Raw genomic sequence first — 57,671 nt, forward strand, 5'->3', positions numbered from 1 at the left:
TATCTCCAAGTTCGTTTGGAATTTCTCCGCTACCCACACCTCATCCCCGCACTTTTCAACGTACGTGGGTTCGGTCCTCCAGTGCGTTTTACCGCACCTTCAACCTGGACATGGGTAGATCACATGGTTTCGGGTCTACGACCACTTACTCATTCGCCCTATTCAGACTCGCTTTCGCTGCGGCTCCGTCTTTTCAACTTAACCTCGCAAGTAATCGTAACTCGCCGGTTCATTCTACAAAAGGCACGCTATCACCCATTAACGGGCTCTAACTTGTTGTAGGCACACGGTTTCAGGATCTATTTCACTCCCCTTCCGGGGTGCTTTTCACCTTTCCCTCACGGTACTGGTTCACTATCGGTCACTAGGGAGTATTTAGCCTTGGGAGATGGTCCTCCCGGATTCCGACGGAATTCCTCGTGTTCCGCCGTACTCAGGATCCTCCTAGGTGCCAGTCAAATTTTGTCTACGGGGCTTTTACCCTTTCTAGCAGACCTTTCCAGGTCCTTCGACTATCTCACTGGACTACCATATCGGAGTCCTACAACCCCAAGAGGCAAGCCTCTTGGTTTGGGCTTTTCCCGTTTCGCTCGCCGCTACTCAGGGAATCGATTTTTCTTTCTCTTCCTGCAGGTACTTAGATGTTTCAGTTCTCTGCGTCTACCTCTAATCAGCTATGTATTCACTGAAAAGTAACATCCTATAAAAGATGCTGGGTTTCCCCATTCGGAAATCTCCGGATCAAAGCTTACTTACAGCTCCCCGAAGCATATCGGTGTTAGTCCCGTCCTTCATCGGCTCCTAGTGCCAAGGCATCCACCGTGCGCCCTTATTCACTTAACCTTATCTTGACTTTCGTCAAGGGTCTTACTAATTTCCATGAGCGATCATGTTCCTTAGTAATAAATAAGCAATTGAACTTATTAAAAAACTCATTCGACGCGGTGTTCTCGGTTTGTTTAAAATTGTTTCTGTATCCAGTTTTCAATGAACGATTTGAGAGTAAACCTCTCAAAACTGAACGAATAAAAGCATTCCTGTGTAGTTTCCGTAACGTTCATCTTCGATGAACTATTTCCTTAGAAAGGAGGTGATCCAGCCGCACCTTCCGATACGGCTACCTTGTTACGACTTCACCCCAATCATCTATCCCACCTTAGGCGGCTGGCTCCAAAAGGTTACCTCACCGACTTCGGGTGTTACAAACTCTCGTGGTGTGACGGGCGGTGTGTACAAGGCCCGGGAACGTATTCACCGCGGCGTGCTGATCCGCGATTACTAGCGATTCCGGCTTCATGTAGGCGAGTTGCAGCCTACAATCCGAACTGAGAGAAGCTTTAAGAGATTAGCTTAGCCTCGCGACTTCGCGACTCGTTGTACTTCCCATTGTAGCACGTGTGTAGCCCAGGTCATAAGGGGCATGATGATTTGACGTCATCCCCACCTTCCTCCGGTTTGTCACCGGCAGTCTCGCTAGAGTGCCCAACTAAATGATGGCAACTAACAATAAGGGTTGCGCTCGTTGCGGGACTTAACCCAACATCTCACGACACGAGCTGACGACAACCATGCACCACCTGTCACTTTGCCCCCGAAGGGGAAGCTCTATCTCTAGAGTGGTCAAAGGATGTCAAGACCTGGTAAGGTTCTTCGCGTTGCTTCGAATTAAACCACATGCTCCACCGCTTGTGCGGGCCCCCGTCAATTCCTTTGAGTTTCAACCTTGCGGTCGTACTCCCCAGGCGGAGTGCTTAATGCGTTAGCTGCAGCACTGAAGGGCGGAAACCCTCCAACACTTAGCACTCATCGTTTACGGCGTGGACTACCAGGGTATCTAATCCTGTTTGCTCCCCACGCTTTCGAGCCTCAGCGTCAGTTACAGACCAGAGAGCCGCCTTCGCCACTGGTGTTCCTCCATATATCTACGCATTTCACCGCTACACATGGAATTCCACTCTCCTCTTCTGCACTCAAGTTTCCCAGTTTCCAATGACCCTCCCCGGTTGAGCCGGGGGCTTTCACATCAGACTTAAGAAACCGCCTGCGCTCGCTTTACGCCCAATAAATCCGGACAACGCTTGCCACCTACGTATTACCGCGGCTGCTGGCACGTAGTTAGCCGTGGCTTTCTGGTTAGATACCGTCAAGGGATGAACATTCTACTCTCATCCTTGTTCTTCTCTAACAACAGAGTTTTACGATCCGAAAACCTTCTTCACTCACGCGGCGTTGCTCGGTCAGACTTGCGTCCATTGCCGAAGATTCCCTACTGCTGCCTCCCGTAGGAGTTTGGGCCGTGTCTCAGTCCCAATGTGGCCGATCACCCTCTCAGGTCGGCTATGCATCGTTGCCTTGGTGAGCCGTTACCTCACCAACTAGCTAATGCACCGCGGGTCCATCCATCAGTGACGCAAAAGCGCCTTTCAAACCGAAACCATGCGGTTTCGATTGTTATACGGTATTAGCACCTGTTTCCAAGTGTTATCCCCTTCTGATGGGCAGGTTACCCACGTGTTACTCACCCGTTCGCCACTCCTTTTCTTTCGGTGGAGCAAGCTCCGGTGAAAGAAAAAGCGTTCGACTTGCATGTATTAGGCACGCCGCCAGCGTTCGTCCTGAGCCAGGATCAAACTCTCATAAAAAGTGTTTGAAACAGTCTTGCGACTGTTAAGCTCAATTGTATTAATTGACTTGCTAGCATATTGCTTGCTATGTTGTTTGCTTCTATATAATAGAAGCGCCCTACACATTTGGTTTGTTTTATTCGTTCAGTTTTCAAAGGTCTACATTGTTTGTCGCTTTGTTTCAGCAACTTTTATATCTTAACAGGTTGCCGTTTGAAAGTCAACAACTTTTTTCAATTAATTTTGAAAAAGTTTTGAAATCCAATTGACAACTTTGAAATAATAACATTCAACAAAAAGCTTGTCAACAATTATTTTTCATTGTCGTATCAACATGTTTCAGCAACGTTATTGATAATATCATATTGAAAAATAATGTCAAATACTTTTCAGTCGTTTTTCAAAATAATTTCAAATAAATAGAAAATGGACTAGCAATTCGCTAGCCCATTGTTGCTTCTACACCATAATGATCACTAATTACAACCTCATTTTCCCCATCAAAAACCACTTGGTAACTTTCTATTTCGAAGTTACGAGAGGCAAAAATATAGTCGATTCTCAATTTTGCCGTATTTCCTGCCCAACCATCAATTGATTCTTCAACCGTATTTTCACCGAGCTTTACTTTGGCATGAATAAAAGCATCCTGTAAATCAAGAATACTTTTATCGACCAAATCATAACCCTCACCGCTTGTTTTCGCGTCATTATTGAAATCGCCCATAATGATCTGTTTTCCTTGTTTTTCTGCTAAAAACTGCTCCAACTTTCGCCATTCATAAGCAAAAGCTTTTTTTGTCGTTTGCCACCAAGAAAAATGGCTGCTTACTACTATTATCTTTTGATCATTAATTATTGTTTCACCTATTACCACTTTTCTCGTATGATAATCACTCGGATCATGACTTTCTGAAATCAACAAGCTTTCCACGTTTAGTGGTGTCTTTGACAACAAACCGATGCCTTCATGATAAATGTCATAGCCAACGTGATTATACGTCCAGTTCCAATAATAGCTGCATCCTAATTCCTTCAACCGCTCGGTCAATAGAAATAGAAAATTATCTTGATGAATGGCTTCCTGTTCTTTCGATGGTTGAAAGTATTTGTCTAGGTTTGCTAACGGACTTGCAAGAAGCTGATTCACTTCTTGCAGACCGATCAAATCATAGCTTTCCTTCGCAATACGGTTCGCTAACACCTCAATTTGCTGTTGGTCGTTTCCTTCCATCCAGCTATGAGTATTCAAGGTCAATACTTTGATTGCTCTCGCCTCACTTTAATAGTCGATTGTTCCAATCGTTTCCCCACGAGAAACGAGTCCAGTCTTAGCATAATGGTAATCCTTAATTTTGTCACCATTTGTAAATACAACGATCATCGTAGTCATTTTGCCGGCTTTTTGAATTTTCGCTAAATCAGCTGTTGCTACAACTTTCCCCGCTTTGACTTTTTCCCCTTCTCGTACTTTGATTTCAAATGCTTCGCCGCCTAAATCTACCGTATCAATCCCCATGTGAAGTAACACTTCAATGTCATCATCGGTTTTGATACCAATAGCATGTTTTGTTGGGAATACAGACACGATTGTTCCTGCAACTGGACTAGCAATTTCACCATTTTCCGGCACAACGGCAAATCCCTCTCCCATCATTTTTTGTGAGAAGACGTCATCTTCTACTTTATCGATCGGAATCATCTCACCATTTGCTGGAGCTACGAACTCCGCATGCAAGCCTTTAAACGATGTGCTGGCGTTCTTTTCCTGTACAGTCGACTCTTCCTGACTAGCACTTGTAGGAATTTCAACACCTGAATCCAACAAATCCTGAATATCTGATTTCAATATATCTGCTTTAGGCCCGTAAACAGCTTGAACACCGTTGTCTTTGACTAAAAGTCCCATCGCTCCTGCTTTTTTCCAAGCCTCTTCACTGCCAACGCTGTTCTTATCAGCTACTGTCACCCGTAAGCGTGTCATACAAGCATCCACATCGGTAATATTTTGTGGGCCTCCTAGCAAATTGATGATTTTCACAATTTGCGAGTCCGCTGATACTGATCCATCGCTTGTAGTATTAGTTGCTTCTTCATTATCAACTTCGTAGTTTCCATTTCTTCCTGGTGTCGCAAAGTTGAATTTTTTAATCATGAAGTTCGCAAAGAAGTAAGTAAATACTCCAAATGCAATACTTGTTAATACAAAGTTAAGTAAATCATTACCAAGTCCTGCTCGCAATGCCATCGGTACACGGGTTAATAATTCAATATTCCCGAATGAGTGAACACGCAAATTGATTAAATCCGCCATTGCAAACGCCGCTCCTTGAATCACCGCATAGCACGCATAAAGCGGTACAGCCACAAACATAAACATAAACTCCAACGGTTCTGTTACCCCAGTTAAGAATACTGCTACTGCCGCTGATAAGAACATAGATTTGTATTTTTTCTTTTTATCAGGATCGACATTTCGATACATTGCTAAGGTTAAGCCCATCAAGATACCTGAAGAACCGATCATCTGTCCAACTTTGAATCGTGCTGGTGTCCATTGGGTCAATACATGTTGATATTGAGACATGTCCCCACCATTTTTCAAATTAACTAAATCTGTTGCCCAAGCTAACCATAATGGATCTTGCCCTAATACTTGACTTCCAGCTTGTGCGCCAGTCAGTATCTCGTAAGTACCACCCAATTGCGTATAATTCATCGGAATTGTCAACATATGATGCAACCCGAACGGCAAGAGTAATCGTTCCAGCGTTCCATATAGAAATGGTTAGAAATGGTGCCAGGATCGGTGCAGTTTCTTGAGAGTTTGCGATCCATTTACCAAACTCGTTGATCCCCGTTTGGATAATCGGCCATAGAAAGGCTAAAACCAAAGCAACAATCACTGAACGCAAGATAACAACAAACGGAACAAAACGTTTCCCATTGAAGAAAGTCAACACTTCAGGTAATTTTCTGAAATTGTAGTACTTATTGTAGGCAGTTGCTCCAACAAAACCGGCGATGATTCCGACAAAAACACCCATATTCAATGCTGGTGCTTCTAAAACACTTGTAAAATAGCCATCAACCATTATTTTTTGTCCAAATAAGGTGTGAGTCATTGCATTTGGATCGGCTAACATCTCAGAAGTGATGCCAAAGATCGAGCCAGTTATTCGATTAATTAGAATGAATGATAGCCCCGCTGCAAACGCACCGCCAGCTCGCTCCTTCGCCCAGCTTCCGCCAATTGCTAATGCAAATAATAAATGTAGATTTCCAATGATGGCCCAACCAATATTTTCGACTACGCCACCAGTTGTAACTAACCATCCGAGATTCTCATTGATTAACGGTAGCGATTTTCCAATACTGATCATTAATCCCGCCGCTGGCATTACCGCGATTACCACCATCAGTGCCTTCCCGAATTTTTGCCAAAATTCAAAACTAAAGAGCTTTTTGATCCCTTTCATATTTGTTCCTCCTATTTTTTTCGATTACTCATTTTGTGCAATCGGTTTCGTTAATTTGCATTATATACTCATAAACAAAATTTGTAAACTCTTTCAGCTGAAATATTTTTAAAAGTACCAAAATTATGAAAGGACTTATCTTTCCAATTCAGTGAACTAATGCTTGACTCGCGCAACCGGTTGCGTTTATTATGAGAGTAAGAAAACATAAGGAGGACTTATTATGAAAAAAGTTCAGCGTCTCTTTGAAATTGACCCTTGGAGGATTAGAACAACTCAGTTAGATAAAGAAAACCGTCGCCTACAAGAATCATTAACTAGTATAGGAAACGGATACATGGGAATGCGAGGAAATTTTGAAGAAACATATAGTGGTGACCATCATCAAGGCACCTATCTTGCTGGTATCTGGTATCCCGATAAAACCCGTGTTGGCTGGTGGAAGAACGGCTATCCTGAATATTTCGGCAAAGTAATCAACGCGTTGGATTTCATTCAAATGAAGTTATTCGTAAATGATCGAGAGATTGATTTAGCAGTGATGGACATCGAAGATTTCGATTTGGAGTTGAACATGCAAAATGGTGTTCTTACTCGTACCTTCATTGTAACAATTGATCATGCAAAAATTCGTTTTACTTTCGAGCGCTTTTTAAGTGTCGTCAAAAAAGAACTTGCGGTGATTCGGCTTACTGCAGAGTGTTTAATTGGCGAAGCAGAGCTAAAGGTCGTGTCTAAACTAGACAATAATGTTCAAAACGAAGACAGTAACTATGAAGAAATGTTTTGGTTGGAAAAAGGACGCGGACACCAAGAAGATATCAGCTTTCTGACAACGCAGACGGTACCAAATAATTTTGGCATCGAACAATTCTCTGTAACTGGCGCTATGCAACATATTAGTTCTTCAATCGGACTTCAACAGGATGATACGCTAGAAGTTGCTGAAACCTTCACCTATGCTTTGAAAGCAAATCAAACTATTCAACTTGAAAAGCGAGTTGTGGTCTTAACAAGCCGTGATGTACCAGAAACAGAACAAAGCGAAAAAGCCATAGCATTATTAACAGACTACGCTGCTACTTATGAAGACTTATTGGCAGAGCAAAATGAGGCTTGGGCAAACCGGTGGGCATTGGCGGATGTATTGATCGGTGGAGATGACGAGGCACAGCAAGGAATTCGTTTCAATATTTTCCAACTATTCTCTACCTACTACGGTGAAGATGAACGATTAAATATTGGACCAAAGGGCTTCACTGGTGAAAAATATGGCGGTGCAACCTATTGGGATACCGAGGCTTACGCTGTTCCAATGTATCTGGGTATTTCTGATCCAAATGTAACGAAAAACTTGTTAAAATATCGTCACAATCAATTGCCGCAGGCACAGCACAATGCTCGTCAGCAAGGTCTGAATGGTGCTTTATATCCAATGGTTACCTTTACTGGGGTTGAATGTCACAATGAATGGGAAATCACCTTTGAAGAAATCCATCGAAATGGGGCTATCGCTCACGCAATTTATAACTACACAACTTATACAGGTGACGAAAGCTATATTCAAAAAGAAGGTCTTGAAGTATTAACAGAGATTGCTCGTTTCTGGGCGGATCGGGTACATTATTCGAAACGTCAGCAAAAATACATGATTCATGGTGTGACAGGACCTAATGAATACGAAAATAATATTAACAACAACTGGTACACTAATTATTTAGCAAGTTGGGTACTATCTTATACACTAGAAAATTATCGTAAATATCAAGCCCAAGCAACTGTATTAATCTCTGACGAAGAACAAGCTAAGTGGCAAGATATCATCGATCATATGTACTTCCCAACAGATGAAGAATTAGGTATTTTCGTCCAGCATGATACCTTCTTAGACAAAGATTTAATGCCTGTTTCTGACTTGTCTCCAGAAGATCGACCGTTGAACCAAAATTGGTCTTGGGATAAGATTTTACGTTCTTGCTTCATTAAGCAAGCGGATGTTTTACAAGGAATCTATTTCTTTGGCGATCAATTTACACTTGAAGAAAAACGAAAAAACTTCGAGTTTTATGAACCAATGACTGTCCATGAGTCTTCACTATCGCCTTCGATTCACGCGATCTTGGCTGCGGAACTTGGATTAACAGATAAATCAATGGAAATGTATCAAAGAACGGCTCGCTTAGACCTAGATAATTACAACAACGATACAGACGACGGTTTGCACATCACTTCCATGACTGGCAGCTGGTTAGCTATAGTCCAAGGCTTCGCGCAGATGAAAACCAATACTGGGACATTAAGCTTTGCACCTTTATTACCAAAGGAATGGGATCATTATTCATTCCATATCAATTACCGTGGCCGTCTGTTAGCCGTCAGTGTAAATCAAAAAGAAGTACAAATTGACTTGAAAGATGGAGCTGCCTTAGCTATGATGCTTTATGAGAAAGAAATTATCTTGAGCGATTCAATCACGGTTCTGCTAGAACAGGAGGAATCAAATGTTTAAAGGTGTACTATTTGATTTAGATGGCGTGATTACGGATACCGCTGAGTATCATTACCTTGCATGGAAAAAATTGGCTGATGAGCTAGGCATTACGATTGACCGTGAATTCAACGAGAAACTCAAAGGTGTCAGCCGTGAAGATTCTTTACGGTTGATCCTTGAGCATGGTAAACGTGAAAGTGATTTTTCTGAAACAGAATTCCAACAATTGGCAAAAAGTAAAAACGACAATTACGTTGAAATGATTCAAGCTGTTTCACCTAAAGACGTTTATCCCGGAATTTTAGAGCTGTTAAAAGAATTAAAGAATGCCGGAATCAAGATTTCTTTGGCATCGGCTAGTAAAAACGGTCCTTTTCTACTAAAACAAATGGCATTGACCGACTATTTTGACGGAATTGCCGATCCGGCAAAAGTCGCGGCTGGAAAACCTGCCCCGGATATTTTTATTTTAGCAGCACAAGTGGTAGGCTTAGATCCAGATGAATGTATTGGAATTGAGGATGCTCAGGCTGGTATAGCTGCCATCAAAGCCTGCGGAGCCCTTCCCGTTGGTGTCGGACAAGCAGAACAATTAGGTGATGATATTGCCTTGGTAGAATCAACTTCCGAATTAACACTAGCATTTCTGGAAAAACAATGGGATAAATAAGTACTCACTAGTAATGAGATTGTATCCCCTCTGCTTTTACCAATTTACTTGGTATTCGCAAAAATAAAACTATTCATTATACGGCTGAATGGTATATGGTTTGAAAATAATTAATGAGAAAGGAGAGCGAAATATGACATCTACAGTAAAAGACGTGGCAAAAAAAGCGAATGTCTCTCCTTCTACGGTTTCACGCGTCATTAATGATCACCCTAGTATTTCAGCTGAGACGAAGCAACGAGTTCGTAAGATTATGGATGAAATGGGCTATTTTCCAAATGTAACAGCACGAAATCTTGGAAAACAGCGAGCAAACTCATTAGGCGTGATTTTGCCTCCGCTTAATTCCCGTGAACGCTTGGGTAACCCGTTTTATTTAGAATTACTGAATGCTGTTAATGAAACAGCGGCTGATTTCCAAGTAACGACCGCTGTAGCTTCATCGGATAATAGTGAAACACTGCTAGAAAACGTCACCCGGATGCATCGACAAAAACAAGTTGACGGCTTCATTTTAGCCTATTCAGAAAAGGACGATCCAATTGCTGAATATCTCTATCAGAATAAAATACCATTTACTTTGATTGGGCGTCCCCCAAAAAGAGAAGCAGATATCCTGTATGTCGATAATGACAATCAGTTACTTGGCAAGCAAGCAACAGAGCACTTGATCGAAAAGGGCCACAAAAATATTTTATTCGTTTCCAACGTCAATCAAGAAGTGATTTTCTTCGAACGCTACTTTGGCTACCAAGAAGCGATGATGCTGCAAAGTTTGCCCACACATCCACCGTTAACGATGTTGCAGCCTGAAGATTATACGAGGTTCCCTGAAGTAATTGAAGAAACTGGAGCAACAGCGTTAGTGGTGATCGATGATATTTTTGCGCTGCGGATGATCCAACTGGCAACCTTGCATGGCTATAAAGTGCCTGATGACCTGTCAGTTATCAGCTTCAATAATTCGATTTTTGCAACATTAGTTCATCCTTACTTGACGACAATTGATATCGATATTTCAGATCTCGGTCGATTAGGGACACAAAAACTGATGGAACAAATTGACCAAAAGCAATCTACGGGTGTTCAATTAGTCGTACCACATCATTTAATTCAACGTGAAACAGTCCGTACGATTTAAATAATCATTAAATAAGACCTGTCAAACTTGTGACAGGTCTTTCTTTTGGATATACTGACGAAAAATCAGAAAGAAAGTGGTATAGATGATTCTTTTCCTAATTGTGCTCGCAGTACTCTTTCTGATCTATTGCCGATATTCCACCTATCAATTGGTCGAAAAGCATTTTAAGATCACAAAGCACACAACACTAGATATCAAGGAAGGAAAAAAGACAGGATTGATGATTGCGCAAATCAGCGACAGTCACTTCTCCCCTTTTTATTCTCCAAAACGTTTTGACAAAATCGTCGAAAAACTTAACGCCGCAAAGCCAGATATCGTATTATTCACTGGCGACTTAATTGAAAATTATCGCTATTGGGAAACACGAGATTGTGAAATAATCAGTCAACAATTAACTAAAATCAACGCCCCTAAAGGGAAATTTGCGATTTTAGGCAACCATGATTATCGTTCCAACGGACAAGACGCTGTCAGTGAAATACTGGCTGCCGGCGGCTTCGTTTTGTTAAACAACCAAAGTACGCTGGTAGAGCAAATAAGTTTGACTGGTATCGATGATGGTCAGGAAGGACAACCTGACTACAATACGCAACCCAAAGATGCGCGTTTTTCAATCCTTATGGTACATGAGCCTGATCAAGTCCAGCATTTGTCAGACCTTGATCGTTTTGATTTGATCTTATCTGGACACAGTCACGGTGGACAAATTCGTTTTCCGATCTTGCCGTATAAAAATTTTGGGTCAAAGCTCTATGATCAAGGCATTTATGCTTTAACGTCCCAAACAAGCTTGGTTGTTAATACAGGTTTGGGAACAACAGGCCCTCCCCTACGCTTCAGAGTAATACCCGAAATTTTATATTTCCATTTGTAGAAAAAAGAGTTTGAACGCCTCCTGTATCGGAGAACCTTCAAACTCTTTTTTATGCACGGATTTTTTGTTTGATATACGGAATCATAATTGGCACCAATGAAATAAAAACAATCATTAGCATGATCAATGAAAAATGCTCACTGACAATTGGAATATTCCCTAAGAAATAACCTGCCAGAGTGACCACTGTCCCCCAGACGATAGCTCCAAAAACATTAAAGCTTGAAAAAATGGCCCAATTCATTTTACTTGAACCGGCAATGAACGGGATAAACGTGCGGACAAATGGCATAAAACGGCCCAAGAAGATCGTCCATTTTCCACGTTCGTTAAAGAAGTTCTCCGCCTCTTTTACTTTATCCTCTTTGATGAAGCGGGAAATCGGGCTATGATACAAAGCTCTGACGCCAATCGTATGGCCAATCCAATAATTCATTGTGTCTCCCAAAATCGCAGCAATCACACAGATCGCAATCACATATGGCAGATGCAGCACATTTCCACCTAACGCAGTTAAGGCGCCTGCTGCAAATAAAAATGAATCCCCAGGCAAGAATGGAAAGATCACGACACCTGTTTCAATAAAGACAATTGCAAATAAAATTGGATAAATTCCAACACCATATTGCTGAACCAACGACACCATGTGGGCATCGATATGCAAAATAAAATCAATCAAAGCCATCTAGTAAACTCCTTTAGAAAAGATTCATTTATTATCATACGACTTTTCAAGAAAAAAGAAAGACGGATCTGTCGTTCTATAGAAAAAATAAATTTATTTGGAAAATGGTATAATAGAAAAAAAGTTTAAAAGGAGTCCATTATGAGCGTTCTTTCTCATATGAAAAGCATGCAGAAGGAAATGTCTGCAGCTGAAAAAAAAATCTATCAATTCATTCGCGACAATAGTGAAAAAGCTTCAGGTATGACCGCCAACGAAATTGCGGAAGCCTCTGGAGCAAGCGCACCAACGGTTGTTCGTTTTTCAAAAAAGATGGGCTACAATAGCCTAACGGATTTTAAAATAGAGCTTTCTGCCGAAACAATGCAGGAGCGTAGCAATAATACCTACAGTGATGTCGGTCACGACGAATCATTTCACAGTTTAAAAAACAAATTAGCCAGCAACGCTCGCTTCACCATTGACGAGACAACAGCTCTGTTCAACGAAGAGGTTTTTCTCGAGGCCTGCAAACTATTGGAAGAAAAAGAATTTTGTTATGTTTTAGGAATTGGCGCCTCTAGTTTAGCAGCCACTGACATTGTTCAAAAATGGAGCCGTTTAGGGAAGAATGTCATTAGCGAACAAGATTATAACACCATTTTGCCGCAGCTAGTCCTGCATCAAAAAGAAGCGGTCATTTGGCTAGTCTCAAATTCTGGATTGACCTCCGAACTGATCGCTTTAGCGGAAACAGCCAAAGACTTAGGTATCCCAATCATTACCCTGACCCAGTTCGGACAAAATCCATTGGCCAAGCTTTCAAACGTTTGTCTTCAAACTTCACGTCCGACCGAAGCAACTTACCGTAGCGCCGCAACAGATTCGATCTTGGCTCAGTTCATTACGATCGATTTATTGTTCTATGTCTATATCAGCCGCAACAAAGAAAATGCTGAAAAAATTTATTCGACACGAGCGGTCGTCCAAGAATATCGAAAAAAATATTTTTAGCCGCAGGAAGTCATTACAAAATAGAAAAGCCGAGTAAAATGTCTAGAAATCATCCATTTTACTCGGCTGTTTTATTTTTTGTCTTGGAAGAATTCTTGCGCAATCGTGACACTATTTAAAGCATCTTTGGCGTAATAATCTGCACCAACAAATTCTCGGTATTCTTCATTTAGCACTGCTCCGCCCACCATGAATTTTGTATCTAAACCTGCTTCTCTAGCGGCTTGAATCGTGCTCTTCATGTTTTGGACCGTCGTTGTCATCAAAGCACTTAAGCCAGCCAACTGAATCTTTTCTTCTTTGAGTGTCTCAACCACCATAGAAATCGGTACATCTTTTCCTAAATCAATTACCTCAAAGCCATAATTTTCCAACACCATCTTCACAATATTTTTACCAATATCATGAATATCCCCCTGTACAGTCGCTAACAGAATTCTTCCTTTATATTCTGTTTCCTGTCCGTTAGCCTCAAAATACTGCTTTAATACTTCTTGTGACCGCTGAACCGCTTCAGCTGATTGCATCAGTTGAGGCAAAAACAGGAGACCTTTTTCAAATTTTGAACCTACCTCATCTAACGCAGGAATGAAATAATCATTAACGATTTCCAGAGGGGTTTTCGTTTCTAATAAGCGTTTTGTTAAAGTTGGCGTTTCATCCTTTTGCCCTTTTAGAATCAACGTTTTCAAGTCATCAGTATTTTTTTGATCGCTCGTAACCAGAGAAGCTGTCTGATCTATTACTTGTTGGTTATTAGCAATATACTCCATCGCATCCTGGTCTTGGTTATTAATGACTTTTAATGCCTGCACCACTTGCATCAGAATATCTGAGAGGGGATTAACAATCGGCGCATTAAGTCCAGCCCCCACGGCTGCCGCCAAAAACACCCCATTCAGACTTTCCCGATTCGGCAGACCAAAAGAAACATTGCTTAACCCAGCAACAGTCAATACACCCAATTTTTCTCGAACCAGCTTGATCGTATCTAGGGTCACCTGTACCTGTTCTTGTTGAGCAGATGCCGTTAGCACTAACGGATCAATCATGACATCTTCTTTGGCAATCCCATAACTAGCAGCAGTTTCAACAATTTTTTCAGCTACTGCCAACCGTTTTTCAGCCGTATCAGGAATCCCCGTTTCGTCTAACGCTAACCCTAAAACCACTGCTCCATATTTTTTAGCAATCGGGAATATTTCCCGCATACTTTCTTCTTTTCCGTTTACTGAATTGATCAATGGTCTACCATTATAGTAACGAGCTCCGGCCTCAATCGCTGTGATACTGGAGCTGTCAATTTGTAAAGGAGCTGTGACAATTCCTTGCAGCTCTTGAACAACTTTTTGCATCATCTCAGCTTCATCAATTTCCGGCAAACCGACATTGACATCCAAAATATCCGCTCCAGCCTCAATTTGCTTCAAGCCTTCCTTCAAAATATAGCTTATATCTTTTTTCCTCAGCGCTTCTTTCAGACGTTTTTTCCCAGTAGGATTGATTCGTTCGCCAATTAAATGCAATCCTTCATTTAAAACAATCGTTTGACTCCCAGAGGTAACGGCCGTTACTTTTTGCGGAGTTAAAGCAACTGGAGGGATGTCATCAATCAGTTGGCGAATTTTCTGAATAAAATCCGGATTTGTTCCGCAGCAACCGCCTACGATGCGAACACCGCTATTCAGCATTTTTTCAACAGCTAAACCATAATCGTCCACCGTCAACGGATAAAAGGTTTGACCATCTTTCATTTCTGGCAAGCCAGCATTTGCTTGAACCATCACTGGTATGTTGGCATAGGTTAAGATTTCATTCACGATTGGCAATAGTTCATTTGGACCTAAAGAACAGTTTACTCCAACCGCCTCAATCCCTAATGACTGCAAGGTCAAAACCGCTGTTAAGGGGTCTGTACCGACAAAAGTTCGACCATCTTCCTGAAATGTCATCGTGCAAAAAATCGGCAATGAGGTATTTTCTTTGATTGCTAAAATTGCCGCCTTTGTCTCCAATAAATCCGACATCGTCTCAATCACTACTAGATCTGCTCCGGCCTTTTCTGCCAACACAGCCTGTTCTCGAAACATTTCATACGCTTGGTCAAAACTTAAGGTTCCCATGGGTGCCATCAATTGGCCTATGGGGCCCATATCATAAGCAACGTATTTCGGTTGAGCCGCTCTTGCTAGGTTGATCGCCGCTTCGATGATCTCTGGCAACTCTGTTTGTTTCAATTTTACTTGATTCGCTTGAAATGTATTGGCGGTAATAACATCCGCTCCGGCTGCCACGTATTCTTGGTGAATCTGCGTAATCGTTTCAGGATGGCTCAAATTGAAATATTCAGGCTCCATTCCCACTGGCAGACCCATTTTTTGCAGCATGGTTCCCATCGCACCATCAAAAAGCAATCTGTTTTCAGTCAAATCTTCGATAATTGTCATTTTTTCACCTTCGATATTCACAATTTTTATTCATTGAACAATCGCCGCAAGCAATTTTTTTTCGTCGCGGACGAGCTAATTTTCCATCAGTAAACAGACCAATGATTGCAGTAACTGATTTGCGAGGAATCATCAAGAAGCTGTCGCTCAAATTGATGCCTACACGTTTTGTCGCATCTGTAACCGCTAAAAATTTCGCTTGTGTCTCGATTGATAGATCTCCATAGCCGGGACTAAACCGACGATTTAAAACTAAGTGCTCATTACTCACTTCTTTTTCAATTTCACACTCTGCTAAATCACAAATTTTTTCAATGTATTCCACACAACAGGCATCTAAAATTAAGGCCTTGCTCATCTCTGTCAATTCATATTTACGAATTTGCCGTTCCACTTCAATTCCTAAAGTTGCCGCCAATAAGGCAACCTTATTAGCATTCTTCAGATGATTGTATATGGCTTTACCTTCTAAAATCAAGTCCGTTCCCACTACTTGAATGCTTTTTTCTGTTTCATTGCTACGACAAGGAAAAATTAGAAACGTATAGCGAGGAACAGCAACATGTTTGATTTCCTCCATTAATTGTAGAATTTGAACATCCATTTCAGTGGTTAATTCTTGCTTGCTTCGATAACCGAGATAACGCAATATTTCTTTTTTATCCAAACCTATCTCCATCGTATAAATACTCCTTGTTTTACTACAATTCCACCGAACATCGCTTCAAGTTAAGATGATTCCTAGCGGAGCTATTTTTCTCACTTTCTCTTAACCAGCTGTTCACATTTCTTTAAAATTCTTATTCTAGAGAATAGCACAAAAAACACCGAATGAGTATCACTAATTGTGAAAAAATTCATAATATCCTAAAAGTATGATTTTTAAAATTCGTGTGACTACTTAAGGACAAAAATAAAGAGGAAGAAATCATATTCTTCCTCGCTTTTGTTTAGATATTTATCATAATCACAATATTTACGACCTGATCTTTTACGATCTGTTCTTTTTTCCTGATCTCTGCCTTGATTGGAAGTAAATAAGTTCCTTGTTTGGTATCAAACCAGATGGCCGTTCGCCATTCACTTTTTCCGATTTGAGCTATCACTTTCATGCGACCCCAGCCCTCCTCTAACTCCTTGAACAGTTTTCTAATCTCAAAGGAAAGTTCCTTTGGGAGTATAACTAACATCCAGCCAGGCATCTCTGGTGAAGAAGAATGATGACAGACCTTTGCTGAAAACTGATAGTTAATCCCTGGTTCCTTCATAGGCGAAACACCCCTTCTTTGTCTTTGAGAAAAGTGTAGCATAACTAATGCGACAACCGGTGTCAGTTTTCTACAAAAAAGCGACGCCGAAACAGCATCGCTTTTTTATGACTATATTGTTGTTGCTTTAAAAACTTCTTCTGAGGCATGAACAGCACCAGTTTTTTCTAAGACATGGGTTGCAACATCATTCATGTTTGTAATCAATACCATCATTGATGTACCTTTTCCAGCTTGTTTGATTTCGGCCAAATCAACAGAAGCGATCTGTGTTTCAGGCGTAACTGTTTGCCCCTCTTTTGTCAACACTTCAAATGGTTTTCCATCTAACTCAACCGTATTGATGCCCATGTGTAACAAGACCTCTAATCCGCTGTCTGTCGTAATACCGATCGCGTGTTTTGTTGGGAAAATTGTTGAAACTTTTCCGGCAACAGGCGAGAATATCGCACCATCCGTTGGTTCAACAAAATAGCCTTCTCCCATCATTTTCTCAGCAAAAACAGGATCTGCCGCCTCTTCTAATGGATGCACCGAACCTTGTGCTACTGCCGTGAAAATATTTGTTGTATGAGCAGCTACCGGTGTGTCAACCAATTCATTTGTTTCAACAACTGTTGTTTCTGCTAGCTTTTGCTCAGCCAGCTTATCTTTAGGAATACCGAAGAAATAAGTTGCTACAAAACCACCAGCATAAGCCGCTAACAAACCTAGAACATACCCCCACCAGCGACCATTCGCGATCAATGGGATCAACGCGACACCCGAAGGTCCGATTGCAATTGCTCCGATTCCTCCAAGTGCCCCTAAGACACCACCACCAATTCCTCCACCAATACAAGCAGTAATGAAGGGACGTCCTAACGGCAACGTTACCCCGTAAATTAATGGTTCTCCAATACCTAAAATCCCCACAGGTAAAGCACCCTTGATCATTTCAGTTAACTCTTTGTCCTTACGTAATTTCATCCAAAGAGCAAAAGCCGCACCTACTTGTCCTGCCCCAGCCATAGCTAAGATCGGTAACAATAATGTTTTACCAGTTTCGCCGATCATTTGAATATGGATCGGTGTAAGAATCTGATGCAAGCCAAACATAACCATTGGCAAGAACAATGCACCTAAGACAAAACCAGAAAATGCTCCACCGACTGATAGCACCCAGTTGATTCCGCCTACCATACCATTAGAAATAAATCCTGCTAAAGGCATGATCAAGAAAATTTCTAATAGACCGATCACTAATAAGGAAAGCATTGGCGTTATGATAATATCCACCGCATCAGGAATAATTTTGTGTAATTGCTTCTCAACAATCGATAACAACCAAACGGCAAAGATTACACCGATAATCCCGCCTTGACCAGCCGCTAAAGCATCACCTGTAAACAAGTTCTTGATCGGCGCTTCAGGATTCATTCCTGTTAACAATACGACAGCTCCGATAACTCCACCCAGTGTTGGGTTCGCACCGAAGACTTGTGCAGAATTTACACCTGTGAAAATAACTAGATAAGTAAACATTCCGTTTTTCAGTATGTTCATGACATCAATAATTTGTTGCCAATTCGCTGCATCAATCGTTCCGGCAGTTACTAAGTTCGTCAAAATCGCTGCAATCCCTGCAACTAAACCTGACCCCACAAACGCTGGAATCATCGGAACGAAAATGTTAGAAATATCTTTTAAAACTGCTTTGAAGGGAGAGTTCTTTTGCTTGGCTTTTTGTGCCGCCTTCATTTCTGCTGCCTTTGCATTGACTTTATCTTTACCAGAGCCTTGAGGGATTTCCTCACCAAGTCCGACACCGGCCATATCGACCATTTCTTTTGCGACCTTATTGACTTTTCCTGGACCGATGATGACTTGTAACTGCTCATCATCAACCACACCTAAGACACCTGGAATATTCTTCAATTTAGCCTGATCGACCTTACTATCATCACGAACGCTCATCCGCACGCGAGTCATGCAATGAACGACACTTTGGACATTCTCCATTCCGCCTGCACCAGCATATATTTTTTTAGCAATTTGGTTCAAGGTTAATTCATCTTTCGCCATTGTTCTTCCCTCCTAAATTGTCTTTTTAACAAATCCGTCAGCTCGGATTAGTTTCTCAGCGGCTTCTTCTTTAGAACTATCTGTCAAAATCATCACGATCGCTAATTTTACATTTTGTTCGGCTTCTGCAAAATAATGTGCTGCCGTTTCATAGTCAGCCTCCGTTGCTTGCATGATAATCCGTTTTGAACGTTCGACTAATTTTTCATTAGTTGGCTTCACGTCTACCATTAAGTTGTTATAGACCTTACCAATTCCAATCATGCTAATAGTTGAAATCATGTTCAAGATTAATTTTTGTGCTGTTCCTGATTTCAAACGAGTAGAGCCTGTTAAGAACTCTGGTCCGCAATCGACCTCAATTGGCAGATCCGCATGTTTACTGATCTCAGCACCTTTATTACAGGAAATTGTTCCAGTGGCAGCTCCGATTGAACGAGCATAATCTAATCCGCCGATGACATAAGGTGTCCGGCCGCTGGCAGCGATTCCGATAACCATGTCATTTTCAGTCAAATGCAAATCTTTTAAATCCTGTGCACCTAAGTCTGCGTCGTCTTCTGCTCCTTCAACAGCTACTGTCATAGCCTGTTCCCCACCTGCGATCAAGCCAACAACCATTTCTGCCTCAACACCGAAAGTTGGTACACATTCTGCCGCATCCAAAACGCCTAAACGTCCGCTGGTTCCTGCGCCCATGTAAATCAAACGGCCATCCTTTTTGAAGGCGGTGATTGTTGCTTCAATTACTTTTTCAATTTGTGGTAATTGTTCTGCTACTGCATCTGGTACATTATGATCTTCCTGATTCATCAATTGCACGGCTTCTGCCACACTCATTTCATCTAAACCAAAAGTTGTTTCATTACGTCGTTCTGTTGTTAAGTTTTCTAAATTAATCATTCTTTTCCACACTCTCTATATAAAATTTCTGTCCTGCTTTAATATGATTTATTAAAGCCTGATCCTCAGCGATCACCTGTCCTACAACGTTTACTTTCTCATCGGCAGGCAGTGCTCGCTTCACAATTTGAATTTCCCCCATGTAGCGCAAATACTTAGCATTATCAATCGTTACAGCACCAACATCCCTTTTCCTAACCGATAGCGGCTCGACATTCGGGATTTTTTTGAATCGAGCTTCAGCACTGCGAATGACATCTCGAGCTTCATCTTGACGATTGATGTGTGTACCTAAAACATACTCAATTTGCTTATCAAATGCTTCCACTCTTAGTTTTAGCGCTTCTTCTTTTATATAGAAAGAAAATTGTCTTAAGACCTCTTTTGATAACCCGCTGTCACCGATATAAACTTTATCAGTTTCGTTTGATAAATCTAAAGCTGCTGCTAAAGGATGCATTCCGCGATGCTCTTCCAGAGTTGGGAGTCCTCGGTACAGTGGACCGCGCAGCTTTTCATCACCTGGAACAAACCCTTGAATCGTAAATCCATAAGCCTTCAACCATTGGTTTTTCTCGTGATACCAATCCTTGTCTAAAGCGGTTTCAGGTCTTGGATAATAGTTGTGCCAAGCTTCTAGATGATCAAAGTCCGCATTTGCTTCACGTAATTCTTGGATGTCTATCTCAGTAATCGTCGAAGCATTCAATGCAATGGTCATTTCTTGAGACAATTCAGCAATCTGTTGATTACTAATGTGATAATCCATTCGTAATCCTGTCACACCAATTTCTTTAAGCTCTCTCAAATGCTTAAAGGAAAAACCTGCGCGATCCAACGCTTCACCAGAGATATCAACCATCAACTCTAATTGATAGGTTTTGGCGATAGATCCTAAATCAGTCAAGCGCTTACGATATTGCGATGCATCATCTTCCGGGATATGCAAGGACGTGAAAATACCAGAAAAACCGTATTCTGCCATTTCCTTTATATACTGTGTTGTATCCCTTGTTAATCCTTCATTTAAGAAAATTGAAAATCCAAACATCAGCTTCCTCCTTTTGGCTAGGAAAATATCTGTTTCTTAAGTTGTCTTACAGTCTTGTTTTACAGGAGATTCTAAAATCATCACTCCCTGTGAAAACCATTTCAACTTTATGAAGTGATTATAAACGCTAACAATATAAAATGCAACACTATTTCATAGTTAATTTTATATTGATGAAATATCATTTCGTGATTGAGCGCCTAATCCGTCTTTTTACGGCTTTTTATGTATACTAGTCAATGGAACTTGAAAGGGGAATTATAGATATGAAAATCGCAATTGCTGGAGCAGGTGCTATGGGGAGTCGCATCGGATTGATGCTTCATCAAGCTGGCAATGAGGTCATTTTAATTGATCGCTGGCCGGATCATATTAACGCTATACGTGAAAAAGGATTGATCGGAGAATTTGAAGATCATGAGGTAATTGCTCATCTGCCGATTTATTCACCTGAAGAAATCGTAGAGGATCATGCCAATGTTGATTTAGTCGTTGCTTTAACCAAATCGATGCAGCTTGAAGCAATGTTTCAGGATATACAGCCAATCATCGGTAAAAGCACGTTCGTCTTTTGCCTATTAAATGGTTTGGGACATGAAGAAACTCTGTCAAAATTCGTGCCAAAAGAAAATATTTTTTTTGGTACAACCACTTGGACAGCTGGTCTATCCGGTCCTGGTCATGCAAAACTTGTCGGGACAGGTAGTATCGAAATGGAAAATTTAGATCCGAAAGGAAAGGCTTTTACTTTGAAGGTCTTGGAAGTTTTTCAAAAAGCAAAACTAAATCCCATCTATAGTAATAATGTGCGCTATTCTATTTGGAAAAAGGCTTGTATCAATGGTACTCTGAATGGATTATGTACAATTTTAGATTGTAATATCGCTGAGTTTGGTTCACTAAGTGTAGCTAGAAATTTCATTGAAACAATTGTCGGTGAGTTTGCCGCAGTCGCTAAAGCTGAAGGAATTGAACTAAATCAAGCACAAGTCATTCAAGCGATCGAAGCCACTTATGATGTCAAAACACAAGGATTGCATTTTCCATCAATGTATCAGGACTTGATTCGCAATCATCGGAAAACAGAGATTGACTATATCAATGGTGCCGTTTGGCAAAAAGGCAAGAACTATCAAATCGATACACCCTACTGTGCCTTTTTGACTCAACTGATCCATGCCAAAGAAGAATTGTTGAATACAAAATAAAAAAGCGCCTTTGCGCTTTTTTATTTTGAGTCCATATTTCTATTTTCTTCCAATAAAGAATGAAACCACTGCAACAACAATCACAGCACCAATAATAGAAGGAACCAGTGCCATACCTGCTAAGCTAGGGCCCCATGAGCCAAGTAAGGCTTGACCAATTGCAGAACCTACTAAACCGGCAACAATATTAGCGATCCATCCCATTGAACCACCTTTTTTAGTAATTGCTCCAGCGATTACACCGATCAATGCGCCAATAATTAATGTCCATAACCAACTCATTCTTCTCTCCCTCTTTCTATATAAAATAATTACTCTTTTATGTTACAAATAAGATTCCTTTTTTCCTATTATCTTGCTTGAAAATCAATAGTTTACTTTTATTAAACACTATAAAAACACTATAGAATCAGCATTTATGGCTATTTCGTTACTAATTTCATAAATTTCCTAAGCTGAGAAAAAATTGAAAGGAAAAACAGTAAAGTATTAGAAAATGAAGATTTTCAACTGATTTAATTAACGAAAAAAGTTTTAACCGCTTATTTGATCAAATTTCGTTTAATTTAGCTTATAAAATAACTAACACTAGCCATTTATAGCTGCTAAATGAAAATAAAATGAAATATTTTTCATGAAAGTAGAATTGTCAGAATATTTTGGTATTATAGTCAAATAATTATCAGAATATTTCAAATCTACAAACTATTCTATCTATTATTGAAACGAGGCATTCTAATGGAAAATAAATTACAAAAACAAATGACCTCTCGTCACATCATGATGTTGGCGTTAGGCGGCGCGATTGGCGCAGGATTATTCAAAGGCAGCGGAGAGGCGATCGGAATTGCTGGTCCTTCCGTAATCCTGGCCTTTCTACTAGGCGGTTTAGTTCTCTTTATTGTGATGAATGGACTGGGACGTTTAGTCTTGGACAGCGACAATGTTCAAGGTTTGTCAGGAATCATCAAACCTTTCCTTGGCGAAAGAACGGCTGATTTTATTGATTGGTTGTACTGGTCCTTATGGATGGTCAATATTATCGCTGAAGCAGTTGCGGCAGCAAGCTTTATGCAGCTGTGGTTTCCACACGTTCCCTCTTGGGTATTTGTGCTAATCCTAGCTCTGCTGACTACGTTAATCAATTTGTACTCTGTTCGACTATTTGCAGAAACAGAGTATTGGTTAGCTTTCATCAAAATCGCTGTTATTATAATTTTGATCGTTTTTAGCGCTTATTTAGTCGGACGTGAGATTTTTGATATTGGTTTTGTCGATACGATATCTCGCATGAACAGTCACGGTGGCTTCACACCTCATGGATTAAACGGTCTTGTCAATTCTCTTCTCGTCGTAATTTATTCTTATGGCGGTTCTGAATTGATCGCAATTACTGTTAGTGAAACAGAGAATCCTAAAACAGCAATCCCTAAAGCCATCAAAGGTGTAATGGGAAGAATTATCTCTTTTTATATTGTGCCGATGGTCTTGCTTTTGATTATCTATCGTTGGGATACTTTGGCGTCAACTACTGCTAGCCCGTTCGTGATGGTCTTTCAAAAAATGCATATTCCGTTTGCTACTGACATTGTAAACTTTGTAATTGTGTTAGCTCTATTTTCTTCGATCAACTCAGGCGTCTACGCTTCTTCTAGAACGCTATACTTCCGAGTGAAAGAAAATGCCGGCTTTACTTCAAAGTTAGCTGTTTTGAATAAGCATCAAGTACCTCAACGTGCCGTTTTATTCTGTACAGGTACTCTTTACCTTGGAGTCATCTTGTCCTATTTTCTAGGAAATCAATTGTTTAATTATTTGGTGGGTTCACTATCGTATTCCGTTTTATTAACTTGGTTATTAATCAGTGTGGCAGCTTTTGTATTGGCCTTAAAAAAAGGGACGAAAGCCGAAAAATTCTTTAGTGGATTAGTAATCCTCGTTTTGGGATTAATCTTCGTTGGCATTCTGATGAATAATCCAATTGGAGTAACACTTTTTACCGCATGTATCTACTTAGTCATTCTTTTCAGCTATCGTAAAAAACAGTCAGCTACAGTTTCTGAACACATCTAAAACTTGTCGTATCGATCTATTCTGGATCGATGCGACTTTTATTTTACACGTTATGGAAAGCACGCTTTACATAAACAACATTATGCTTTATACTATAAATGTAAAGCAAACTTTCCTTAATCAAATACTTTATAGATTGTTCCTTTACGGGAGGAGGAAGAATAATGAAGAAGACAAAAGAACTATTGATCACTCTAGTAGGTGTGGTGTTGATCGGTGTAGGTTTCTACTTAATAAAAACAGTTGATAATTCTCAAGGTATTATGAAAACTTTACCTTATCTTTGCATCGGATTAGGATGCGGTTTATTTGGAAATGGAATCGGAGACTTCGTCAGTAAAAAAACAATCGAAAAAAATCCCAAACTAGCTAAGCAAGTTGAAATCGACACGAAAGATGAACGAAACGTAATGATCGGGAATATGGCCAAAGCAAAAGGTTTCGATATTATGTTGTACATTTACTCTGCGTTATTATTAACCTTCGCTTTAATGGGCATCTCCTTTAACGTCATAATTCCGATGGTTATCGCCTACCTTTTCGTTATTGGGTACTATCTATATCACCTCACAAAAATTCAAAAAACGCTTTGATTCACTTAAATGCAAAAAACGAGCAGGATACTGAGTTCCGCTCGTTTTTCTATTGGAATGAAATTTCTTTTTTATTGATTTACATATACAAAAAAGACGACCTTCATGATCGCCTTCAATAAAAAATTATTTTTCTTCACTGCCCATGAATTTCGCAACAAATGCAGCAATCACAGCTCCTAATGTTGGTGCTAGTAAGTATACCCAATAGTGTGATAAAGCACTGCCGCCAGCAAAAATAGCTGGTCCTAAACTACGAGCAGCATTCAATGACCCACCAGTTAAATTTAAAGCAACGATAATCAAGAATGCTAACGTGATACCGATGGCTAACGGAGCCATTTGAGCATTGCCGTATTTTTCACTCGTCACCATTAAGATTACGAATACGAATAGGAAAGTGATTAATGTTTCTACACCAAATGCTTGAGCAGCACTGATGTTAGGAAAATCCGTTTGACCAAAGCCGTCGCTAGGTAATTTTAGCGCATGAACATAAATAGATAAAATTGCTGAAGCTACAATCGAACCTAATGCTTGGGCGATGATATAAAAAATCCCATCCTTCACTTCTAGACGTTTGTTGATCATCATTGCAATAGATACACCAGGATTGAAGTTTCCTCCTGAAATCCCCCCCACAGCATACGCCATAATCGTGATCGCCAAACCAAAAGCTAAACCAATCGTCAGCGTGCCACCTTTAGCAACAACGACTGTACCAGTTCCTAGAAAAACTAGCATAAAGGTACCTAGAAATTCTGCTAAGTATTTCTTCATTTTCATAACACATCCTTTACAAAAATCATTGAGACTCAAGTTTAGTTAATTCCCAATTTTTTGTAAAGCGATAAGAATAGCCTCTTATTTTTTTCTCTTTTTTGCTAATTAACTGAAATTTTTTTTAGATAAAAAGCGTTATTTCATTAATTTTCACAATACAATGAAAGTCAATGAAAATAGAAAATCCCTCGAAAATTCGAGGGATGCACTTGCTAGACCAATTCAACTTCTACATCGATGTTTCCACGCGTTGCTTTTGAATAGGGACAAAATTCGTGTGCTTCTTCAATAATTTTTTGAGCTTCTTCTTTTTCTACTCCAGGTAATGAAGTTTCCAAAATCACTCCGATTTGATAACCGCCGTCATCTAGTTGATACAAGGACACACGTGCCTTGACTTCTGCATCTGACTCAAGATTATGTTCCTTCAACATATGATGAACTGCACCGTTGAAACAAGAAGCGTAACCCGCCGCAAAAAGTTGCTCAGGGTTTGTTCCTTCTGCGTGAATAGAAGGTGGCTCAATCTTCATTTTCATACTACCGTTTGGCGCTTGAACATCGCCAGTACGCCCGCCGTGGTTAATCATTGCTGTTTCATACATTTTTTTCAAAAAGCATCAGTCCTTTTCTTCTTCTTGATTAATAGTCTACGCGTTATTACTTGATGATACAAAGATATTGCTCAAAACTTGAATGTTTTAATTCAACAAAGATGCATTTTTGGTAAAAATGACAAATTATTTGTAAACGATTACAATAAAATTGTTTAGTGTTATAATTTATTACGAAGGGAGGTTTGTCGTTGAAAAAAATTTTTTCGATTTATCTCGTTACATCGTTCTTGCTTGTTGGGTGCAATCGTGGTCCATCACAGGAATCTAATAAAAGTTCTACCAGTGAAGCGAGTACAACAGAAAGCTCAGAACGTAGTAAAGGCTCATCAAGCTTCACATATTCAGCAGCATCCTTGTCCGGTAGTTCAAGTAGCCAGTTATTTTCTTCTGAATCCACATCTACTAAACAGTCTGAGGTGGATAGCGTTACTGCTGATGAATTCGGTGGGTATGCGACCTTCTATTTTAATGGTATCAATGTACCTGATTCAATAAATATTAATACGAACACAAACCAAATCACTTTCAATGCTGATACCAATAATGAGACCGTTTATAATTTTATGATGCAAGATGTCCCAGTAAAATCAATCCGATTATTTTCAGCAGAGACAAATGAAATTCGAACAGTTGAGGTGAGTACCATGCTTTCAATTGGTGTTCAGATATCTGGTGCAACAAATAGAAACTATCAATCTGGAAATCTATACTTATTTCATAATAAACATGGCAGACTTTCTTTAGCTACACCGAATTATGCTGGAAACGTCTCAGCAGACCAATCAGATGTTATGCTAGAAGTTCTACAATAGAATACATTTATTATTGCCAGCCGAGCATTTCAATAGCTCGGCTTTTTTAGCCTCACTGTTAAAAGCATCATTTAGTTAGTTGCTCCTTCAGCAAACAGAAAGGAACGATTGAAATAAGCGCAAAATCTTAATGCTACATCATTTAATTCGTATTTTTTAAACTACCCCTCACATATAAAACAAGGTTCTCTCATTCCGTGATAGAAGTAAAAATATGTTCATTTCATTATTGTTTTCACGCTTCACTGTGATCGAAAAAATGTTCCTTTAAGCAAAAAAAAAGAGAGACCTGAAATCAGATCTCCCTTTGAATAATCAAAAGTGATTATTTTAATGTTACAGATGCGCCAACTTCTTCTAAAGCAGCTTTAAGTGCTTCAGCGTCTTCTTTAGATACATCTTCTTTAACTGGTGCAGGAGCGCCATCAACTACAGCTTTAGCTTCTTTCAAGCCAAGACCAGTTGCTTCACGAACTGCTTTGATAACTTTAACTTTTTGATCGCCAACAGCTGTTAATTCAACAGTAAATTCTGTTTGTTCTTCAGCAGCAGGACCTGCAACAGCGCCAGCAGCAGCTACAGGAGCAGCAGCAGTTACGCCAAATTCGTCTTCGATAGCTTTAACTAAGTCGTTTAATTCTAAGATTGTCGCGCCTTTAAGTTCTTCGACAATGTTTTCAATGTTCAATGCCATTTTAAATTTCCTCCGTTTAGGTAAGTTTTATTAGTTTATATTTTATGCAGCGATTAAGCTACTTCTTCTTCTTTTTCTGCGACTGCTTTCACAGCGTAAGCCACGTTGCGGACTGGCGCTTGAAGGACAGATAATAGCATAGAAAGAAGTCCATCGCGGTTCGGTAGTTTTGCAAGAGCAGTAATTTCTTCGATAGAAGCTACTTTTCCTTCAATGATACCGCCTTTGATTTCTAGTTTGTCAGCTTTACTAGCGAACTCGTCGATAATTTTAGCTGGAGCAACTACATCCTCATTACTAAATGCTACTGCAGTAGGTCCTGAGAATACTTCTTCTAATCCGTTCAAGCCAGCTTTTTCAGCAGCACGAACCAAGATAGAATTTTTGATAACTTTCATTTCAACGTTAGCGTCGCGTAGTTGTTTACGTAATTCAGTCACTTGTTCTACTGTTAAACCACGGTAATCAACGATAACGGCTGAAGCTGCTGCGCTGAATTTTTCAGTGACTTCATCAACGATAGCGGCTTTTTTAGCGATTGCTACTTCACTCATTATATATTTCACCTCCTGATTTTGATGGAAGAGTTTTTGAGCTACGGAAGAACTTCAGGCAGGTTGTCTCTTTTATAAGGAAACTCCTCTCCCTGCGGTCGACCAGTGCTGTTCAACATCGGCTCAGTCGGGAAAAACGCCCGCCAATCACCGTGTTAAACATGCAAAAAAAACTCCATGCCACCGTAGACATAGAGGGACTATTGAATGTTCTCAATAAACGTCCTCGGTAGGAAATTAAGACTTGCGTCACCTACTGTCTTCGGTACAGTTAATATTTAACCTCGACTAACTTACCATAGATAAGCTAGCCGAGTCAAGTACTTTTCTAAAATTAATTAGATAGCAGTTTGTTCAACATGGATACCAGGTCCAAATGTTGTTGTCATTGAAATGTTTTTAATGTATTGACCTTTAGCAGTCGCAGGTTTTGCTTTTACTAAAGTTTCGTTGATTGTGTTAAAGTTTTCAACCAATTTCGCATCGTCGAATGATACTTTACCGATTGGCACATGAACGTTACCAGCTTTATCAACACGGTACGTTACTTTACCAGCTTTAACTTCTTCAACCGCTTTTGTAACATCCATTGTTACAGTACCAGTTTTAGGGTTAGGCATTAAACCTTTTGGTCCAAGCACACGACCTAATTTACCAACTGTAGCCATCATATCAGGTGTCGCTACAACAACGTCGAAGTCGAACCATCCACCTTGGATTTTTGCAACCATGTCGTCGTCGCCAACGAAATCAGCGCCAGCAGCTTCAGCTTCTTTTGCTTTTTCGCCTTTAGCGAATACTAAAACAGTTTGAGTTTTACCAGTTCCGTTTGGAAGCACAACTGCTCCACGGATTTGTTGGTCTGCTTTTTTAGGATCAACGTTCAATTTGTAAGCAACTTCAACCGTTGCGTCAAATTTTGCGAAGTTAATTTCTTTTGCTAATGCTACTGCTTCCGCAACTGGGTAAGCTTTAGTAGTATCAACTTTTTTTAATGCATCTTGCATTTTTTTGCTCTTTTTAGCCATTTTGTTTCCTCCTTGATGTGGTTATAACGGTAGAACCTCCCACGTGTTCCGTATCTTTAGATAGGGAGCCAACTGAGAAGCTACTTTCTTGGGTACATCGACAATTATTCGACAGTGATACCCATGCTTCGTGCAGTTCCTTCAACCATGCGCATTGCTGACTCAACGTTAGCAGCGTTTAGGTCTTGCATTTTCAACTCAGCGATTTCTTTTACTTGATCGCTAGTAACTTTTGCAACTTTGTTTTTGTTTGGTTCGCCTGATCCTTTTTCGATCTTCGCTGCTTTTTTCAATAATACGGCAGCTGGCGGTGTTTTTGTGATGAATGTAAATGAACGGTCTTCATATACAGAGATCACAACTGGAATGATCAAACCTGCTTGATCAGCTGTACGAGCATTGAATTCTTTTGTGAATCCCATGATGTTGATACCCGCTTGACCTAGTGCAGGACCTACTGGGGGAGCTGGTGTTGCTTTCCCTGCAGGAATTTGCAATTTAACTAATTTTTCTACTTTTTTTGCCACGAGACATACCTCCTTGAGTCCGTGATGTGGTTAATTGGAGATCAAAATTTCTCCTCCCACTTTAAAACGTGTGCTCAAAGACACACTTTGGTATCATAGCAGAATTCTTCAACGAACGCAAGAAAAAAATTATCTATTCGAACTTTTCTGACAATAATAAAACGCTTCACAAACCCTTTAACTATTATGAGAATAACAAAATAAATTATTAATCTAACTATTTTCTGAAAGCGTATATGTTACACTATGGTCGACTTGATGAGGATTTTCATCGGATAATTTAGGGAGGCTTAAAATAATGGAAGTATTAAAATATCGAAGTGTTTTTGACATTATTGGTCCAGTGATGGTTGGACCAAGTAGCTCACATACTGCTGGTGCTGCACGAATTGGAAAAGTTTGCCGAATGATTTTCGGTGAGCGTCCGGACTCTGTAGAGTTTGATTTGTATGAATCTTTCGCTAAGACTTATCGTGGACACGGGACAGATATTGCTTTAGTAGGTGGAATTTTAGGAATGGAACCTGACGATCCTCGCCTATCTGATTCATTGAAAATTGCTCACGAACAAGGTATGGAAGTGCTATTCGTTCCCAAAAAAGAAATCGCCGATCATCCGAATACTGTTACCTTGCGCATGATTAAAGGTGATTTAGAGATGTCCGTTACTGGTGTTTCAATTGGTGGCGGGAATATCCAGATCACTGAAATGAATGGCTACAGCATCTCCCTTGGCATGGGGAATCCAACCTATATCATCATTAATAAGGATGTACCCGGTCTTCTTTCTCGTGTATCTACCATTTTTATGAAACACGGCTTGAATATCGGAAAAGTTACAATGACTCGCAAAACACGAGGCGAAAACGGCATTGTTTTGTTAGAAATTGATGATACACCAGATGATCCGGAAGGGTTAAGACAAGAGATTAAACGTGAAGACGATGTGCTGAGCGTTACTTATTTCAAATAGCATAGGAGGAATTGTCATGTTTTATTCAATCCAAGAGCTTGTAGAACAAGCACAGGATTATCCGACTGTCGGCGAATTGATGATCGCGACTGAAATGGAGTTAACTGATCGAACTCGTGAAGAAATCATTGCGTTAATGGAACGCAATCTAGAAGTAATGGAAAGTTCAATCGAGGAAGGCATTCAAGGAGTAACCTCCGTAACCCGGATTACTGGGGGCGATGCCAAACGTATGAACGATTATATCGAAAGCGGCAAATTCATGAGCGGCGAAACGATTTTAAAAGCCGTTCGTAACGGGATAGCGGTCAATGAAGTCAATGCTAAGATGGGCTTAGTTTGTGCCACCCCTACTGCTGGTAGCGCCGGCGTACTACCTGGTGTTTTAATGGCGGCACGAGAAAAACTAAATTTGACTCATGATGAACAGATTGATTTCCTATTTACAGCTGGTGCGTTTGGTTTAGTAATGGCAAATAATGCCTCAATCTCTGGCGCTGAAGGTGGCTGTCAAGCCGAGGTCGGTTCTGCCAGTGCTATGTCAGCTGCGGCTTTAGTTACTGCCAATGGCGGCACACCTGAAATGGCCGCAAATGCACTTGCTATTACCTTAAAAAATGTGATGGGGCTCATTTGTGATCCTGTTGCTGGTTTAGTTGAAGTTCCTTGTGTAAAACGAAATGCGATGGGGGCTTCTCAAGCATTTATCTCCGCAGATATGGCGTTAGCCGGCATCCGCAGCGTCATTCCACCGGATGAAGTGGTAGAGGCAATGTATAAGGTTGGGCGTGCAATGCCGCAAATCTTCAAAGAAACTGCAGAAGGCGGAGTAGCCACTACCCCAACTGGGTTGCGTCTACAAAAACAAGTCTTTGGCGAACCAGAAAAAGCGACCGTTTAAACAGATTAAAAGCAGCTGATTGCTAGTCAGCTGCTTTTGCTATTTCATCAATCCTTCGTGAATTTTATCTAAGTTCCACTTCATCATGCTATAGTAGCTATCCCCTGTCTTTCCTTTTTTAGCTAATGAATCAGTGAATAAATCGCTATAGATCGGCAGATTAACTTCTTTTGACAGTCGTTCCATACTGCGTCTATCAACACTCGTCTCAACAAACAATGATGGGACTTCCGATGCACGAACCTTTTCGACGATTTGTTTCATTTGTTCTGGTGTTCCCTGACTTTCCGTATTGATTTCCCATATATAAGCTGCAGTTAAATCATAAGCCTTTGAAAAATACTTAAAAGCTCCTTCACTGGTTACTAACAACTTTTTCTCACTGGGAATATCGGAAAATTTTTCTTTCGCTGAAGCATCTAGCTCTTTAAGCTTTTTAATGTAAGCTTCCGCATTTCTCTCGTAATTCAATCGATTATCAGGATCTTGATCGCTCAAAACAGCTTGGATTTGCTTCACATATAAAATCCCGTTAGTGATATCCAACCAAGCATGTGGGTCTTCTTGCTTACTGTTACTGGTCAGGTGAATTGGTTCAACTTCTTTACTGACTGCAAAATAGTCTTTATTCTCTTTTTTCTTAGCCGTGTCCATTAATTTGTCATACCAGCCATTACCTGTTTCTAAGTTCAGGCCGTTATAGAAAACAACATCTGCTTCGCTGGTTTTTTTTATATCTTTTGGTAACGGCTCGTACTCGTGCGGATCTGTCCCAACTGGTACGATACTGTGAACACTCACCTCATCTTTTCCGACCTCTTTGATCATATCTGCAATGATCGAATTTGTCGCGACTATAGATAGCTTCTTTGAGCTATTTTTCTCAACATGTTCACTACTCCGTGACCCACAGCCTGTGAGTAGAAGTAAACCGACCATACCTGCAAAAAAGATTTTTTTATGCTTCATACATACGTTCCTTTCTTACTTGTTGAATCAAGCCTTTACTTGGTGAAAATAAAAATGCTGCGATGAAAAAGACCGCCGCTGTCATCACAATCGTTGCGCCTGACGGAAGATTGTAACTATAGCTGAAATACAAACCGATGATCGCACTAAAAACACCAAATGCTGTTGATAAACCAACCATGATAGACAGCTTATTGGTTAACTGGTAGGCTGTAGCCGCTGGTGTGATCAGCATCGCAATGACTAAAATCGTACCAACTGTTTGCAATGACGTTACAGCGACTAATGTCAGCAGAAACATCAAGCCATAGTTAATCAAGCTGATATTCCAGCCATAAGATTGCGCCATCGTTGGAGCAAAGGAGGTTAGTTTTAATTGCTTATAAAATAGCAATACCGCTAAAACAACGATTATCATAACAAGCGCTGTCAGATACATATCTGAATCACGAACTGCTAAAACATTGCCAAAAAGAATATGATAAAGATCTGTTGCACTCCGAGCAAAAGAGATCAGAATGATTCCTAAAGCAAAAAAGGAACTAAAAACAATTCCGATCGCGGTATCATTTTTTAGACGACTATGTTTTCCGACAAAGCCGATCAATGCTGCTGAAAAAATTCCAAAAAAAGTCGCGCCAATGATATAACTGCTCCCTAACATATAGGAGATCGCTACCCCTGGTAAAACCGCATGAGAAATCGCATCTCCCATTAATGACATGCCTCTGAGAATGATAAAAGAGCCAATCACACCCGCAGATATGCCCACCATAATCGAGGTAATCAATGCGTTTTGTAAAAATTGGTATTCCATTAGTCCTTGAAAAAAATCATGAAGCAAAGTCCGCACCTCCCACTCTTAACATTTGTGTAATTTCACTGCCGTAAGTTCTTTCCATATTCTGCGATGTATAAGTTTGAGCGACTGGTCCAGACGCAATCAATCCTTTGTTCAATAAGATCACCTCATCAAAATAATCCGTTATCTTATGGAGATCATGGTGGACGATCACGATCGATTTTCCTTCATCCCGCAATTCCTTAAGTAATTCGATAATAATTTTCTCACTAGTTGCATCAATCCCGGCAAAGGGCTCATCTAATAAAATCCATTCCGCCTTTTGCGCCAGTGCTCGTGCAATAAAGACTCTTTGTAGCTGTCCGCCCGATAGCTCACTAATTTGCCGTCCTGCATATTCAGACAGTCCAACCTTCCTCAAGCATTCTAGGGCAAATGTCTTCTCTTTTTTTCCTGGGCGTTGAAATATTTTTAAATGCGGATAGGTCCCGAATAAAACTACCCCAAAAACATCAATAGGAAAACTCAAATCAATGTCTTGACGCTGCTCTACATAGGCAATTTTTTCCCGCTGTTTATTAAGTGGCTCAGTGCCATAATAAATTCTGCCTGATTGTATTTTAATCAATTGCAGTACCCCTTTCATTAAGGTAGATTTTCCGGCACCATTAGGCCCGACGATTCCTGTTAATTTCCCAGCAGATAGTTCCAAATTCACATGCTCCAATGCAATCTTCCCGCGATATGCAACCGAAAGATTTTCGATACGAATCGTTTCCATTTCTATCCCTCTTTTCTATTTTAGGCTAACCTAATATTTTAGTTAATGATAAGCTAAAAAGAAGGCGTATGCAAGAAAAAAGAAAAAAACTTCACCAAGAAGAGGTTTTTCTTGGTGAAGCTTTCATACTAATTATTTTGTATCATGTAGTCTTGTATTTTTTACTTCATTGATCGTTTTAGTTCCAGCAAGTTGCATTGTGATGGAAAGCTCTTTGTTCAAATGATCAAAAACTGATTTCACACCTTCAGCACCGCCTAAATTTAACCCGTAAATGACTGGTCGACCGATTGCTACTAGGTCAGCCCCACTGGCCAAAGCCTTGAAGACATGTTCACCGCGACGAACACCGCTATCAAATACGATCGGTACACGCTTGTTTACAACGCCAGCGATCAATGGCAATACGTCAAATGATGCCGGTCCGCCATCTAGTTGACGACCCCCATGATTTGAAACCCAAATCCCGTCAGCTCCAGCTGCGATGGCAACTTCGGCATCTTCTGGTGATTGAATCCCCTTCACGAAAACTGGCAAGCTAGTTAAGTCTTTGATTTTCTTGATATCTTCAGGTACTAAACCTTGTTTAGCCGCTGCATAGATTTCTGCGATTCCTTTTCCTTCGCCATCTCCGCTAGCACTTTTAGCGCTATAAGCAGCTAAGTTAGGCATTGGAAGCGGAAATTGGAATTTGTTAACGATATCTTCTTCGCGATATCCACCAAGCGTAGAATCTGCTGTTAGGATAATAGTTTTTGCTCCAGCTTTAACAGCTTTTTCTAAGATGAACGCATTAAAGCCATCATCTTTACTCATATACAATTGGAAAAATTGAGGAGCGTTGGGTGCTGCGGCCGCCGCATCTTCAATCGTTGTATTAGCATAGGTACTAATCGAAAAGATCGATCCGGCAGCAGCCACTCCTTTAGCGGTATCCGCTTCACCTTTTTCATGAGCTAATCCTTGTGCAGCTGATGGCGCTTGGATAATTGGAGTTGCCAAATCCATGTCCCAAAGTTTCGTACTTAAGTCAGCATGATCAATTCCTCGTAATACCCGAGGCATAATTGTTTTTTTATTAAATGAAGAGGTGTTTTCTTTCATTGTCCATTCATCTTCAGAACCGCCGCGAATATAACCAAACGCACCTTTTTCCATGCGTTCTTTCACCCGACCTTCGAGTGAAGCAATATTCACGATTTCAATTGGATGTTCTTCGTTACTTGCTTGATAAGTCATGATAAATCCTTCTTTCTTTTTAATACAAGAATTATCATAATACTCTTACAAAAAGTAAGCAAGGAACTTGTCTTCTATTCCAGCCTTACTCAGATAAACCGGAACGACCAACACAGGCTACTTAATTCCACAAAAAATCCGCGACAGTTTTATCAACGTTAAGATTCTCGTGTAATTGACTATGCTGGGCATTTGGTCCAGTAAAAATTTGATATTTGATAGGATTTCCATGATCTTTCAATAAAGAAAATATTGCTAATGCACTATTGAGAGGAACGGTTCCATCTGTAACTGTCTCCTGATTTATTTTCCCTGCTAATAATAATATCGGCAATTTATTAGGTACATTAGCAATGCCATTCTGATAATCTATGTATCTGCCGGCTTTTACACTTGGACCGTTTCTTAATACATCATCAATCGATTCAGATGATTCTGTAAAATCATTAAATGGCGCTCCGATTGAAATGAATTTGTTTATCGTCGAAGCATCTTTTGGTTGACCATAGGTTGTTAAATAGCGCAGTGAACTAACACCGCCCATCGAATGTCCAACAAGATTTACTTGATCTACCCCCTGTTGCTTCAAATATTTCAAAACAGTATAGATCCATTCAGTCTGATTCCATTCAGTATCTTTATTGGCGGTAAACAAGACTTGGATAGTTGGATTATCCTTTTTCTTACTTAGTTCACCATCAACCTTTAAAGAACCATCTGATTGAACCGTAATCAGCATTTCCTTCGTAGTTTTCCTTTCGCTTGAAAGTCGCTGAATCATCCCACCAAAGGAATTAATGGTTCCCCCATAGCCATGAATAAAAACAGTTGGCACCGCGCTTTTCTTAAAAGCTGGATCATCCTTTTTTTGGGTTAATGCTGATGCTTGTGTTTTTTCCACTTCTTTTGTTTGCTTGCTTCCACAACCAACGAGCAATAAAACGGTTAATGTCGCAACAATGCTCAAAAATACTTTTTTCATTCTTTCAACTCCACTTCATTATGACAGTTTTAGGACATGTTTCACTCTACACTATAGTTTTAAAGGTCGTATAACTCAATGACACGCTTACAAGTTAGCGGAAATTTAGCAATTGTACCGCTTGTATCTAAAAAAACATAAAAAAGCCAAGGCAGCTGCCTCGGCTCGTAGATCTAAATTTTATCAACTTGATCGAAATCTAACTCAGTACTTGTTTCGCGTCCGAACATGTCAATGTTCGCTTTGATTTTATCACGTTCTTCATCAATTTCAGTGATCACACCTTCAAGACCGGCAAAAGCACCTTCGATGATTTTCACTGTTTCGCCAACTTCTACTTCAAGATCGTGTTGACGAGTACTCATACCTAATGATCGCAAGATATGATTTATTTCCTCTGGCATCAATGGCGCTGGTTTACTTCCGGCACCGTGGGAACCAACAAACCCTGTTACACCTGGTGTATTACGTACAACATACCAAGAATCATCAGTCATGACCATTTCTACTAACACATACCCAGGAAATGTTTTATGAACGATTTCTTTTTCTTTACCGCCCTTAACTTCTGTTTCCTTTTCTTCTGGGACAACTACACGGAAAATATAGTCTTCCATCCGCATACTTTGCGCACGTGATTCTAAGTTTGCTTTTACTTTGTTTTCATAGCCGGAATAAGTATGCAACACATACCATTGTTTTTCAAAAGATTCCATTTTCGCCATCGGCTCCTCGTTCTAAAATAAAAAAACCTCAGCAATCCCAAGGTTTTTTCTCACAAATAGTATAACATGCTTTTTTTGAATTGGCTACTAGCGAATGATCAAATTGATCAGTGCTTGAATCGCTGTATCCATGATGAAAAACATCAAAGCAAAAATGATCGCTGTCTCAATAACGACCAATGAATCATGGCGTAATTGTTTTTTTGAAGGCCATGAAACAAGCTTCATCTCTTCTCTTACACTACGTAAAAAATTCAATTAATTCTCCCCCTATTTCGTTTCTTTATGTATCGTATACTGATTACAATGTTTGCAAAACTTATTAATCTCTAAACGCTCTCCGCGCTTGCCTTCGCTCACTGATTTCGTGTAGTTCCTTGAACCACAGACAGTGCAGGCTAGAGCCGCTTTTTTTGTTGCCATAGCGATCTACTCCTAATTCCTATTAATGTATTCATTTTCCTGTTGAAACAAGAATGATAACCTCATGAAGTCACAGACTAACATTATCATCTATCCTTTTTGCTGTCAATATTTCATAAACATCACAGTCCTTTCTTCAGTACTTAAATAATCAATTGGAATTGTTTCCAAAATAAATTTCTTTATCAGGTAGAATATGATAATATGATGAAAGAATGAATAGCTTTATTGGAGGGTTATTGGATGTTATTAAAAAGTCTCGTTTATCCCAAAGAGAATTTGACAACGATCAACGAATCAACAACATTGCAAGAGGCATTGGACATATTGGAAGGTACTGGATTTCGTTGTGTTCCGATCCTTGATGAAAGTGATCAAATTTTCCGAGGCAATATCTACAAAATGCATATTTACCGGCACAAGGCAAATGGCGGCGACATGGATCTCCCAGTCACTCATTTGCTGAAAAATGCGACAAAATTTATTTCGTTAGATACTTCTTTTTTTAAAATCTTTTTTACGATTAAAGAATTACCATATATTACCGTCTTAGATGAGGATCATCATTTTTATGGGATTCTCACTCACAGTACCTTATTAAATATGCTCTCGCAATCTTGGAATATCCAAACAGGTAGTTACGTAATCACCGTTGTATCTACTGGAAAACGTGGAGATCTGGCAGCCATGTCAAAGATCATCTCAAAATTTACAACAATCGCAAGTTGTATCACGTTAGATGTTGGTAAAGATTTCAAGGGGCGGCGTACTTTGTTCACCTTACCTGCTGGTGTAGATGAAAATAAAATGAATCAAATTATTGATCACCTTGAACGTAAACATTTTGAGATTCAAGAAGTTGAAGCTTTGTCTATGCAAGACTAATTTTTCAAATAGAAATGGCGATCCTGATAATAGGACCGCCATTTTTTATAGTTGATTTGCAAAATGCAAACGTTTATTTAGATAGTACATAATTGGTGCCGAGATCGTCATGATGATCGCTTCACTTAATGCCGTCCAGCCGTACGTTGGCCAAAAAGGTAGTTGAGCTGTTAGATTCAGCATCAATGCAATTAAAAACATGCTGGCACTGAAGAATACAACATTTAAAGCTAAACGAATCTTTGTATTTTTTATGACGTTTTGTAAAACAGCTGTCAACGTTAACGCCAACAAAGTTTGTCCGCCGCCAAAAACGACATCGAGCCAGCCCATACCAAAAATCGCATTGTAAACGACAACTCCGCCAAAAATTCCCCATAAATATTTTCGATTAAACACAACTAAATGATTTAAACTTTCTGAAATACGAAACTGAATCGCTCCTGATGCAACTGGCGACACTAAAATTGTCAAAGCCAAATAGAGCGCCATAATAATCCCATTGGTCACTACAACAGTGACACGCTTTCTTTCCACCATATTCATAATTGTCCTTCTTTCTCCGAGTTTTTTTAAAGCGGGATGGTTGATGAACCGCTGTAAACCTTTTACAGCATACGTTTTTTCAGAATATAAGTCAACTCTGGAATCTATTTTGATTAGTTTATCAAAATGGATTCTTTCGAGCTTCAGGTGGTACAATCAAGTTGTAGAAGATACTTTTTTCGAAAGAAGGGTGAACGGTATGTTAGGTATTGACAATGAAATTGTCGAATTATATAAAAAGGCGCAACGAGATGGCGAAGCTGTTATCAAAGATCGCTGGTCTCATGGAAATTACGGGTGTTGCAGTACACGAGCCCCATTAATAGAAAAATATAGAATAGAAAATACTGAAACCCATATCTCGCTTTATCTTTGGAGTAATTTAGTAGTAGATATAAAAAAGAGCAACAAAGCAGCCTTTGTAAATCAAAATTATCAAGCAACAAATTATGATCAAAAAGTCATCGACTGGGTTATTAACCAAGCATTGAAAGCTTAGATGGCTAGAATTCTTTTCATAGGATTTTTTTGCATGTTCGTTTGATAAAAAATGGGTCAATTTTCTACTGTTCCTTTTGTTACTCTGTTATAATCAGTCTTTGAAAGGATCGAGGACATGAATTTTCATTATCATATTTTAATCAATCCCGCAGCCGGTAGCGGTAACGCGGAAAAAACAGCAGAAAAAATCATCCAATTACTCGATGATGGAGACTATACATACACACCTTATTATACGGAAGGGCCTGGCGATGAAAAAGAGATTGTTGACCGGCTAACCGATTTGCTAAGCCCTTGGTCAGAGACTTGCGAGAAGGATCACATCGACAATTCGTTTCACCTGTTAGTGGTGATTGGCGGTGATGGCACGCTCCATCAAGTGGTCAATGAATTCTTTGCGTTAGGTCTGCAACTTCCTGTCAGCTATATTCCTGCTGGTTCAGGAAATGATTTTGCTCGAGGAATCGGTTTATCGCGTGAGCCAGAAAAAGCCTTTGAACAAATTACCTCTGCGTTAAAGCCACAACCGATTAATGTTTTCCATTACGAAGAAAAAATTCGCGAAGAGCAAGGAGTCATTTTAAACAATGTCGGGATCGGTCTAGATGCATTAATCGTTGCGACAACGAATGCCTCTACGTCAAAAAAAGTATTGAACAAGTATCATTTGGGCTCAGCCTCTTATGCCTTGTATCTAGTAAAAGCGATTTTCACTCAAAAGTCGTTTCCAATTCTCGTAGAATTAAATGGCCAAACATTGAGCTTTGAGCGTACTTTTTTATGTACGACCACAAACATCCCTTATTTCGGTGGTGGAATAGCGATCGCGCCAATGGCTGATCCAAAAAAAGAGACGATTGACTTAGTAGTCGTAGAAAAACCGAATCTCCCAGCTATTCTGCGTTTCTTAATTCAGCTAGTACGGAAAAAACATACAGAAAACAAGCACTACAAACATTTTACTAGTAGTAAAATCCGAATTGTTTCGGTTGTACCGCAGCATGGTCAAGCTGACGGAGAAGATATGGGAGAACGCTCCTTTGACATGAACTTCTCGACCGCCACACAATATATTTGGTACGCAGACAAAAGGACTGAAAAATAAAGCTGTAGCTTTATTTTTCAGTCCTTTTTACATAAACATCGCAGGCGTAACATCTGCCATTCCAATCATCGGATCAATCGTTTGAGCGGCAATCAATTTTGGCGTCAAAATTGTCGGCCCGTCTGTTGCTAACTTTTGCTTTTCTTCTACTGCTTTAAATGGTTCTGCCTTTGGTTTTGTCGGTGCAATCTCGGTCCCCTTCATGATTCGTTCAATCAAGGTAGTTTTTCGCACCGCTGATTCTCTTACGACACAGGCTTGGAAGGCTTCTTCCTCTCCTAATAGAATCAATAAGTCCTTACTTCGGGTTACCGCGGTATATAAAAGGTTCCTCTGCAACATTCGTGAATATTGCTTCACCATCGGCAAGAGTACCATTTTGAATTCGCTCCCTTGTGATTTGTGGATCGAACAACAATATGAAAGCTTGATTTTATTCCATTCAGAACGTTTATAGCTGACCTCATTACTATCAAACTGGATCACCAGTTCATCCACTTTATCTTCCGATTCTTTTGCCGGAATGATCCCAACTATAATCCCCATATCGCCATTAAATACATTCAATTCTGGATTATTGACCAGTTGCAAAACTTTATCACCAATCCGATAAACGACATCATTCCATTGGACTTCTTTTTTTCGGCCGTCATTAGGATTAAAAATTTCCTGCATCATCTTATTGATCGCATCGATTCCAGCAGGTCCGCGATACATTGGAGCTAGGACCTGCACATCTTGTGCAGTAAAGCCCTTTTTCTTCGCCCGTTCCACGACCTGCTTGATAACTTCCTCCATCTGAAAGGCATGACAAGCAATAAAGGAACGATCCTGTTGATTTTTCCGAAAGTCTTGCGGCAGTTTTCCATCTTTGATCTCATGTGCTAACGGAATGATCGATGAACCATCGCCTTGACGGTAAATATCCGTCAGCTCCATCTTTGGAATGTCTTCAATCTGTAACAAATCATGAAAAACCTGACCCGGCCCAACGGAGGGCAGCTGATCCTTATCTCCTACAAAAATCACCTGCATATTATTAGGAATTGCCTTTAATAGGGTATTCGCCAACCAAGTATCCACCATCGACATCTCATCGACAATCAACAATCCGCCATCTAGTTCTTTCGCCTCAATATCCGGTGTTTCATCATTGGCGTTCAATCCTAACAAGCGATGGATCGTACTTGCCGGTAATCCGGTCGTCTCATTCATCCGTTTTGCAGCACGGCCAGTCGGTGCCGCCAACAGAATCGGAAAAACTGCTTGTGTGTAATCTTTCGGATCTAAAGACAGATCATTCAATTCCGCGAACAATTTTACAATGCCATTAATCACTGTCGTTTTCCCTGTTCCGGGACCACCCGTCAGAATGAACAATGGCGAACGAATCGCTTCTTTGATCGCTTGATCTTGCGAATCGCCATAAGTGATCTTCAATTGCTTTTCAATAATACGCAGCTTTTTATCGATGACTTTCTGGGGATAATTGATTTCTTTTTTACGTGCCAATAAGCGTTCGATCGAAGAGGCTATTCCCCATTCACTATAAAACAACGTATTCTCATAGATTTTTGTTGCCTCTTGTTGAATTTTTTCCTCTTCAACTAACTGGATGATCATATTGGCAATTTGATCCGGAGAAATTTCTACTGGTCGTGCAGTCTCCAACAACTGCAAAACTTCTGACAATAGCTGCTGAGCTTCAACATATGTATCACCACTTTGATTCGCATCCTCATTGACTTGATGAAAAATCGCGGCACGAATTCGTTGTGGACTATCTGCCGCGATGCCCAATTGTTCAGCTAAACTATCCGCTTTTTTAAACCCGATCCCCTCAATATCCTCTACCAATTGATAGGGATTTTCGGCAATGATTTCTAAAGCCTCATTTCGGTAGGTTTGGAAAATCGCAAACGAGAGCTGGCTGCCGAAACCATAACGACTTAACCCAACAATTATCTGCTCCATGCCATGATTCTGCCGAATTGTCTCCACGATGACTTTTTGTTTCTTCACGTTCAAATTCGGAACTTTTGCCAAAACGGCAGGATTTTCCATAATTTGATCAATGGCTTCTTCACCTAAAACTTCGATGATTTTCTCCGCGGTCTTCTTACCGATTCCTGGAAATTTCTCACTAGAAAGATAATTAATTAGTCCATTGGCAGAAGTTGGATGGGCCTGCTCGTAGCTTTCAACTAGAAATTGCTTTCCATATCGAGGATGATCAACAAAATGTCCGAAAAAGCGATAGTCTTCATCTTCCTGCATATCGCCAAAACTTCCTGTAACAACAATTTCCTGTTCAAGATAATCACTGTTGGTCTCACTCACTTTAATCAATAGAACTTTATAAAAATTACTAGGATTTTGAAAAAAGATCGCCTTTAACGTTCCTACAATATAGAGCTGTTCTTCCGACATTTTGCGCCTCCTTTCTACCTTCTATAGCAACGAATCTGGTTTCGAGCCTGTCCCTTCTAAGAAACTGACATCATTCCATTGGATCATTTGATAAGGCTGTTTAGCATTTTCCGCTTCTAAAATCGTCAGGCTGTTGTTAAATAAGCCGCCCATCTCTCGTAGTTCGCTCATTGATTTTCCTGTCAACGCTTGGATTGCTGCGGTTAATGCGGCCCCGTGACCGACAAAAAGCAATGGACCTTCCTTGGCTTCAGCAACTGCTTTTTCCACTAAATCATTGATGCGTTTCAACATATCTTCAATTTTCTCTCCATCAAAAGGAGTTGGATCGTAAAGCTCCAAATGATGACGTAAATTTACCATGTCTTTAGGATAGCGTTCTTCAATAACAGGAATTAATTGACCTTCCAAGCTGCCTAAACCCAGCTCACGTAAATCTTCAGAACGAACAATTTCAGTTGGCTGTGCCAATTGCTTGTTAATTCCTTCAGCAGTCAGATAAGCCCGTTTCAATGTACTTGTATAAATTTTTTCAAACGGTATATCCTTTAACTCTTTGCCCAATGCTTTGATCGCTTCCAAACTTTCTGGTAACAACGGCGAATCGCCCATCATTCCTTGAAAACGTTTTTCTTGATTCCAACGAGTTTTCCCGTGACGTGTAAAATAAAGTTTCATAAAAATCCCTTTCCGAGTTCTTATTGTCTAATCTAACTTATCGTTTTCATAATGATGCGTCAATTCCAAATTTGGAAAATTTTGTTGCCGTAACGCTTCATAGACGACTAAAGCAACTGTGTTAGAAAGGTTCAAAGAACGTACATGCTCATCATTCATTGGAATGCGTAAACACTTATCCTCGTTTTTCCGCATAAATTCTTCTGGTAATCCAGTGGTTTCCTTGCCAAACATGAAAAAGTGGTCGGCGTCATCAGTGTAATCAATTTCTGAATAAGTCGCATTAGCGAATTTGGTGATCAAATGAAGGGGGCGTTCTTCAAGATGCTCTAGAAATGCTGCTAAGTTCTTATGGTAAGTAATATTAACATCATTCCAGTAATCTAAACCAGCTCGTTTTAAATGTTTGTCATCTGTAGAAAAACCTAGTGGTTCTATCAAATGCAGTGGTGAATTCGTTGCTGCACATGTTCGTGCAATGTTTCCTGTGTTTGCAGGAATCTGTGGTTCAAATAATACAATATGATTTGTCATGTTCGTTCCCTCAATCTTATAAGTAGTTATTTCAAGTATGATTTTTCGCTATATATTCTATTTGAAGTATTTATATTGTTTAGAATTAAAGTGCTCGCTGCTACCCTCAAGTTACGATTCAACTAAACGTCTCGACTAACTGTGAAAATTTGAACTCGCAGCTAACTCACAAGCAAAGAAATCATTTTCCCAAAGACCGGAAAAATGAAGCGATGTTCGTACGCCTATCACTCTGCTAAACTGCTCGTTAAAAGGTAAGATAATTACACCTTGTATCCTTTTCAAATTCAGCAAAACTGCAAAAAGCAGAACTGACAAAAAAAAACGTACCAACTCGGTGTCTAGCACGGCGAGTCGCTACGTTAGTGAAGCACTTTTCACTAACTTTTATCAGAACAGGAACCTGATAAAAACCAATGAAAAACAACTTGTTAGTACTATAACATCACGAAGTCACAAATGCAACCTTCTATTTTCAGGAATTTGAATGAAAGCGCATTCTCTAATATCCTTTTAATATTTCGATATCAATCGTAATTCGTTTCAAAGGATTATCCGCTAACTTGGCCTTTATTTCAGGTGTAACCTGCCATTCCAATGGTGACATTTCTAAAAGATCTAACCGATTTTCTTGCGGTATCTCAAACTCATAAGTTACACGTTCACGGTGATCAATTTTAAGTTCTTCTGTGAAACGTTGAATAACCGCCTCATTGGAATACTCTTCCCCATCTGGATGGTAAATCGCTCGAAGTTCCTTTAGGTAGCCAACTTGAGGAATTACTTTGACTACACAGCCCTCCGGCTTCATCACTCGCTTAAATTCACTATAATGTGAAGGAGAAAAAATATTTAAAATCGTATCAAAGGATTGATCTGCAAATGGCAAATTGGTCAAATCAGCCACACACCAAAAAGCATGGATTGCTTGATTACTTGCTAAATAAACGCCTTCCTTAGCAATGTCAAAACCAATATTTACTGGATTAGCATTTACTTGATTGATTTCTTGCAAAAAACTTCCCTCACCACAGCCGACATCCAGAAGATTTCCCGGTTTTATCAAATGCGCAATTTTTTCTATCACAGGTTGATACATTCCCGATCGAATCATGCGTCCTCGCGGTTCAAACATTTCGTTGTCATATTCTGTTTTGATTTGGTGATCTAAAAAATAAAGCGTGCCCTTTTTTGCTAAATCAAAGCGATGCCCATTTATGCAGGTTAAGCTTTTTTCTATTTGATTCATTTCTTGGTGACACTTTGGACAGCGAAATAGTACCTGCTGCTTCGCTAAAAACAGCGCGCCCCGATCAATTTTTTTAAGCATCTTTTCACTCCCTTTTCGCTATCCTATCATAGCATAGTTCATCTATTCCTACTATCGTCAAGATGTGCTAAACTATACGTCGTAAGTATCACCTTAAAAAATTTAGCTCGATTTGGAGGATACAATCATGATTAAAGAATTTTGCGCTGAAAATTATACCGATATTCCTAAAGCGATCCAAGCTGGCGCTGGACGTATTGAACTATGTGATAACTTAGCAGCTGGCGGAACAACTCCAAGTATGGGAGTAATTGAAGAAGTCTTAGCTTATGCTGGGGAAAAGCATGTACCTGTCATGACTATGATTCGTCCTCGTGGCGGGAATTTTGTCTATAATGATATTGAGTTGAAAATCATGGAAAATGATTTGATTCATGCAAAGAATGCTGGGACTGATGGCGTGGTTTTCGGCTGTCTTACAGAAGATAATGAAGTTGATGAGGAAGCTTTAGAGATGCTGCTAGGCAATAGCGAAGGGGTATTAACGACTTTTCATATGGCATTTGATGAGCTTTCAAAAGAAGAACAATTTAAGACCATCGATTGGTTCTCACGCTTAGGTATTGATCGCATACTGACTCACGGTGGACCATTAACGTCTACCATAGAAGACAATCTGCCCCATCTAAAAGAATTGATTGATTACGCGGCTGGTCGCATTATTATTTTACCTGGCGGTGGTATCAACGCAGAAAATGCGGAAAGAATCGCTAAAACGCTGGGAGTAAATGAACTTCACGGGACAAAAATCGTATCAATTTAAAAGAGAAGTGGCTCATTTTGAGTCACTTCTCTTCTTTCGTTCCTTAATGAATTTTTCAATTCGAATAAACCAACGATTTCCCTTAAAACTCAAGCGTACTGGATAACGTCCTGTCTTATAATTTTTGATTTGACGATGTCGATCCGGAAAAATGTTTAGTGGCAAATTTTGAAGATCAAAAAAATTGAAGGCCACATAATCTTGCGATTCCATTTTGCTTTGGGAAACTTTTTCCTTTACCTTATAAACGTATGTCACTTCATCATGATACTCTTTTGTATAAATTCCAATTAAATCATCAATTGTACTATCAAAAGAAAGCTGCTCTTTAATTAAGCGCTGAATTCCTTCTCGTTCATTCTCATTGGAAAGAAGTTCGCCTCCAGGTAAATCCCAAACAGGCACTCCTTGACGCCGGACTAACAAAATCAATCCATTCCGGATAACAATGGCATAAGCTTTTTTCAAAATTTTCTCACTACTTTCAGCATATGTCTTTTACTAATCATTCAATGTCCAATAAATCGCTCCATAAAGAGACTGGCTATATTAAAATAAATCAATACACTGGTCAAATCGCTCAAAGTGGTAATAAACGGACCGCTAGCGACGGCTGGATCAAAGCCTAATTTCTCCATTATCATTGGAATCCAACTCCCAGCTAGTGTCGCAACCGTAATAGCGGCCATCATCGCAGCTCCGATTACGAAACCTAAGATAAAATTGTGCTTCCAAATCCCAACAATAATAAAGATTGTCACTCCAGTTACTAAGCCTGTCACTAAGCCTGTCAAAATTTCGCCTACGACTAGTTTCCCGAAATTCTTCTCGTTATCATCAGATATCGCTAAGCGACGTACTGCGACCGCAAGTGATTGTGTACCAGCATTTCCCGCTGTCCCAGTAATCAGAGAAATGAACACTGCCAAAATACTCGCTTTACTAACCAATGCTTCATAATGATTAATTAGTGTCGCCGTCGTCATTCCAAGAAACAGCAAAGTGATTAACCATGGCAACCTTCTAGAGGCTGCCTTAACAGGATTTTCATCCACCTCTTCGACATTGACCCCAGCCAAACCAGAGTAGTCACTGGCTGCCTCGTCATCAATTACGTCAATAATATCATCAACCGTTACAATTCCCAATAAATGATCATCATAGTCTGTTACAGGCAAAGCAAGGAAGTCATAGTCACGAAATGTTTGAGCGACATCTTCTTGGTCATCGCCGACATGAACGGAAATCACCCGCTCGCTCATAACATCAGAAACCATTGTATCGTCTTCATTTACGATCAAATCACGCAACGAAATAACCCCAACCAGCTGATTATCATCATTCACTACATAAGTATAATAGATTGTCTCAGCGATTTGGGCTTCTTTTTTCAAAACATACATAGCTGAACGCATCGTTTGATTCGCGACAATCGAGACAAATTCAGTCGTCATCAATGATCCAGCTGTGTCATCTTCATAATGGAGCAGCTCACGAATCTCATTCGCATGCTCAGAATCCATTAGACTTAGATACTTCGCTACTGTTTTCTTATCTAGCTCATTCAGTAAATCCACTGCGTTATCGGTGTACATTTCAGCTAGCATATCAGCAGCATATTGGGGCCGCATCTCATTTAGGTATTCATCCATATGCTCATCATCTTCTTCAATGACATCAAACATATCTGCTAATTCTTTGGGTGATAGATACGAATAAACGAGTTGACGTTCCTCTTCACTTAGAGATTGATAAAATTGCCCTTGATCATAAAAATGCATTTCCAGAAAATGATCACGAAAAGCCTGCAAATCATTCTGATCCAGTTCCTCCCGTAATTGTTGGAAATGTACTTCTAATTCTTCTTGGTTTTCATCCATCAATCTCACCTACCTCGTTTTTAATGAATTATTTTTTTCTATGAAAAAAATAGTTCGATTCTCGTTTCGGATACCATTCTGCTAGACTGCTTGTATTGTATTACTACTTTTACTTTTTGTTTTTTTACTCATACGTTAATTACTGCTTAAAGCAGAACTGGCAACCTACCTCGTTTTTAATGAATTATTTTTTTCTATGAAAAAAATAGTTCGATTCTCGTTTCGGATACCATTCTGCTAGACTGCTTGTACTATATTATTACTTTTACTTTTTTTCAGGCATATATTACCGGTCTTGTTTTAATAATTGCTTCTGTCTAAATCGTTTTGGCTATTGTCGCCATGTCTTCGGCTAATGGCAGCGTAAAAGAAAGCTGTTCTCTTTTGAAAGGATGAGGAAACGTTAAGGAATAGCAGTGAAGAGCCTGTCGATCGATTCCTTGATCCAGAGCACCGTCATATAGCTCATCACCCAACAAAGGACAGCCAATCGCTGAAAAATGTACTCGAATTTGATGCGTACGTCCTGTATGTAATTGAACGTCAACTAATGCACAGTGCCGATTTCTTTTTTTCAGCCAGTATTCCGTTTCAGCTTTTTGTCCTGTTTCGATCACCTGCCGTCTCAATAAAGAAGATAAGTCACGACCGATCGGTAAGGAAATATTTCCATGTTCTTCTAAAGCATATACGTCACCTGAGACCAATGCTTGATATTTTTTGACAAATTCCTTTTGCTGCAGGCTTTGGTCTAGCTTAGCATGTGCAAATCCATGCTTGGCAAAAAGCATCAGTCCGGAAGTATCACGATCTAAGCGGGTAACAACATGTACTACTTGGTCAGCGTATCCTTGAGCCACATAATAAGCTTTGACTCGGTTAGCCATTGTTCCTCGAGGATGATACTGCGCTGGAATTGATGCAATTCCCGCTGGTTTATTTACAACTAGCAGATGCTCATCTTCAAAAATAATTTCAATTGGTACATCATCTGCCAATAACGTTTCATGCGCTTCCTCGTCCGGAATCACAACAGTTACAATATCATGGGTTTTTAAAGAAAACAAGACGTTTTGTTCCGTATCATTCACTAAAATTTTTCCACCCTGAAATTTAATTTTCGCTAATAACTTTTTTGAGATTCCTTGACGTTTCAAGAAAGTGCGTACAAGTGATTCAGTTGATTCTTGATAAATCCATTTAAATTCCACAAAATTAATCCTCTCGAATAAAGGCATCCTTTACTCGATGCCAAAAATGCATATGCCGATATGAAGCAAAATGAATGCGTTCTTCGGCGATTTTATACTTGATTGATGTAATACCTTTACGATTGATATCCAACTGATCAATTGTGATTAGATGCTGCTCATTACTTTTCAGTCGGACATCGATCCATTCATGGGAACCAATGATACTAGGTGAGCCTAATGTCCGGAAAACACGATTATTCAATGAAGCTATTTCTGCTAACTGCATCGCATTGATACTAGGATGAACCACTGCACCACCGACACTTTTATTATAGGCCGTTGAACCAGTTGGTGTGGAGATTGCTAATCCGTCGCCTCGAAAGCGCTCAAATAGTTCTTCTTTTATATAAACATCCGCTACCATCGTACGGCTTCCCTTACGAATGGTTGACTCATTTAATGCCAAAAAATGTTTTTGTTCCCCATCTGTTGTCGTCAAAAGAACATCCAACAATGGATAACTAACACTCTTACCTTGTTCGCAACTTAAACTATTAACTAATTCAGGCAGTTCATAGTCTCGCCAATCCGTATAAAACCCTAAATGCCCTGTATGGACTCCTAAAAAACGGACTTCGTTTAGTCGATGATTGTAACGATGAAAAGCCGACAAAAGGGTCCCATCCCCACCAATCGTAATCACCAATTCCGGATCACGATCCACGACCTCTAGATCATCCTTATCTGCCAACAACCCGCGCAGGCGCTGCAACACTCGAATCGATTTTTCTTCTTGATTATGGATGATTCCGATCCTTAACCCCATGCTGTCCCACTTCCTTTTTCTGTTCCTTACGATTAAATACATGCTGCGCTTCTTGAATCTCGTCCCGAATACTGGACATTTCTTCATCTAATTGATAGGCTGCTTCGGCTGCACGAAACAATCGTTTTTGAATATCTTCTGGTATTTGACCTTTGTATTTGTAATTCATTGAATGTTCTATAGTGGCCCAAAAGTTCATTGATAAGGTTCTGATTTGAATCTCAGCAAGTAATTTCTTCTCTCCTTCTAACATCTGAACCGGATACTCAATGACCAAATGATAGGAACGATACCCACTAGCTTTCCGATTCGTGATATAATCCCGCTCTTGAATAATCTTCATGTCATTACGACGCCGCAAAATATCTACCACTAAAGGAATATCCTCTACGAACTGGCACATGATACGCATTCCTGCCATATCAGACATCTCTTCTTCTAAACGATCTAGCGGAATTCCTCGAAGCTCCGCCTTATTAAGAATACTCTCTACCGGCTTCACACGTCCCGTCACAAATTCAATCGGTACATGATCTCCGCTCGTGCGATATTGTTTGCGTAATCCGCGTAATTTTATTTTTAATTCAGCTACTGCTAATTCATAGGGCGCAAGAAATGTTTCCCAATCTCTCTCCATCGCAAATCCCCCGCTTCATTTTCCATTCCTACTTATCTTATCATAAACCTTCATTAGAAAAAATTGTCACATTTTTCTCCTATGCCAAATATTACAAAATACTAACATTTTCATGGAATTAGTTCTAATCGTTTGACTATTTAGGTTATTCTATGTGAGGATGTTTTATAATAGGATTTTTTTAGGATCAGAGGTAAAATAAGAGTGAGCAAAGAAATTGAAATCGAATTCAAGAGTATGTTAACACAAAATGACTATGAAAAATTGTTACGCTACTATAATGTTACGAATAAACAATTCGTAATTCAAACGAATCTCTATTTCGACACTGCTGATTTTCAATTAAAACAGCGAGGGATGGGATTAAGAATTCGATACTTCTCCGATACAGCTGAAGCCACTTTGAAAATTCCGCAAACAGTCGGATTATTAGAAGTTACTGACCGTTTATCGCTGGATGAAGTAGAACAAGCCATCAATAAAGATCAGTTCACCCCACAAGCAACAGAGATTTTGGGGCAGCTACGAACATTCAATATTTCATTATCAGACTTGCATCTAATTGGGAAGTTAATCACAAAACGAGCTGAGTTCACAATCCCTGAAGGAAAACTAGCATTGGATGAAAGTTGGTACAGTGATTATCACGATTTTGAATTAGAGTTGGAAGTGCCTGATTACAATTTTAATGAGGGGGATTTTAAGCAACTACTTAACAAGTTCGAACTCCCTTATCGCAAAACAAAAAATAAAATTGCTCGAGCTGTGAGTGCGCAGCAAGAAAAAATTTAGAAATGGAGGGGATCTAGTGATCGAGATTTATTTATTTGTTAATCCAATTGGGAAAAGATGTTTATCGATTGAACGGCGGATTATCAACTTGATCAATCAGTATGATATGAAAATTCAATTACGCATGATTCCTATTATGAATTTGAAAACAGTCTCGGAATTCATGCAACGTATCGGCGCCTCTGAAAAAGATATCCAATTGCGGACCGAACTATCTCAAGAGATTCACTCTGCTGCATTAGACGTCAAAGCTGCCCACCTTCAAGGAAAAAAGCGTGGACGCGACTTTTTAGTTGAGTTACAAAAAGCAGTAGGCGAACAAAATCAACCTTATTCTAAAAAAATGGCGATCCAACTGTTCATTAAAGTTGGCGGTGACTTAGAAATGTTTCTAGAGGATCGTCATTCGGCTTTTGTCCAAGAAGCTTTTTTGACCGATCAGCAAATTGCCCATGAAATGCAGATCACCTGTCATCCCTCAGCGGTCATTTATAATTACGGCAGCGATAGCGATGCGGGCATCAGAATCGAAGGTTGTGATACGATCCACCATATTTTAGATACATATAGCACGAAGGAATCATTAATCGCGTTCTTAGAATCACAAAGCAAAGACAGACCAATCAGACAATCAGATATTGATAATCATTTATCGCTAATTTAATAGAAAAGGGTCATTGCCGCTTGGCAATGACCCTATTTTTTGATCTGAACCGCATTATTTTTAGTGAAAATATAGTTCTTCTGCTGCTTGGTTAGATAGAGATCAATCTTTTCCTGACGCAGCTTTTTAATGCCAACATTGAAGCCCACACCCTCGTTATCCTTGATACAGTAAACGCCGCCTGGAATATTTTCAAAACGAGCTCGTCCAGCTTCATCTGTCACTGTGACTAGTGGAATACCTTGTCTTTGGACTGGTCGTTTTCCATTATTCGTGTACATCGCAAATTCTCGTCCAGCTAATACGTTTCCTGCCACATCTGTACGAAGAAGATTCAAATTGAACCGTCGTTTTCTCAAAAGATACGCATGGATCACACGATACATGCCAATAAGTAGTATCAAAATGGTAAGCCCGACACCAACCAAAATCAGTATTTGTTTCAATTTTCGCGAGTCATCTGCCTTTTCGATCGCTTTTGCCATATCTTCTGTATAGGGTACCCGATATCCCGTTACTAACAATCGGTGACTGTTGATCATATAAGGTGTACAAGTCAATAAAGTCACGATATCGCGTCCAGGTTCAATATTAATCACGGATGTATCCTTTGGTTCAACGATATCGATTTTATCTACTTCATAAGCAAGCTTTTCCTCGAACAATGTAATGACGAAAACCTCACCTATCTTCACGTCTTCTAAATCAGTAAATAGTTTTTTCTCAGGCAACCCACTATGTGCAGAAATCACTGAGTGCGTATTAATCCCGCCAGTCGGAAATGAGGTTCCCTGCAAAACAGTGGCCCCTTCTTGCAACAGCTTTTCATTGGTTGTGTCGAACAAAGGCAAAGTGATTTCAATCGCAGGAATACTAACGGCTCCAATCAAATGCTCACGAATATATTCATCACTAACGATTTTCCGTTCATTACTATTTGTAAATTTCGGAGCCTTAGGTACAAGACCATTCTTCTTTAGCTCCTCATTGCGTTTTTTCATCCGCTCTTTAGCCTTGCGCACTTGTTCCTTATTCTGTTCTTTGTTTTGCCGCTGAACTTCTTCCATTCGTTTTTGGTCAATAAAGTCATTGACTGCGTTGATATAAAATGGATACATCATCACAAGTACCCCAACCAAAAAGACTATAATCATAAAAATCTTGCTAATCAATTGCCTTCTGGCACTTTTCGGCTTAGGTGATTGCTTCACGTTAATTCACCTTCTTACTTTCAATAATAAAGTGTTTAATTTTCTGCTTGATGTTCTTATATCCGCGACGTTTAAGAATTTTGAACTTACGATCTTTTAATCGCCAAATCTTCCCTTTCACACTCAGTCCATTTTCCGTTTCTACACGATAAACACCGCCTGGAATATTTTTGAATTCGATTTTCCCGAATCGGTCACTGATTGTATGGACAAGCTTGCCATTTATGCGAACAACATCCCGTTTTTGCGTAAGCAATGCACGTACTCCTGGCAAAGGCTCGCCATTCTCATATAGATAGAAGACAAAAGTATAATCGCGTTTTTTCGATTGATAAAGGATAATTTTGCGCCAAACAAAGTATCCGAAAAGCAGTGAGAAGAAGACACAGCCCGCAATCAAATAGTACACACGCCGACGATGGTATTTTTCAGTTCCCTTGATTTTTTTCGCTGCCTCAACGGGATAAGCAATTCGATGTCCCGTAACTAGTAAGCGATGACTATTTACTCCATAAGGGGTACATGTCAACAACGTCACCAAATCTCGATCCAATTCAATTTTAAGCGCATCAAACTTATCAGGTTTTACGATTTTAATACGATCAACCTGATAAGCTAATTTTTTTCCTTCTATATGTAAGAAAAACTTGTCCTTCTTTTTCAGTAACTCTAGGTCAGTAAAAAGCTTCTTTTCAGGCAAACCAGTATGCCCTGTGATTACCGAATGCGTACCCTTTCCTCCAACTGGAAAGGAGGTTCCTTGCAGAACCGTCGCTCCCTTATCTAGCAAAAAATCATTCGTTTCATCATAAACTGGCAGACTCACATTTATTTTGGGAATGTACACTGCACCAATCATATGTTCTTCGTAATATTCCTTTTTCGGACTCTTGGTTCCTTCTAAGGAAGATTCAAAAGGATCCTCAAAACTTCCTGCTCCTGGAATGATCGTCTTTAATTTTTTATTTTCTTTTTCAAGCTTCGCCAGCCGTTTTTTCTTTTCAGCCTCCGAACGTGCCTCCATTTTATCCTGAACTTCTTCAAGCCGTTGTTGGTCCACATAATTATTGATCGAATCAACGACGAAGGGATACATAAAAATTAGAAAACCAACTATAAACATGACCGCAATTGATAACTTTAAAAGCAGATCAATCTTGTCCCTTTTATTCGGTTTACTCATTAGAACTCCACCCCCTCTACTTATGCTAATTCTCGCATAATAATTATCAAAAGAGAAATTCCATTTGTATAATTTCTTTCAAATATTTGAATATAACGGTCTATTTATTAAGAATTCAATTACGAAACCTTGTCCTATTCACTTTTTTTCAAGCCTAATTTTCTATTATTTAATGTTTATAAAAAAGTTATAGAATAGCAATCTTTAATAAAAATAAATATATTTTCGGATAACAATGAACCAAAAAGCAGCAATCGTTCAAAATTTCCTTCATAACTAGCGAGTCTCTTAAGTCGGCTATCTTGCTATGTAACTCTCGGCTTCAAATAAAACGTCAAAAAAGCAGGAGCTTCATTCCACTCCTGCTTCATCATTAATTAATTTTTCAACACTTCAACAAGCTCTTCCAGCTCATCTAGCCGTTGAGCAAAGATTTCCATCGCGTCTTCGATATAGGTTGGCTGGGTCATATCAACACCGGCTTTTTTCATCACCTCGATTGGATAATCACTGCTACCTGATTTTAAGTAGGTCAAATATTTCTCTAACGCATCTGGTTCCGCCTCAACAATACGTTTTGCTAAAGCACTCGCTGCTGAGAAGCCAGTCGCATACTGATAGACATAATAATTATAGTAGAAATGCGGGATTCTTGACCATTCATCCTTGATTTCTTCGTCGTTAACAACGATTGGTCCATAGTATTTCGTATTCAATTCACCATAGAATTTGCTTAGATGTTCGCTGGTCAATGGATTGCCAGCCGCATCTTCAGTATGAATAAAGTGTTCAAACTCCGCAAATTGTGTTTGACGGAAAATGGTTCCCTTAAATCCATCTAAATAATGGTTAATGATATAGGCACGAATTTTTGGATCCTTTTCTGTTTCTAATAGATAACTAGTTAAAAGATTTTCGTTGGTTGTTGAAGCAATCTCTGCTAAAAAGATCGAGTAATCGCCGTAAACATAAGGCTGCGTATGACGGGTGAAATAACTATGAACACTGTGCCCCATCTCATGAACTAACGTATAAAGCTCATCTAGCCGATCATGCCAGTTCAAAAGAATATACGGTTGCGTATCATAAGCACCAGAAGAATACGCACCACTGCGTTTACCTTGATTTTCAACCACATCGATCCAGCGTTCAGCAAAAGCCTTCTTCACAACTTCTAGATATTCTTCACCTAATGGCTTTAAGGCTTCAAGTGCCTTTGCCTGTGCTTCTTCGTAACTAAACTTGACTGGCACTTCTGCTAAAAGCGGTGTATATAAATCATACATATGCAGCTCATCTAATCCTAGTAGCTCTTTCCGTAATTCAACATATCGATGCAATAGCGGCAAATACTGATTAACCACCAAAGTCAATGTTTCATATACATCTTCTGGAATATGATTTCCGCTCAAAGCCGCTTCACGAGCAGAGCCGTATCCACGGACCTTAGCCTTGTAGTTATGCCCTTTGACATGTGTGCTCAAGGTTGAAGCAAAGGTGTTACGAAATTGATGATAAACAGAATATAAGGATTTAAATGCTTGTTCACGAACATTTAGGTTCGTACTTTCTAATAATTGACCATAAACCCCATGTGTTAATTGAACATCTTCACCCTCGTCATTTTTTACAACTGGGAATTTCAGATCCGCATTGTTCATAATAGAAAATGTATCCGCAGAACTACCAAAAATCTCACTAGCACCAGCTAACAGCGCCTCTTGTTCAGCTGGTAAAATGTGTGCCCTCTCAGAAATGATCTGCTCAACAAAATGGCGATACAGCTCTAATTTGGATTCCTTCTCAAAAAAGGCCCAAATTTCTTGGTCTGATAGCTCCAGCATTTCTGGCTCAAACCAGCTGACTGCTTCACTAACCTGTGCAATTAAGCTAGAAGCCCGTGCATATAATGCTTGATTTGTTGTATTTGCAGTATCTTCATCATTTTTTAGATGTGCATATACATAAATGACCTCCGCTTTGCGATAAATATCTAAAACATATTCAATCGCTGTTAAAAATTCCGTTGCACCTTGAGCCAAAGTTCCCTTAATCTTATCAACTTCGGTTAGCTCCTCTGATAAGGCTTGGAATTTCTCCTCAAAAGCAGCATCATCTGCAAAAATTTTCGTTAAGTCCCAAGTCAGCTCAATAGGAACTTCTTGGCGTTTGGGCAATTGTTTTGCTTCACTCATAAAAACACTCCTAACTGGTTAAGATACTTTTTCACTTAGAAAAGTGATAGAATAACTATTTATCATCATCAATAGTACCACAATTTAGAAAAAAGTAATTTTTAAAAGTAGTTAGACCGGTGAAACTTTAGCCTTTCTTTGACAAAAGATCGCCTCAAGATAGAGTCGTTCTAATATCTCACGCTGATCAATTCGATAAAATGCCCAATCTTTATGATTTTCCTGACGGTAATCCAAAAATTTCTCAAAAATCAAAGAAGCATTTTTCGCTTCTTTTTGGAATAAATAGCGAAATACTAGAAGATCCTCTTGATAAAAAAAGAAATAGCGACTAGGAAAATACAACCATTCTGGCAAATACAAAAGATGTCTCCGTTCCTGATAAAAAAAATGTTGTAGGCCTCGAATTCGCGGGTTGCTTTGAACCAATTTCAGGCTCAATATTTTTTTCTGTTCATTCACACTTTCTATAGTAGGAACAAGCTGCGGTGGTCGTTTGTTGACCGATGAATGAAAAATTTCTTTTAAAGGTTTTGAGTTAGCAGGCCAATGCTCTTCACAATACACGAAGCCGTCAATCTCATGAATGTGGTAAAGCAATCGAATCCCCTGCTCCTCAATTAGCCATAAATGCAGTCCTTTGTCTTTGTCAAAGGAACAAAATTGTTTTTGCAGATGTGTGAATTTTTCTTTGGGCCATAGCGGTTTGCCAAGCAGCCACCAGTCTCGGTAGCTTTTTTGAGCATAGCCATCAATCCGTTCTTGCAAGCGAACACTTTTCAATGAGGAACACTGGATTTCTACTGCTAAGTGCTCATGTAATAAATCAGGACGTTGCGGTAAATCAGGTAATGGTTGCTCCATTTTCCAGGCTTCTTCAAAACGATTCCCCCATGTATAAAATAGCTGCTTCAATCGCAGATGCTCCGGTGTTTCCC

54 protein-coding genes, 2 rRNA genes, 1 pseudogene and 1 other annotated feature (2 of these 58 only partly in view) are annotated in these 57,671 nt (G+C 39.7%); of the genes and pseudogenes, 17 read left to right on the forward strand and 40 right to left on the reverse strand.

What is annotated here, in order from left to right:
- The 4 genes and pseudogenes from IGI52_RS08490 to IGI52_RS08505 form a co-directional block, all read right to left on the reverse strand.
- Positions 1–843 (reverse strand): 23S ribosomal RNA (locus IGI52_RS08490); it reaches 2,069 nt to the left of the window's first position.
- Positions 844–1,083: 240 nt separating this feature from the next.
- Positions 1,084–2,642, reverse strand: a 16S ribosomal RNA gene (locus IGI52_RS08495).
- Together the 16S and 23S rRNA genes form the textbook arrangement of a ribosomal RNA operon.
- Before the next feature lie 424 nt (positions 2,643–3,066).
- A complete protein-coding gene (locus tag IGI52_RS08500) occupies positions 3,067–3,882 on the reverse strand; it encodes an endonuclease/exonuclease/phosphatase family protein (RefSeq protein ID WP_127979422.1) in 816 nt (271 codons plus the stop codon).
- Between the two features lie 24 nt (positions 3,883–3,906).
- A pseudogene (locus IGI52_RS08505) lies at positions 3,907–6,103 on the reverse strand (PTS transporter subunit IIBC).
- Positions 6,104–6,326: 223 nt separating this feature from the next.
- On the opposite strand from IGI52_RS08505, the gene IGI52_RS08510 reads away from it, so the two are divergent.
- From IGI52_RS08510 to IGI52_RS08525, 4 genes are all read left to right on the forward strand, one after another.
- On the forward strand, positions 6,327–8,612 hold the full coding sequence (locus IGI52_RS08510; protein WP_438781046.1) for a glycoside hydrolase family 65 protein: 2,286 nt from the start codon (positions 6,327–6,329) through the stop codon (positions 8,610–8,612).
- Positions 8,605–9,264: a beta-phosphoglucomutase gene (pgmB, locus tag IGI52_RS08515; RefSeq protein WP_137439798.1), complete on the forward strand. Its 660-nt coding sequence runs from the start codon at positions 8,605–8,607 to the stop codon at positions 9,262–9,264. Before IGI52_RS08510 ends, pgmB begins: the two co-directional genes overlap by 8 nt.
- A 133-nt stretch (positions 9,265–9,397) precedes the next feature.
- Complete coding sequence (locus IGI52_RS08520) at positions 9,398–10,405, forward strand: LacI family DNA-binding transcriptional regulator (protein ID WP_016181546.1); 1,008 nt, start codon at positions 9,398–9,400, stop codon at positions 10,403–10,405.
- 85 nt (positions 10,406–10,490) lie between these two features.
- Positions 10,491–11,285, forward strand: coding sequence for a metallophosphoesterase (locus IGI52_RS08525; protein ID WP_102871500.1), 795 nt, complete (start codon positions 10,491–10,493; stop codon positions 11,283–11,285).
- Between the two features lie 49 nt (positions 11,286–11,334).
- Here the strand turns inward: IGI52_RS08525 and IGI52_RS08530 are convergent, their stop codons facing one another.
- Positions 11,335–11,970 carry a VTT domain-containing protein gene (locus IGI52_RS08530; RefSeq protein WP_438781048.1) on the reverse strand — a complete coding sequence of 212 codons (636 nt, stop codon included), beginning with the start codon at positions 11,968–11,970 and terminating at the stop codon, positions 11,335–11,337.
- A 141-nt stretch (positions 11,971–12,111) separates the two neighbouring features.
- Here IGI52_RS08530 and IGI52_RS08535 point away from each other — a divergent pair, with 141 nt between their 5' ends.
- Positions 12,112–12,963 carry a MurR/RpiR family transcriptional regulator gene (locus tag IGI52_RS08535; RefSeq protein WP_016181543.1) on the forward strand — a complete coding sequence of 284 codons (852 nt, stop codon included), beginning with the start codon at positions 12,112–12,114 and terminating at the stop codon, positions 12,961–12,963.
- 71 nt (positions 12,964–13,034) lie between these two features.
- Here the strand turns inward: IGI52_RS08535 and IGI52_RS08540 are convergent, their stop codons facing one another.
- From IGI52_RS08540 to IGI52_RS08565, 6 genes are all read right to left on the reverse strand, one after another.
- Positions 13,035–15,410, reverse strand: a complete 2,376-nt coding sequence (locus tag IGI52_RS08540; RefSeq protein WP_438781049.1) for a homocysteine S-methyltransferase family protein — start codon at positions 15,408–15,410, stop codon at positions 13,035–13,037.
- A 4-nt stretch (positions 15,411–15,414) separates the two neighbouring features.
- Positions 15,415–16,089 carry a methionine synthase gene (locus tag IGI52_RS08545; protein ID WP_438781050.1) on the reverse strand — a complete coding sequence of 225 codons (675 nt, stop codon included), beginning with the start codon at positions 16,087–16,089 and terminating at the stop codon, positions 15,415–15,417.
- Between the two features lie 271 nt (positions 16,090–16,360).
- Complete coding sequence (locus tag IGI52_RS08550; protein WP_102871505.1) at positions 16,361–16,678, reverse strand: DUF1905 domain-containing protein; 318 nt, start codon at positions 16,676–16,678, stop codon at positions 16,361–16,363.
- 111 nt (positions 16,679–16,789) lie between these two features.
- The gene (locus tag IGI52_RS08555; protein ID WP_438781051.1) at positions 16,790–18,742 is read right to left on the reverse strand and encodes a glucose PTS transporter subunit IIA; all 1,953 of its coding nucleotides are present in this window, start codon (positions 18,740–18,742) and stop codon (positions 16,790–16,792) included.
- 12 nt (positions 18,743–18,754) lie between these two features.
- Positions 18,755–19,645 carry an N-acetylmuramic acid 6-phosphate etherase gene (murQ, locus tag IGI52_RS08560; RefSeq protein WP_016181538.1) on the reverse strand — a complete coding sequence of 297 codons (891 nt, stop codon included), beginning with the start codon at positions 19,643–19,645 and terminating at the stop codon, positions 18,755–18,757.
- On the reverse strand, positions 19,638–20,696 hold the full coding sequence (locus IGI52_RS08565) for a DUF871 domain-containing protein (protein WP_016181537.1): 1,059 nt from the start codon (positions 20,694–20,696) through the stop codon (positions 19,638–19,640). Before IGI52_RS08565 ends, murQ begins: the two co-directional genes overlap by 8 nt.
- Positions 20,697–20,962: 266 nt before the next feature.
- Between IGI52_RS08565 and IGI52_RS08570 the strand changes: the two genes are divergently transcribed.
- The gene (locus tag IGI52_RS08570) at positions 20,963–21,904 is read left to right on the forward strand and encodes a 2-dehydropantoate 2-reductase (protein WP_438781052.1); all 942 of its coding nucleotides are present in this window, start codon (positions 20,963–20,965) and stop codon (positions 21,902–21,904) included.
- Between the two features lie 39 nt (positions 21,905–21,943).
- Here IGI52_RS08570 and IGI52_RS08575 read toward each other — a convergent pair whose 3' ends face one another.
- Positions 21,944–22,186, reverse strand: a complete 243-nt coding sequence (locus IGI52_RS08575) for a GlsB/YeaQ/YmgE family stress response membrane protein (RefSeq protein WP_016181535.1) — start codon at positions 22,184–22,186, stop codon at positions 21,944–21,946.
- Between the two features lie 456 nt (positions 22,187–22,642).
- On the opposite strand from IGI52_RS08575, the gene IGI52_RS08580 reads away from it, so the two are divergent.
- Both IGI52_RS08580 and IGI52_RS08585 read left to right on the forward strand, forming a co-directional pair.
- Positions 22,643–23,977 carry an amino acid permease gene (locus tag IGI52_RS08580; protein ID WP_102871509.1) on the forward strand — a complete coding sequence of 445 codons (1,335 nt, stop codon included), beginning with the start codon at positions 22,643–22,645 and terminating at the stop codon, positions 23,975–23,977.
- 164 nt (positions 23,978–24,141) lie between these two features.
- A complete protein-coding gene (locus IGI52_RS08585; protein ID WP_049218936.1) occupies positions 24,142–24,570 on the forward strand; it encodes a DUF6442 family protein in 429 nt (142 codons plus the stop codon).
- Positions 24,571–24,696: 126 nt separating this feature from the next.
- On the opposite strand, the gene IGI52_RS08590 is transcribed toward IGI52_RS08585, so the two are convergent.
- Together IGI52_RS08590 and IGI52_RS08595 are read right to left on the reverse strand one after the other, a co-directional pair.
- Complete coding sequence (locus IGI52_RS08590; RefSeq protein ID WP_437177484.1) at positions 24,697–25,350, reverse strand: MIP/aquaporin family protein; 654 nt, start codon at positions 25,348–25,350, stop codon at positions 24,697–24,699.
- 215 nt (positions 25,351–25,565) lie between these two features.
- Positions 25,566–25,967, reverse strand: a complete 402-nt coding sequence (locus IGI52_RS08595) for an organic hydroperoxide resistance protein (protein ID WP_016181531.1) — start codon at positions 25,965–25,967, stop codon at positions 25,566–25,568.
- 191 nt (positions 25,968–26,158) lie between these two features.
- On the opposite strand from IGI52_RS08595, the gene IGI52_RS08600 reads away from it, so the two are divergent.
- Positions 26,159–26,782: a hypothetical protein gene (locus IGI52_RS08600; protein WP_102871511.1), complete on the forward strand. Its 624-nt coding sequence runs from the start codon at positions 26,159–26,161 to the stop codon at positions 26,780–26,782.
- Positions 26,783–27,107: 325 nt separating this feature from the next.
- On the opposite strand, the gene rplL is transcribed toward IGI52_RS08600, so the two are convergent.
- From rplL to rplK, 4 genes are all read right to left on the reverse strand, one after another.
- The gene (gene rplL / locus IGI52_RS08605; RefSeq protein WP_016181529.1) at positions 27,108–27,476 is read right to left on the reverse strand and encodes a 50S ribosomal protein L7/L12; all 369 of its coding nucleotides are present in this window, start codon (positions 27,474–27,476) and stop codon (positions 27,108–27,110) included.
- A gap of 53 nt (positions 27,477–27,529) precedes the next feature.
- Complete coding sequence (gene rplJ / locus IGI52_RS08610) at positions 27,530–28,030, reverse strand: 50S ribosomal protein L10 (RefSeq protein ID WP_102871512.1); 501 nt, start codon at positions 28,028–28,030, stop codon at positions 27,530–27,532.
- Positions 28,031–28,187: 157 nt separating this feature from the next.
- Positions 28,188–28,314, reverse strand: a sequence feature (ribosomal protein L10 leader region).
- Positions 28,315–28,368: 54 nt separating this feature from the next.
- Positions 28,369–29,058, reverse strand: a complete 690-nt coding sequence (rplA, locus tag IGI52_RS08615) for a 50S ribosomal protein L1 (RefSeq protein ID WP_016181527.1) — start codon at positions 29,056–29,058, stop codon at positions 28,369–28,371.
- A gap of 104 nt (positions 29,059–29,162) precedes the next feature.
- Entirely contained in the window at positions 29,163–29,585 is a 423-nt protein-coding gene (rplK, locus tag IGI52_RS08620) for a 50S ribosomal protein L11 (RefSeq protein WP_010739820.1), read from the reverse strand.
- A 298-nt stretch (positions 29,586–29,883) separates the two neighbouring features.
- On the opposite strand from rplK, the gene sdaAB reads away from it, so the two are divergent.
- Together sdaAB and sdaAA are read left to right on the forward strand one after the other, a co-directional pair.
- Positions 29,884–30,558 carry an L-serine ammonia-lyase, iron-sulfur-dependent subunit beta gene (gene sdaAB, locus IGI52_RS08625; RefSeq protein ID WP_010746470.1) on the forward strand — a complete coding sequence of 225 codons (675 nt, stop codon included), beginning with the start codon at positions 29,884–29,886 and terminating at the stop codon, positions 30,556–30,558.
- A 16-nt stretch (positions 30,559–30,574) separates the two neighbouring features.
- On the forward strand, positions 30,575–31,459 hold the full coding sequence (gene sdaAA, locus IGI52_RS08630; RefSeq protein WP_102871513.1) for an L-serine ammonia-lyase, iron-sulfur-dependent, subunit alpha: 885 nt from the start codon (positions 30,575–30,577) through the stop codon (positions 31,457–31,459).
- Between the two features lie 39 nt (positions 31,460–31,498).
- On the opposite strand, the gene IGI52_RS08635 is transcribed toward sdaAA, so the two are convergent.
- The 8 genes from IGI52_RS08635 to rpmG all read right to left on the reverse strand — a co-directional run bounded on the left by IGI52_RS08635 (position 31,499) and on the right by rpmG (position 37,380).
- On the reverse strand, positions 31,499–32,428 hold the full coding sequence (locus tag IGI52_RS08635; RefSeq protein ID WP_438781054.1) for a metal ABC transporter substrate-binding protein: 930 nt from the start codon (positions 32,426–32,428) through the stop codon (positions 31,499–31,501).
- Positions 32,418–33,272, reverse strand: a complete 855-nt coding sequence (locus IGI52_RS08640) for a metal ABC transporter permease (RefSeq protein WP_438781055.1) — start codon at positions 33,270–33,272, stop codon at positions 32,418–32,420. The genes IGI52_RS08635 and IGI52_RS08640 overlap by 11 nt, the downstream gene beginning before the upstream one ends.
- On the reverse strand, positions 33,262–34,017 hold the full coding sequence (locus IGI52_RS08645) for a metal ABC transporter ATP-binding protein (protein ID WP_227132457.1): 756 nt from the start codon (positions 34,015–34,017) through the stop codon (positions 33,262–33,264). The genes IGI52_RS08640 and IGI52_RS08645 overlap by 11 nt, the downstream gene beginning before the upstream one ends.
- 126 nt (positions 34,018–34,143) lie before the next feature.
- A complete protein-coding gene (locus IGI52_RS08650; RefSeq protein ID WP_438781056.1) occupies positions 34,144–35,250 on the reverse strand; it encodes a lactate oxidase in 1,107 nt (368 codons plus the stop codon).
- A 121-nt stretch (positions 35,251–35,371) separates the two neighbouring features.
- On the reverse strand, positions 35,372–36,232 hold the full coding sequence (locus IGI52_RS08655; protein WP_438781057.1) for an alpha/beta fold hydrolase: 861 nt from the start codon (positions 36,230–36,232) through the stop codon (positions 35,372–35,374).
- A gap of 173 nt (positions 36,233–36,405) precedes the next feature.
- Positions 36,406–36,948 carry a transcription termination/antitermination protein NusG gene (gene nusG, locus IGI52_RS08660; protein ID WP_034876867.1) on the reverse strand — a complete coding sequence of 181 codons (543 nt, stop codon included), beginning with the start codon at positions 36,946–36,948 and terminating at the stop codon, positions 36,406–36,408.
- A 96-nt stretch (positions 36,949–37,044) separates the two neighbouring features.
- Entirely contained in the window at positions 37,045–37,215 is a 171-nt protein-coding gene (gene secE / locus IGI52_RS08665) for a preprotein translocase subunit SecE (RefSeq protein WP_010746478.1), read from the reverse strand.
- Between the two features lie 12 nt (positions 37,216–37,227).
- Complete coding sequence (gene rpmG, locus IGI52_RS08670) at positions 37,228–37,380, reverse strand: 50S ribosomal protein L33 (protein ID WP_010739830.1); 153 nt, start codon at positions 37,378–37,380, stop codon at positions 37,228–37,230.
- A gap of 243 nt (positions 37,381–37,623) precedes the next feature.
- Here rpmG and cbpA point away from each other — a divergent pair, with 243 nt between their 5' ends.
- Complete coding sequence (gene cbpA / locus IGI52_RS08675) at positions 37,624–38,265, forward strand: cyclic di-AMP binding protein CbpA (RefSeq protein WP_016181519.1); 642 nt, start codon at positions 37,624–37,626, stop codon at positions 38,263–38,265.
- A 45-nt stretch (positions 38,266–38,310) separates the two neighbouring features.
- Here the strand turns inward: cbpA and IGI52_RS08680 are convergent, their stop codons facing one another.
- Positions 38,311–38,811 (reverse strand): QueT transporter family protein, encoded by a 501-nt coding sequence (locus IGI52_RS08680; protein WP_016181518.1) that lies wholly within the window; start codon positions 38,809–38,811, stop codon positions 38,311–38,313.
- Between the two features lie 199 nt (positions 38,812–39,010).
- Between IGI52_RS08680 and IGI52_RS08685 the strand changes: the two genes are divergently transcribed.
- Both IGI52_RS08685 and IGI52_RS08690 read left to right on the forward strand, forming a co-directional pair.
- Positions 39,011–39,310, forward strand: coding sequence for a hypothetical protein (locus IGI52_RS08685; protein WP_311861419.1), 300 nt, complete (start codon positions 39,011–39,013; stop codon positions 39,308–39,310).
- Between the two features lie 117 nt (positions 39,311–39,427).
- Positions 39,428–40,417, forward strand: a complete 990-nt coding sequence (locus IGI52_RS08690; protein ID WP_176675716.1) for a diacylglycerol/lipid kinase family protein — start codon at positions 39,428–39,430, stop codon at positions 40,415–40,417.
- Between the two features lie 27 nt (positions 40,418–40,444).
- On the opposite strand, the gene recD2 is transcribed toward IGI52_RS08690, so the two are convergent.
- The 4 genes from recD2 to IGI52_RS08710 all read right to left on the reverse strand — a co-directional run bounded on the left by recD2 (position 40,445) and on the right by IGI52_RS08710 (position 45,389).
- Positions 40,445–42,847 (reverse strand): SF1B family DNA helicase RecD2, encoded by a 2,403-nt coding sequence (gene recD2 / locus IGI52_RS08695; RefSeq protein WP_438781059.1) that lies wholly within the window; start codon positions 42,845–42,847, stop codon positions 40,445–40,447.
- 21 nt (positions 42,848–42,868) lie between these two features.
- A complete protein-coding gene (locus IGI52_RS08700) occupies positions 42,869–43,525 on the reverse strand; it encodes a histidine phosphatase family protein (RefSeq protein ID WP_438781060.1) in 657 nt (218 codons plus the stop codon).
- Between the two features lie 27 nt (positions 43,526–43,552).
- Positions 43,553–44,059 (reverse strand): tRNA (uridine(34)/cytosine(34)/5-carboxymethylaminomethyluridine(34)-2'-O)-methyltransferase TrmL, encoded by a 507-nt coding sequence (gene trmL / locus IGI52_RS08705; protein WP_102871521.1) that lies wholly within the window; start codon positions 44,057–44,059, stop codon positions 43,553–43,555.
- Between the two features lie 502 nt (positions 44,060–44,561).
- On the reverse strand, positions 44,562–45,389 hold the full coding sequence (locus IGI52_RS08710; protein WP_438781061.1) for a methyltransferase domain-containing protein: 828 nt from the start codon (positions 45,387–45,389) through the stop codon (positions 44,562–44,564).
- A 127-nt stretch (positions 45,390–45,516) separates the two neighbouring features.
- On the opposite strand from IGI52_RS08710, the gene IGI52_RS08715 reads away from it, so the two are divergent.
- Entirely contained in the window at positions 45,517–46,152 is a 636-nt protein-coding gene (locus tag IGI52_RS08715) for a copper homeostasis protein CutC (RefSeq protein ID WP_049218969.1), read from the forward strand.
- A 12-nt stretch (positions 46,153–46,164) separates the two neighbouring features.
- Here IGI52_RS08715 and IGI52_RS08720 read toward each other — a convergent pair whose 3' ends face one another.
- The 5 genes from IGI52_RS08720 to IGI52_RS08740 form a co-directional block, all read right to left on the reverse strand.
- On the reverse strand, positions 46,165–46,620 hold the full coding sequence (locus tag IGI52_RS08720; RefSeq protein WP_438781063.1) for an NUDIX hydrolase: 456 nt from the start codon (positions 46,618–46,620) through the stop codon (positions 46,165–46,167).
- Between the two features lie 41 nt (positions 46,621–46,661).
- Entirely contained in the window at positions 46,662–48,032 is a 1,371-nt protein-coding gene (gene mgtE / locus IGI52_RS08725) for a magnesium transporter (protein WP_016181508.1), read from the reverse strand.
- A gap of 317 nt (positions 48,033–48,349) precedes the next feature.
- Complete coding sequence (locus tag IGI52_RS08730) at positions 48,350–49,243, reverse strand: RluA family pseudouridine synthase (protein ID WP_438781065.1); 894 nt, start codon at positions 49,241–49,243, stop codon at positions 48,350–48,352.
- A gap of 4 nt (positions 49,244–49,247) precedes the next feature.
- A complete protein-coding gene (locus tag IGI52_RS08735; protein ID WP_016181506.1) occupies positions 49,248–50,051 on the reverse strand; it encodes an NAD kinase in 804 nt (267 codons plus the stop codon).
- Positions 50,023–50,688 carry a GTP pyrophosphokinase gene (locus tag IGI52_RS08740; protein ID WP_016181505.1) on the reverse strand — a complete coding sequence of 222 codons (666 nt, stop codon included), beginning with the start codon at positions 50,686–50,688 and terminating at the stop codon, positions 50,023–50,025. The genes IGI52_RS08735 and IGI52_RS08740 overlap by 29 nt, the downstream gene beginning before the upstream one ends.
- A gap of 204 nt (positions 50,689–50,892) precedes the next feature.
- Here IGI52_RS08740 and IGI52_RS08745 point away from each other — a divergent pair, with 204 nt between their 5' ends.
- Positions 50,893–51,480 carry a CYTH domain-containing protein gene (locus IGI52_RS08745; RefSeq protein ID WP_438781067.1) on the forward strand — a complete coding sequence of 196 codons (588 nt, stop codon included), beginning with the start codon at positions 50,893–50,895 and terminating at the stop codon, positions 51,478–51,480.
- A 16-nt stretch (positions 51,481–51,496) separates the two neighbouring features.
- Entirely contained in the window at positions 51,497–52,144 is a 648-nt protein-coding gene (locus IGI52_RS08750; RefSeq protein ID WP_438781069.1) for a DsbA family protein, read from the forward strand.
- A gap of 32 nt (positions 52,145–52,176) precedes the next feature.
- On the opposite strand, the gene IGI52_RS08755 is transcribed toward IGI52_RS08750, so the two are convergent.
- The 4 genes from IGI52_RS08755 to IGI52_RS08770 form a co-directional block, all read right to left on the reverse strand.
- Positions 52,177–53,355, reverse strand: coding sequence for a class C sortase (locus tag IGI52_RS08755; RefSeq protein WP_438781071.1), 1,179 nt, complete (start codon positions 53,353–53,355; stop codon positions 52,177–52,179).
- Between the two features lies 1 nt (position 53,356).
- Positions 53,357–54,538 (reverse strand): class C sortase, encoded by a 1,182-nt coding sequence (locus IGI52_RS08760; protein WP_438781073.1) that lies wholly within the window; start codon positions 54,536–54,538, stop codon positions 53,357–53,359.
- A 377-nt stretch (positions 54,539–54,915) separates the two neighbouring features.
- Positions 54,916–56,733, reverse strand: coding sequence for an oligoendopeptidase F (gene pepF / locus IGI52_RS08765; protein WP_438781074.1), 1,818 nt, complete (start codon positions 56,731–56,733; stop codon positions 54,916–54,918).
- Positions 56,734–56,844: 111 nt separating this feature from the next.
- On the reverse strand, positions 56,845–57,671 hold the 3' portion of the coding sequence (locus tag IGI52_RS08770) for a competence protein CoiA (RefSeq protein WP_311893693.1). It continues 172 nt past the right edge of the window; 827 of the gene's 999 nt are visible here — the last part of the coding sequence; the start codon falls outside the window, past its right edge; it ends in the stop codon at positions 56,845–56,847.

The organism is Enterococcus sp. DIV0187, assembly GCF_051713785.1.
GTDB lineage: Bacteria > Bacillota > Bacilli > Lactobacillales > Enterococcaceae > Enterococcus_A > Enterococcus_A avium.

Excerpts from the sequence above, each read along its gene's own strand:
- IGI52_RS08740 (WP_016181505.1), bottom strand. The coding sequence starts at position 50,688 with ATGGAGAGAGATTGGGAAACATTTCTTGCGCCCTATGAATTAGCAGTA.
- IGI52_RS08550 (WP_102871505.1), bottom strand. The coding sequence starts at position 16,678 with ATGAAGGAACCAGGGATTAACTATCAGTTTTCAGCAAAGGTCTGTCAT.
- IGI52_RS08710 (WP_438781061.1), bottom strand. The coding sequence starts at position 45,389 with ATGCTTAAAAAAATTGATCGGGGCGCGCTGTTTTTAGCGAAGCAGCAG.
- sdaAB (WP_010746470.1), top strand. The coding sequence starts at position 29,884 with ATGGAAGTATTAAAATATCGAAGTGTTTTTGACATTATTGGTCCAGTG.
- IGI52_RS08685 (WP_311861419.1), top strand. The coding sequence starts at position 39,011 with ATGTTAGGTATTGACAATGAAATTGTCGAATTATATAAAAAGGCGCAA.
- IGI52_RS08520 (WP_016181546.1), top strand. The coding sequence starts at position 9,398 with ATGACATCTACAGTAAAAGACGTGGCAAAAAAAGCGAATGTCTCTCCT.
- IGI52_RS08540 (WP_438781049.1), bottom strand. The coding sequence starts at position 15,410 with ATGACAATTATCGAAGATTTGACTGAAAACAGATTGCTTTTTGATGGT.
- mgtE (WP_016181508.1), bottom strand. The coding sequence starts at position 48,032 with ATGGATGAAAACCAAGAAGAATTAGAAGTACATTTCCAACAATTACGG.
- rplJ (WP_102871512.1), bottom strand. The coding sequence starts at position 28,030 with ATGAGTGAAGTAGCAATCGCTAAAAAAGCCGCTATCGTTGATGAAGTC.
- IGI52_RS08655 (WP_438781057.1), bottom strand. The coding sequence starts at position 36,232 with ATGAAAAAAGTATTTTTGAGCATTGTTGCGACATTAACCGTTTTATTG.
- murQ (WP_016181538.1), bottom strand. The coding sequence starts at position 19,645 with ATGATTAATTTAGAAAACTTAACAACAGAACGACGTAATGAAACAACT.
- IGI52_RS08635 (WP_438781054.1), bottom strand. The coding sequence starts at position 32,428 with ATGAAGCATAAAAAAATCTTTTTTGCAGGTATGGTCGGTTTACTTCTA.
- IGI52_RS08700 (WP_438781060.1), bottom strand. The coding sequence starts at position 43,525 with ATGAAACTTTATTTTACACGTCACGGGAAAACTCGTTGGAATCAAGAA.
- recD2 (WP_438781059.1), bottom strand. The coding sequence starts at position 42,847 with ATGTCGGAAGAACAGCTCTATATTGTAGGAACGTTAAAGGCGATCTTT.
- IGI52_RS08590 (WP_437177484.1), bottom strand. The coding sequence starts at position 25,350 with ATGAAGAAATACTTAGCAGAATTTCTAGGTACCTTTATGCTAGTTTTT.
- IGI52_RS08565 (WP_016181537.1), bottom strand. The coding sequence starts at position 20,696 with ATGTTTGGATTTTCAATTTTCTTAAATGAAGGATTAACAAGGGATACA.
- IGI52_RS08545 (WP_438781050.1), bottom strand. The coding sequence starts at position 16,089 with ATGGAGATAGGTTTGGATAAAAAAGAAATATTGCGTTATCTCGGTTAT.
- IGI52_RS08735 (WP_016181506.1), bottom strand. The coding sequence starts at position 50,051 with ATGGGGTTAAGGATCGGAATCATCCATAATCAAGAAGAAAAATCGATT.
- rplL (WP_016181529.1), bottom strand. The coding sequence starts at position 27,476 with ATGGCATTGAACATTGAAAACATTGTCGAAGAACTTAAAGGCGCGACA.
- IGI52_RS08525 (WP_102871500.1), top strand. The coding sequence starts at position 10,491 with ATGATTCTTTTCCTAATTGTGCTCGCAGTACTCTTTCTGATCTATTGC.
- IGI52_RS08580 (WP_102871509.1), top strand. The coding sequence starts at position 22,643 with ATGGAAAATAAATTACAAAAACAAATGACCTCTCGTCACATCATGATG.
- IGI52_RS08575 (WP_016181535.1), bottom strand. The coding sequence starts at position 22,186 with ATGAGTTGGTTATGGACATTAATTATTGGCGCATTGATCGGTGTAATC.
- sdaAA (WP_102871513.1), top strand. The coding sequence starts at position 30,575 with ATGTTTTATTCAATCCAAGAGCTTGTAGAACAAGCACAGGATTATCCG.
- IGI52_RS08680 (WP_016181518.1), bottom strand. The coding sequence starts at position 38,811 with ATGAATATGGTGGAAAGAAAGCGTGTCACTGTTGTAGTGACCAATGGG.
- cbpA (WP_016181519.1), top strand. The coding sequence starts at position 37,624 with ATGTTATTAAAAAGTCTCGTTTATCCCAAAGAGAATTTGACAACGATC.
- trmL (WP_102871521.1), bottom strand. The coding sequence starts at position 44,059 with ATGACAAATCATATTGTATTATTTGAACCACAGATTCCTGCAAACACA.
- IGI52_RS08570 (WP_438781052.1), top strand. The coding sequence starts at position 20,963 with ATGAAAATCGCAATTGCTGGAGCAGGTGCTATGGGGAGTCGCATCGGA.
- nusG (WP_034876867.1), bottom strand. The coding sequence starts at position 36,948 with ATGGAATCTTTTGAAAAACAATGGTATGTGTTGCATACTTATTCCGGC.
- IGI52_RS08650 (WP_438781056.1), bottom strand. The coding sequence starts at position 35,250 with ATGACTTATCAAGCAAGTAACGAAGAACATCCAATTGAAATCGTGAAT.
- pgmB (WP_137439798.1), top strand. The coding sequence starts at position 8,605 with ATGTTTAAAGGTGTACTATTTGATTTAGATGGCGTGATTACGGATACC.
- IGI52_RS08535 (WP_016181543.1), top strand. The coding sequence starts at position 12,112 with ATGAGCGTTCTTTCTCATATGAAAAGCATGCAGAAGGAAATGTCTGCA.
- IGI52_RS08760 (WP_438781073.1), bottom strand. The coding sequence starts at position 54,538 with ATGAGTAAACCGAATAAAAGGGACAAGATTGATCTGCTTTTAAAGTTA.
- IGI52_RS08690 (WP_176675716.1), top strand. The coding sequence starts at position 39,428 with ATGAATTTTCATTATCATATTTTAATCAATCCCGCAGCCGGTAGCGGT.
- rplA (WP_016181527.1), bottom strand. The coding sequence starts at position 29,058 with ATGGCTAAAAAGAGCAAAAAAATGCAAGATGCATTAAAAAAAGTTGAT.
- pepF (WP_438781074.1), bottom strand. The coding sequence starts at position 56,733 with ATGAGTGAAGCAAAACAATTGCCCAAACGCCAAGAAGTTCCTATTGAG.
- IGI52_RS08510 (WP_438781046.1), top strand. The coding sequence starts at position 6,327 with ATGAAAAAAGTTCAGCGTCTCTTTGAAATTGACCCTTGGAGGATTAGA.
- IGI52_RS08530 (WP_438781048.1), bottom strand. The coding sequence starts at position 11,970 with ATGGCTTTGATTGATTTTATTTTGCATATCGATGCCCACATGGTGTCG.
- IGI52_RS08585 (WP_049218936.1), top strand. The coding sequence starts at position 24,142 with ATGAAGAAGACAAAAGAACTATTGATCACTCTAGTAGGTGTGGTGTTG.
- IGI52_RS08555 (WP_438781051.1), bottom strand. The coding sequence starts at position 18,742 with ATGGCGAAAGATGAATTAACCTTGAACCAAATTGCTAAAAAAATATAT.
- rpmG (WP_010739830.1), bottom strand. The coding sequence starts at position 37,380 with ATGGCAACAAAAAAAGCGGCTCTAGCCTGCACTGTCTGTGGTTCAAGG.
- IGI52_RS08715 (WP_049218969.1), top strand. The coding sequence starts at position 45,517 with ATGATTAAAGAATTTTGCGCTGAAAATTATACCGATATTCCTAAAGCG.